This is a genomic window from Sphaerisporangium sp. NPDC049457 (genome assembly GCF_055586705.1).
On sequence record NZ_JBVJHR010000002.1, the window covers coordinates 537,713 to 595,159 of the forward strand.

Consider the following 57,447-nt stretch of genomic DNA (forward strand, 5'->3'; position numbering starts at 1 on the left):
ACCGGCCTTGATCTGCTCGGGGGTGGCCTTGGGGTTGAACATGTAGCCGTCGCCGCCGCTGAGGGAGGTGGTGGCCTCGGGCATCCCCGCCACGCCGTAGTCGTCGAACTTGCCCTTGAAGGTGTTGTTGACCTCCTTGACCACGTCGGGAGCGCCGATCATCATGCCGAGCTTGCCGCTGCCCATCATGCGCATGAGGTCCTCCCAGCGGAGCAGCTGCTTGGTGCCCATGCTGTCGTCGGTCCAGCGCATCTGCTTGAGGTTCTCCAGCACGGCCTTGCCCTGCGGGCTGTTGAAGGCGGCCTTCTTGCCGTCGGGGGTGACGACGTCGCCGCCGCGTCCGTAGATGGAGGAGGTGAAGTGCCAGCCGCCGGTGTTGCCGGCGCTGTACTCGCCGTACCCGACGTAGCCGGGGCCGAGCGCCGCGATCTTCTTGGCCGCGGCCTGCATCTCGGCCCAGGTCTTGGGCGGCTGGTCGGGGTCGAGGCCGGCCTGGGTGAACAGCTTGCGGTTGTACACCAGGCCCGTCGAGTAGTTGACCCTCGGAAGGCCGTAGACCTTGTCTCCGCTCTTGAAGACGCTGATGACGTCAGGGCGGATGTTCTTCAGCGCGGGGACGCTGTCGAGGTACGGCGTGATGTCCGCCGCCTGGCCGGCCGCGATGATCTTCTGGACGTCGGTGTAGTAGACGTAGAAGACGTCCTCCATCTCCCCGCCGGCCAGCTTGGCCTGGAACGTCTCAGGGACGATGCAGGGGAAGGCGTCCTTGCCCTCGACCGTGATGTTCGGGTGCAGCTGCTGGAACGCCGTGACGTCCGCGTCCCACTGGGCCGCTTCCTTGGGGTTGTTCTTGGGCGGCTTGCAGCCGACCGCGATGGTCACCGGTGCCTCCGCGCCGGGGGCCGCCGAGCCCTGCGACGACCGCGCGTCAGGGGTGTCGCCGGCGCCGCCGCCGCATCCGGCGGCGGCGAGCACGATCCCTGCGCTCAGCAGGATCGCGAGGTTGCGGGGTTTCATGGATGTTTCCCTCCTGGACTGCCCCCGACTACGAGGCCCAAGTTCTGGTACAGCTTCGTGAACCGGTTGGGAGCAACATATAGAGACAGACATAACCCAGCAAGACTCTGATGTTGCTGATGCAAAAAAGTGACAGTGTCACTTCCGGTAACAGACTTGTCATCTCGACGTCACCCGAACCCGACGCCCACCCTCGGCCAAGAAGACCCCCGGCAACCCGACCGGCACCCTGCTCCCGGCGACCCCATCCCCTCCTGCGCTCGGCCGGCGAGCTTCACCCGATGCGACCCGGTTTCACCTAGTACGGCCGGTCTTCGCCCGGTGGGGCGGGGGGCTTCGCCCGGTGCGGCCAGGGCTTCGCCCGGCGCGGGGAGGCTTCATCCGGTACGGCCGGTCTTCATCCGGTGGGGCCGGGGCTTCGCCCGGTGGGGCCGGGGCTTCGCCCGGTGGGGCCGGGGCTTCGCCCGGTGGGGAGGCTTCGTCCGGTGTCCGGTGGGCGTTGTCGGCGCCGGGTCGGCGGGGTGTGGTGCGGTGGTGTCGGCGCCGTCGTACGGTGCTCAACCGGGCAGGCTTTCGTGACAGGCGTTAGTCGCGTGTCCTGGCGGGGCCGGTGGAGCCGCGCACGACCAGCTCGGGCTCGAACAGCAGCTCCTCGGCGGTGACCGAGCCGCCGTCGATCTGGTTGACCAGCAGGGTGACCGCCGTGCGCCCGATGGCCTCGATGGGCTGGCGTACGGTCGTCAGCGGCGGGTTGGTGCAGTTCATGAACGCCGAGTCGTCGAAGCCGACCACCGAGACGTCTTCGGGCACCGACCTGCCGAGCCGGCGCACCGCGCGCAGCACGCCGAGCGCGAGCACGTCGCTGGCGCAGATGATGCCGGTGATGCCGTTCTTGACCAGCCGGGTCGCGACGGCCTGGCCGCCTTCCAGGGAGAACAGGCTGTGCTCCACGGTGTCGGGGCCCGACTCCAGCCCGGCGCGACGGGCCTCGGCCTGGAAGGCGGCGAGCTTCCTGCGCGAGGGGACGTGGTCGCGCGGCCCGAGGACCACGCCGATGCGCGTGTGGCCGAGCGAGGTCAGGTGGCCGAACGCCTGCTCCACGGCCACGACGTCGTCGGTGGCCAGGCAGGGGAAGCTCAGCTCGGCGATCGCCGCGTTGACCAGTACGGCCGGCAGACGCCGGTCGAGCAGGCGCAGGTAGTGCTCGTGCGGCGCGTCGGCCTCCATGTAGTGCCCGCCGGCGAAGACCATGCCGGAGACCTGCTGTTCGAGCAGCATCTCGACGTAGTCGGCCTCGGACAGGCCGCCCGCGGTGCGGGTGCACAGCACCGGGGTGAAACCGCGCTGGGCGAGCGCGCCGCCGACGACCTCGGCCAGGGCGGGAAAGATCGGGTTGCCCAGCTCGGGGAGCACCAGGCCGACCAGACGGGCCCGCTCGCCGCGCAGTTGCGTGGGTCGTTCGTAGCCGAGCACGTCCAGCGCGGTCAGCACCGCGGCCCGGGTGGTGTCGGAGACCCCGGGCTTGCCGTTGAGCACGCGGCTCACGGTGGCCTCGCTGACGCCGACCTTGCGGGCGACCTCGGCGAGCCGGCGCGTGGTCGCGCGCACGGCCGCGCCGTCGCCCTGCCGCGGGCCGGCGCCGACCGAGGCGCTGGCGGAGGCGCTGGCGGAGGCGCTGGCGGAGGCGCGGCCGGCCGAGCCGCCGTTGGGACCGGGTTCCGCGCTGTCGCTTGTCACGGTCGCAAATATACGGCAGTCGCCTGCAAACCGTTTGCATCGGGTGCTGGAAGGTGTCCCGACGCCGACCGGTGTAGTCATCGATGCCGACTCCGGTGGTGGTGTCCGCCTGGCTTCCGCCGGCGGCGGTCGGCGCGGCGAGGGGCTTCGGGCGCGACCGCCGCCGAGGCGGCGTCATCGGGAATCGGTGGCCATCACCGCCGGATGAACCGCTGGTGTCCTCGTTCGGCCAGTTCCTCCGGGCCGACCACGGTCAGAACCGGGGTGCCCGGCAGCGCGAACATGGTCACCACCAACTGCGACTGCCCGTCCGGGAGGTTGTTGGCGCCCTGGAGGTGGATCACGTCGCCGCCGGGCTCGAACAGGGCGTCACCGGCCCTGAGCACCCGAGGCGGCCGCCCCTCCAGCTCGAACAGGATCTCGCCCTGGGTCACGTAGCCGAAGAGCGGCCCTGGGTGCCGGTGGGGCGGCGCGCCGGGGTCGCCGGGCGGCAGGGTGACCCGGATGGTCCTGGCCTCGGCGCCGGCCGGCATCCCGGCCGTCGCCTCCGGCAGTGTGGCGATCACCTCAACGCCCGGGGGCAGGTGCGCGTGCTCAGCGGTCATATGGTCCTCCATCCGAACAGGACTGTTCAGAAGGAAGACAGGACGGCCGCCGCGTTTGTGACAGCCCGGCGCGGGCGAGTGGCGAACCCGGTGCGGGGGGCGCCCCCGAGCGACGCCCCCCGCACCGGGATCGAAACGGGGGCCTCGGCGGCAGGGGGATACACCTGCCACCGAGGCCCCTGACATCCGGCGACGGCTCCCGATGATCAGCCGGATGTGCTCCTTGGCCGCCCGGCCTGCGAGCGGGCACCGGGCGACGCGCCCCTTCCGCACTCGCTGGGGGACGCCCGTCAAGATTCCTCCGCTTCGCCCGGACGGGAACGCGAGTCCCGCTCGAAAGTTACGAAGCACATCCGAAAACGACAAGGGTGCCGACGGTGGAGCGGTGCGCAGAGGGTGGAGCGTTCGAAGGCGCCCCGGGTGAACATACAGCTCACAACGGTGGACCGGCCGTCGGAGCCGCGCAGGCCGACGACCGGATCGTTGAAAGTTTCGAGAGAAAGATCAGGCGGACTGATCCTCGACGTGGAAGGAGATGCCTCCCTGGTCGTCGATGTCGGCGTCCAAAGCCTTGTCGTCGAGCACGGTCGCGGCCACCGGGTCCAGGTAGACCTTGGCTCCTTCGCTCTCGACTACCTTGTCGGTGCTCTCGGGGCCGTCGGCCACCGACAGCATCAGCGAGCCGGCGTCCTCGCCCTGCGAGGAGATGCGGATGCCCTTGTCGGTCGTCGACTCGCCCGACTGGGTGTTGAGGTCACGGATCACCTTGGCGGCGGTCTCTGTCAGCGTGAGCATTGAGCCTCCTCCTCGAGAGGGTCGAGTTCTCGGGTTAACCGCCCCATGCCCGATTTGGGATGCATGAACCGTATTGCCAGATTCGTTCGGTCGAATCTCCCTCATAGCCGTTGACGCGACGTTGGCGTCGGCCCGTCCGCCGCGTCGACGGCCGTCGCAGGTCGCGGACGGCCCCCGCCTGCGGACGGCCCCCGCCTGCGGACGGCCCCCGCCTGCGGACGGACCGCGACGAGAACGCCGCGTTGTCGGCGGATCGCGTGGCCGACGGGTGCGCGAGCGGTCATAGTGGAGCCGCGGGCGGCGGCCTCGCCGGTTCCCGCGTCCATCAGGGGGAGGGGTCCTGTTCCCGGCCGCGTCACGGGGGTGAGCGCGCCGCGGGAACGTTCCCGTCCGCGTTCACTACGGGAGCGGTCATGGTCGTCGTCGGCACGTGGAACCTGGAAAATCTCTATAGGCCCGGCGGGGAGTTCGGCCCCCGCGACGAGGCGGCGTACAAGGCGAAGCTCGCGGCGCTGGCCGCCACGCTCGCCGGCATCGCCCCCGACGTGCTGGGCGTCCAGGAGGTCGGAGACCCCGGCGCGCTCGCCGACCTGGTGGAGGCGCTCGGCGGCGAGTGGCACACGGCGCTGTCCCGGCATCCGGACGCACGGGGCATCCGGGTCGGGGTGCTCAGCCGTCTCCCGGTCACCGTCGTGCAGGACGTCACCGCCTTCACCTCCCCGCTGGCGGCCGTGCAGAGCACCGACACCGGGCCGGGAATCGCCCAGACCAGCCGCGGCATGCTCGCCGTACGGGTCGAGCCGGGCCCGGGCATCACGCTCGACGTGGCGGTGTGCCACCTGAAGTCAAAGCTGCTGAGCTTCCCCGGCGGCCGGTTCGCGGCCCGCGACGAGGGCGAGCGGGCCAGGTACGGCGCCTACGCCCTGTACCGGCGGGCCGCCGAGGCCACCACGCTGCGCGGTCTCGCCGACCGGCTCGTCGGCGGCCACGGGCAGGAGCGGCCCGTGGTCGTGCTCGGCGACTTCAACGACGAGCCGCAGGCGGCCACCACGCAGATCGTCCTCGGCCCGCCCGGCTCCGAACTCGGCACCGCCGGCGCGCTGCGCCCCGACCGGGGCGACGCCTGGCGGCTGTGGAACCTCGCCACGCTGATCCCCGAGGCGGAGCGCTTCTCCCGCGTCCACAACGGCCGGGGCGAGCTCATCGACCACATCCTGGCCAGCCGCGCCCTCATCGAACGCGTCGCGGAGATCCGTTCGATCGTCGGCCACGGCCTCGCCTCGGTCACCGAGGACCCCGTCGCCCGCCGCGACGCCGCCGACTCCGACCACGCCCCCATCGTCGCCCACTTCGACCTCTGACAGTGATGATGTAGGTGAGCGCCTCCCGGCGAGGTCTGACCCAACCTCTGACTGACTTCGGGTCCTCAAGCGGATCTGTCCGCGCCATCACCGCGACCCTTGCCGGCGCCCGCCGTCGTGATCATGCTCTGGTACGACGCCACCATCCAACCTGCCTGGTGCGATGACCTCGATGACGGCGGCGGTAGCATCGGTGCCCATGTCCGAGGTGCCAAGTGTGCTGGTCGTGCAGCACGGTGAGAACGGCGGCCCCGGCCGCTTCGGCGAGTGGCTGGGCGAGGCGGGCGTCTCGGTGGAGGTCGTCACCGCGTTCGATGGCTCCGCCGTCCCCGCGCGGCTCGCCCACGACGGCCTGCTCGTGCTCGGTGGCGGCTACATGCCCGACGACGATGACAACGCGCCCTGGCTGCCCGCCACCCGCTCCCTGGTCGAGCAGGCCCTGCGCGGGTCGGTGCCGATGTTCGGCGTCTGCCTCGGCGGCCAGATGCTCGCCGCGGTGGCCGGAGGGAAGGTCCAGGCCGACGCGGGGGCGCCTGAGCACGGCAGTACGGCGGTCGCCATCAGGCCCGAGGCGTCGGACGACCCGCTCTTCCACGGTCTGCCCGATGTCGTCCCCGCCATCGAGCACCACGTCGACGCGATCACCGCCCTGCCGCCGGACGCGGTCTGGCTGGCCGAGACCGGCAGATGCCCCTACCAGGCCTTCCGCGTGGGTGCGAGCGCCTGGGGCGTGCAGTTCCATCCCGAGGTCACCCCTCAGCGCATCCGCCAGTGGAACGGCGACGAGCTGCGAGCGCAGGGATTCGACCGGGACGAGCTGTACGCGGCGGCCCTCGCCGACGATCCGGCCTCCGCCGCGGCCTGGCACGAGGTGGCGCGGCGCTTCGCCTCGATCGTCCGCGAACGGGCGACGCGGAGCTCCCAGCGGCCGGCTTCCGAGGTTCCATAGCGGGACGAAGATCACTGGTAAATGCTTTGCGGTGGGCGGGCCGGGCTGTATACGTTCTGCGGGATCGTGCCCGGACCCCGGCCGACGCGCGCCGACAGCCGGCCGACAGTGCCGGCCGACAGAGCCGGTGGCCGGCCTCGCCGGCGCGCGCGTTCGATGTAGGCCCCTGGCACGCGTCGTCTCGCATGCCTTCTTACGACGGAGCGTTCGTGTGTCGATTCGCATCACCCCGCTGACCGACCCCGAGCGTGGCGCCTCCGGCCGCCGTCTGGCCTGGCTCGCCGCCGATGACGCCCAGAATCCGGTGGGTTCGGCCTTCCTGTACCTGTTCGCCCGGCCGGGGGTCCGGCACCTGGCCGAGCTGGAGATCAACGTCCATCCCGCCGAGCGGCGCGCCGGCGTCGGGCGCCTGCTGCTGGACGCGGCCGTCGGCGCCGCCCGCGAGAGCCTGCGCCGCCGGATCAGCGCCGACGCCCCCGAGGGGTCGCCCGGCGCGAGCTTCCTGGCCGCGCGCGGCTTCCGTCCCGTCCTGACTCTCACGTTCGCGCGGCTGCCGCTGGCGCGGGTCGACGCTGCGGCCCTGGCCGCGGCGGTCGACAAGCCGCACCCCGGGTACCGCCTGGTGTCCTGGGGCGGTGTCGTCCCCGGTGACCTGCTGGACACCTTCACCGCCTCCCGCCGGGCGATGGCCGACATGCCGATGGGCGAGGCCGACTTCGGGGTGGACGTCTGGGACGCCGACCGGGTGCTGGCCGCGGCGCGTGCCATCGAGCAGCGCGGCGAGTTGCTGCACACCGTCGCCGCCGTGGACGAGTCCGACGGCTCGGTCGTCGGCTTCACCGAGCTGGTCGTCCCCGGCGACGGCAAGGGGGACGCCCAGCACTACGGGACCGGAGTGCTCCCCGAGCACCGGGGGCGCGGGCTGGCCCGCTGGATGAAGGCCGAGGCGATCCGCGGCGCCCGCGAGCGCCATCCCGGTCTCGCCGGCCTGCTCACCGACACCGCCGACGGCAACGCCCCCATGAGGGCCGTCAACGACGCTCTCGGGTACGCCCCCACCCACCGCACCGTCAAATATCGGCTCGACCTCTGACCGAGCCGGCGGTGTCTCCGAGGTCCGGGTTCGTCAAATGCCGGCTCGGCCTCCGGCCGGGCCGGTGGTATCCCCGAGGCCGGTGTGCAGGATGTCCAGCGCTCGGCCGACCGTGTCGGTCAGGGTGGACACGATCTGCTCGGGTGAGCGGCCGGCGTCGCGCAGTCGCGTCGCCTCGGCGACCATGGCGGTGACGGTGGTCAGGACGAAGGCGGCGATGGCCCGCGCCGCGACGGGCCCCAGATGCGCGGGCACCCGGTCGGACAGGATCGCCGCCAGGTCGTCCTGGTAACGGGAGCCGCGAAGCCGCAGTGCGTCCTGGAGTGCGGGACTGTTCTGGACGATGGCGAAGACGCCGGCGAGCCGGCCGTCGGCCACGGCCCGCGGATCTTCGCCGTCCGGCGCCTCCGGCAGCTCGGGCAGCTGGGCGAACAGGCGCGGCAGCTCGTCCTTGAGGAACTCCGGCAGTGAGGCGCCCAGAGGAAGCTGGTCGATCATCTCGATCACATCGGCCTCGACCGGGCGGTGCCAGGCGAGAAGAAGGTCCTCCTTCAAGGGGAAGTGGTTGACGACGGTCTGTTTCGCGACGTCTGCGGCTTCGGCGATCTCGGCGATGGTCACCGCGTCGTACCCCCGCTCGCCGAACAGGGTCAGCGCGGTCTGGGCGATGCGGTCTCTGGTCTGGCGTCGCCGCCGTTCGTGCCTGGATCGCACGGGTTCTTCCTGAGGCTCCGGTCGGTCGATGCCGCCTGTGTCGATGTCCATAGAAGTACCGTACCAGAATTAGGCTCATACTAATATTGTTATGAGACAAGTATTTCGCGATGTCGGCGGCTCCGATGATCTCGCGCTCGCCGGGCGTCCGCCGCGGACGATCCGGTGTCATGCCTCAACACCCCTCCATGTCGTTCGCGCGGCTCGGGGAGAGGAGGAAGCACCGATCGCGCCCGGGTGCGGGGCGGTCGGTACGCTGCGGAGATGACCCTGATCGGACGCCGCAGGGAGCTGGCCGCGGTCGAGCGGTTGCTCGACCAGGCCACGGCCGGCGTCGGGGGGCACCTCATCGTCACCGGGCCGGCCGGAGCAGGGAAGACGGTGCTGACCGCCGCCGCCGCGGAACTGGCCCGCGCCCGCGGCATCCCGGTGATCCGCGCCCCCGGAACGGGACTCGACACCGAGCCGCTCTGGGAGCGACTGCTGCGCGATACAGCAGCGGACGCGCCGCCACCCCGGGAACCGCTGACGGCCGATCTCGGGAATGCGGATCGACCTGCTGCCCCCGGGCGCCCGCGAACTGGTCCGGGCGGCCACGACGCCCCGCCAGGATCTCCTCCTCGGATACTGGGACGAGATCCTCGTCACGCCCGCGGACGACCTCGGCGAGCGCCGCACGCGGGACATGGACGCCATCCGCGCGCACGGCATCCCTTACCACCACGTCAGCGGGGCGGACGTGGAGCCGGCGTACCGGCGCTGGCTGGAGTCGGCGCTGCCCGGCGTCACCATCACCGTCCTGCCGGGCGGCGGCCACTTCCCGCACCTGGCCCGGCCGTCCGAGTTCGCCGAGTTGATCGCCGAGCCGGCCAGGTCCGCGGAGCCCCTGACCGGCTGACCTCGCGACGACGTGCTAGGCCGGGTGCCGGCTTCTCCGGTGAAGGACGAGCAGCGTCAGCAGGGCCGCGAGGATCAGGACTCCGAGGATCGCCAGGACGACGGCCCATGTGGGGATGGTGTCGATCGGGAGGACCGTGAACGCGCCCTCGCCGGTGTGGATGGTCTTCTCCCGCTTCTGGGGCGGCAGTTCGACCTCGCCGGACCAGCCGGCTGACCGTCCCCGGGCATCGCGCAGCCGGACGGCGCACGTCAGCGACCCGGCGCTGAGGCCGGGGGCGTTGACCGGGAGCACCGCACCGGTGTTGGGCAGGACCGTCTCCATGACGATGTCGTAGGAGCGCGGCTTCCGGGGGCCTTCACAGGTGACGGTGCCCCTCGCCCTGGCGAACGTCTGGCCGGAGTTGTACACCGGGACGAACAGCCGCGGCGTGGGCCCCACCCACCCCGCCGAGACCTTCTGGACGGCCACGTTCGATCGCATCCGGGCGAGCACGCCGGTGGTGATCGCGACACCGACGGTGACCTGCCGGACGATGACCGCCTTGGCCGATGCCCGCCCGTTCGAGCCGACCGTGACCGCCCCGGGCCGGGCGAGGCGCTCGGCGGTAATGCCGGTGAGGTACTGCGCCGGCGCCGCACCGGCCGGGACCCTGACCCGGAAGCGCAGAGTCCTGCGCTCGCCGGAGGCCAGGGTCACCGCGGCGGGAAGCCCGGTCACCCAGCAGCTCGCCCCGCTGCAGTCGCCCGGAGGGGTCCTGTAGGCGGTGCCGGAGTTCGCCGCGGTGAGGCCGGTCGTGACGTTGATCTTCAGTCGCGCGGTGGTGGGTCCGGTGTTGGCGACGGTGACGGCGTCGCGTGCCGTTCCGCCTGGTGGCACGGTCAGGTCGAAGTACGAGCGCGGCGACCCGGCCGCGGTGGGCGACGGCCGCAGCGCGAACGCGCCACCGGTCGCGTCGTCCCCGGTGCGCGCCGGTGCGGGCGTACCCGCCTCGGCGTCGACCGCGCCCGCCCCAGTGACGACCGCGAGGACGGCGAGCGCCACGAGGCACGCGGCCTGTGGCGCGCGCCGGCCACGGTCTTTGGACGATGTCAAACAAGCACCTCCGACGGCTCCGCCACTCCTCGATCGCGGGTGGCGGTTCAGGGCCCGGCGACGATCGCCAGCGTGACCGTGGAGGTGTAGGTGCCCGGCACCGCGGTACCCGGCACGCTCACCCACCAGCCCAGCGGGTTGGCGTTCGCGCTGCCGCCGATCAGGACGGAACCGACGCCGGTCGCGGCGGCGGCTCTGTAGATGGTGACCGCGGTGGGGGTGGTGGCCGCCGTGGTGATGGCGACGGGATAGGTGATGTTGTTGGTCGGAAGGGTGCAGGTCGTGACACAGGTGGCGCTGGGCGCATTGGTGGAGGTGATCGAGGTGATGCTGCCGTTGGTGGAGAAGGTCCCACTGTCGGCGAGCGTATCGGTGCCGCTGGTGAAGGTCGTGGCCGACGCCGTGACGTGCCAGCCGGCCGCGTTGCCGGTGGCGTCGTCGACCGTGTACTCCTGGTGCGCGGCCGTCGCGTCGGCCAGGTTCTGCGTATTACCGTTCAAGGTCGCGCTCCAGGTCAGCGCCGCCGGCGCGGCCAACGTGAGCGTGCCCCCGGACAAGGTGGTCGTGCCGGTCAGCGTGCAGTCCGTGGTGGTCGGCGCCGCAGGGCCACATGGGGCCGCGCTGGCACTGCCGGACAGCAGAACGGTAGAACTCGCGATAAGTAGGACGCCAACGCCCAATATGCGAGCAAGTCGTCTCATCTGTATTTCCATCCCACGGGGTGACGTACCATCGGAACGCCACTGATCGGCTACTCTGCGTGATAATAGCAGCGCGCAAAGTGAACACCGTGCGTAGTAGGACGTGTCAGAAAGCACGCCCGCCACAGCGGATACCTCTGTCGTTCGGGTACGTCCCCGGCGGCGAACGTGCGCGCGGCCGAGGATTGAAGCGATCACGCGATCAAGACACGGCTGGAGCATCCCGTGATGGCACCAGGACGGGGGCGTCGAGCCCACCGGAGCCGAATCGAAGGAGTGTCCCGGTGCGCCCGAGGGGCTTATCGCAGGGTGGAGGAGACGACCTGTGGGCGTCCCGCGCCGAGGAAGAAGATGCCGGGGAAACCCTTGGTCTCGAAGCCGGCGCTGCGGTTGCGGCGGAACGCCGACCGCTCGATGGACAGCGTCCCGGTCCGGTCGTTGCTGACGAAGAAGACGGCTCCGCCGCCCTCCCTCGCGGTGTTGTCGGCGACGACGGACCCCGCGACGCGCACGGTGAAACGGTTGCCGTCGGTGTAGACGGCCCCGCCGCTGCCGCCGCCCGGTGTGCCGCCCCGTGCCGGGTTGGCTCCCCGCCCGACCGCCTTGTTGTGCGTGAACACGCTGTTCAGGATCACCCAGGACACGCCGATGCTGCTCAGTGCCCCGCCGTTGGAGCACACCCCGCCCTGGCCTGCGGCGCCGCCGAACGTGCTCTTCACGATGTACACCGGCAGGTCACGCCACTGGTCCAGCACCCGGATCGCGGCCCCGCCGACGTCCGGCCCCGTCGGGGCGCAGCGGTTGCGCACGAAGGTGGAGCCGACCGCCTTGAACCGGCCGCCCCGCACGAACACGGCGCCGCCGCCGCCTCCGTCGGCCCGCTCCCCGGTGGCGTTCCCGTCCGCGAACCGGATGTTCTGCACGGTGAGCTGCGGCCACTGCTGGTCGTCGCAGTGCGACGTGGTCCACACCTGCGCCTTGTCGCAGGTGTTCATGTACAGGATCCGCCGTTTGCCCGCGCCGCTCAGCGTCACCTTCCCCCCGCCGTCCAGCACCACGCGTTTGCTGGTGTTGCGCACCTTCGCCGTGGCCGTCATCACGATCGTGACGGCCTTGGGCCCGCAGGCGAACCGGATCAGCCCTCCCTTGGCCACCGCCGCCACCACCGCCGCCGACGTGCAGCTCGCGGGCGTCCCGTTCCCCACCACCCGGTCGGGGCGCGAGGTGTCGATCGCCCTGCCGTCCACGGGCACCGCCGCCCGGCCTGCGGGGTTGCCCGGTCCGGCGGCCGCTTGAGCGTTCGCCGGGACGGCGAGAGCCGCTCCGGCCATGACGACGACGACAGCAACATGGCTCATTCGCACGCCGCGATGCTACTGCGACACTTCGCCACATCACCCCCATACGCAGATTTCTTCCCCAGCTGCTCGCCGGTCGGCCGAGCCGGTCCGGGGAGGACTTCAGGACCGGACGAAGACCGCGACCGTGCGGGACGGGACGGTCAGCGTGCCGGTCGAGGGGTCGAAGGCCGACCGCCTGACGACGGGGTCGTCCGAGGCGGCCTGGACCGGGTGCAGGGCGACCTGCGCCCCCTTCAGCGCGGCGACGGTCTGCGCCTGGGGGTCCGGCGTCGCGTTGAACACGACGGTGATCGACTTCCAGCGCGCGTCGACGCCGGAGGAGTCCACGTGCATGGTCACCACGCCCGGGATCTCGCCGTCGCCGCTCACCGGGAAGGACAGCCGCTTCTGCACCTCGGCGAGCGAGCCGAGCGAGAACGCGGGGGAGGAGGAGCGGATTCTCAGCAGCTCGCCGAACCGCGCCCGCGCCGCGCCGATCGCCGCGCAGTCCGGCCTGAGCGCCGGGTCGGCCAGCAGCGGCCTGGCGTAGGGCCACCTGGCCTCGTTGCCGGCCTTGGGCGGCAGGCCCGCGCCGAAGCCGTTGCCCGCCGAGCAGTCCCACAGCAGCCGGTTGAACCAGTCGCCGGAGTCGTAGGAGTTGCGGTCGAACGACTTGGAGCGCAGCCGTTCGCTGCCCGCGTGCACGAAGGCCGTGCCCTGCGACAGGACCGCCGCGGCCAGCGAGAGCGCCTGCATGCGCACCCGGTCGTCCATCGGCGCCGACTGCGGCAGCTTGTAGGCCAGCGCGTCGAACAGCGTCTCGTTGTCGTGGGCGTCGACGTAGGAGACCGCCTCGCCGGGCGCGGCCGTGTAACCGGCGGGCGAGCCGTTGTAGTCGACCTGGGCGCCGGTGACCTCCTCGCCGCCGGACGCGGTGAACCGGTAGTCGCGCAGGTTGCCCGACAGCCCGACCTTGATCAGGTCCTGGTAGTGCAGCAGCCGGGCCTTGCGCTGCCCGGCGTCGCCGTTGGCCGGCGACCCGTTCGGCGCGCCGGCCAGCCCTGAGCCGAAGCCCTGGACGCGCGGGTCGGCGTCGAACGGCCCGCCGCCGCGCACCGCGTCGCGCAGCCGGTCGTTGAACGTGCCGACGCCGGTGCCCGCCATGTTCGCCTGGGTCGCCTGGACGAACCGGGCGTCGCAGGCGACCTCCCCGAAGTTCCATCCCTCGCCGTACAGGATGATCGTCCTGCCGTCCACGCCGTCGCGGGCGAGCGTCAGCTTGTCCAGGGCGGCGCGCACGGCGAGGATGTTCGCCTTCGGATGGTGGCCCATCAGGTCGAACCGGAAGCCGTCGATCTTGTACTGCTCGGCCCAGGTGACGACGGAGTCGACGACGAGCCTGCCCATCATGGCGTGCTCGGGGGCGGTGTTGGCGCAGCAGGTCGAGCTCGCCACCGTGCCGTCCTCCAGCAGCCGGTGGTAGTACCCGGGCACGACGCGGTCCAGCACCGACCTCGGGTCCTGCCCCGAGGCGAAGGTGTGGTTGTAGACGACGTCCATGACGACCCGCAGCCCGGCCCCGTTCAGCCCGGCGACCATCGAGCGGAACTCTAGGACGCGGCGCGGACCGTCCGGGTCGGTGGAGTAGGACCCCTCGGGCACCGTGTAGTGCATCGGGTCGTACCCCCAGTTGAAGGAGTCGGTGGCGGCGGTCGCGGCCACGCACTCCTGCTGCAGCTCGGAGTCGGCGGGCATCGCGGCCAGGTCGCACCGCGGTTCCGTCCGGTCGGCCTCGCGCTCGGGGACGCTGCCGAAGTCGAACGCGGGCAGCAGATGCACGTGCGTGAGCCCGTCGGCGGCGAGCGCCCGAAGCTCCCGCATGCCGGCCGAGTCGCCGGTGAACGCCGCGAACGTCCCGCGCGCGCCCGCCGGGACGGTGGCGTCGGAGGCGGAGAAGTCGCGTACGTGCAGCTCGTAGATCGACGCCTTCTCCTGGGGGACGGCGTCCGGCTTGCGCAGCGTGGCCCAGCCGCCGGGCCGCAGCGAACGGTCGGACAGGTCGACGAGCCGGCTGCGCGCCGAGTCGGCGGCCAGCGACACGCTATAGGGGTCGGTCACCTCGTTGGTGACGACCCCGCCGGCCGCCGGGGCGTACACGGTCACCAGGAAGGTGTAGTAGCGCCCCTTCCAGGTGGGCAGACCGCGCACCGACCACACGCCGGTGGCGTCGTCGCGCCGCATCGGGTGGACGTCGCGCTCGCCGCCGGAGGCGTCCCGGTAGAGGGCCAGCTCCACCGTGCGCGCCGTGGGCGCCCACACCGACAGCGTCGGCGACGCGGAACCCGCCGACAACTGCGAGGCGGACCCCGCCGACGGCCGGGAGGCGGACCCCGCCGACGACCGCGAGGCGGACGCCGCCGCCCACAGCCGCGAGGCGGACGCCGTCGAGGACGGCCACGTCGGCCCCAGCCCGGCGGTCGCCGCGCCGGCGTACACGTCGTCCAGCACGCCCGGGATCTGCACGCCGGTCGCGGCGCGCAGCACGCCGGCCGCGTCGCGTTCGACCGCGACGACCTGGCCGCGCAACGCCTCCTTGACGACGTCGGCGTCGCGCGGGTCGACCTTCAGCGCGGCGTAGGAGGCCAGGTGCGGCCACCTGGCCTTCTGCGCGCCGGTGAGCCCGCCGCCGTCCGTCAGGCGGATCAGCCGGATGCCGCCGGTCAGGTCCCCCTCGTCGTAGGCGATGTCGCCCTTGGCGGAGAACGCCAGCGCGTACCCCAGGGAGGCGGACGGCGTGCGGTTCCAGGCGACGCTGTCGCGGTCGATCCAGTGGGCCGCCGCCTTGGACAGGTCGGCGTCGGCGCCCGGTGCCTGAGGCCGCGGCGGCGGGTCGCCCTCGGTGGCCGCCGGCCGCCGGGCCTCGTGGCCGGTGACGCCCGGGTCCGGCGACCGGCCGGACGGCAGGTCCTGGTCGTCGCCCTGGTGCATGATGTGGCTCAGGCTCGTCGCCCCCTCGGCCGGCGGCACCCGGTAGTACACCCCGAAGCCGTCGGTGCCGGCCGGCTGGAGGGGCGCGGCCCGCTCGGTGGGACGGGCGGTCCCGTTCCACGCGTGCGGTCCCCAGCCGTCGTCGTTCCCGTCCGGGCGGCGGTAATGCAGGATCGCCGCGTTCTCCGCGTTCTCCACTGCGGCGCGCGGCTCGCCCAACGGTGGGCGGGCCGGGGGTCAGGTCGGGATGCGTACGCGGATCTCGCCGCCCAGGCGGGCGTCCGAGGTGAGCTCCAGGTCGTCGCCGCTCCAGAAGCGTCCCGGGTCGTACCAGTTGAGGTGGCGGCCGGCGGGAAGCAGCCCCATGTCCTGGTACGTCGCGGCCACCACCTCGGCGCAGTACGCGGTCTCAAGGGCGGTCTCCGTGACCCGCCTTCGGATGGCGGGCACCCGTCCGCGCAGCCAGCGGCCCGCCAGCCGCGCCGTGGACGGGAACGGCGTGCCGTCCAGGCGAGCGATGGTGCGCAGAAGCGCGTCCTCCATCTCCCGCGTCACCGGACGGTCCAGCTGGCGCAGCCACGCCCGCTGCCCGTACCTGGTCGCCCAGACCATGACGGCGTCGCGCAGGTCGTGAAGCTGGACGCCGCGCTGGTGGGTGCCCGACCACATGTCGGGCAGGGAACGCCCGAGCTCGGCGTGCCACATCAGCGGCGGCAGGTCCTCGATGACCACGGACATGCCGACATGGTTCACCGGGCTGTTGGTCGTCACCTGGATGGCCCGGTCGGGCGCCGACCGCCCGCGGAACAGCCAGACGTCGCCCGTGCGGGTCAGATCAAGCGCCTCGTCGAGGCCGATGCTCACGCCGGACATCCCACTCCTCTTCCCAGTAGCCTGAGGACATGCGTTGGTGGAAGATACTGGGCCTGGCGGCCTTCGCGGGCGTCGCCGCCTCAGGAGCGGTCATCGTCCGGGCGGAACGCCGCCGCCGCGCCTACACCCCCGAGGAGATCCGCACCCGCCTCCGCACCCGCCTCGCCGAGGCCGCCCCGGAGGCCGTTTCCCCGGGGTCCGCCTCCGCCCTGCCGTCTTCGGCCTCTTCGCCCCCGACCCTACGGGCAGACGGCCACTAGCCCGGGGTCAAGTGGTCGCCCTATCGCCGGGACGCCGCTCTTACGAGCGGGTTGTCCGAGGTCAAGACGCGGGTTACGGTGCTTGAGGTCCGGAATCCGAATCCCGCTCAGGAGGAGACCGGTGAGTGCCGGCGAGGAGCGACGCGACAACTCCGCGGATTCTCCGCCCTCTTCCCCCGGCAACGCTCTCGCCGGCAACGAGGTGAGCGGCACCGTCACGGGGCCAGTAGTGCAGGCGGGCGCCATCCACGGCGACGTGCGCATCACCATGGAGCCGGCGGGCCGCCTTCCCCCGCCCGCGCAGCTCGCCCCGCCGCCGGCCGTGTTCGTCGGCAGGCACGCGGAGCTGGCCGAGCTCGATCGGCTGCTCGCGGACCGGCCCGCAGAGGAGCGCTCCGCGGAGGAGCCTTCTGCCCCGGGCCCGTCGGGTTCCCCGCTGCTGGTGGTCATCAGCGGGTGCGGAGGCGTCGGCAAGAGCGCGCTTGCGCTGGCATGGCTGCACCGGCTGCGGACACGCTTCGGGGACGGACACCTGTACGCCGACCTGCGCGGCGCCGTGCCGGGCTCGGCCGCGCCTCCCGGCGAGATCCTCGAACGCTTCCTCCGCGCGCTCGGCGTCGCGCCGGACCACGTGCCGCCCGCCCTGGACGAGCGTGCCGCTTTGTTCAGGTCGGTCACCGCGGGACGGCGCCTGATCCTGCTGCTGGACGACGCGTTGTCGGCCGCCCAGGTGCGGGCGGTCCTTCCCGCGTCGGGGAACGGTCTCGTCGTGGTGACCACCCGCCGCAGGCTCTCCGGTCTCGTCGTCGAGGGCGCGCGCTTCGTCGAGCTGCGCGCGCTGACCGAGGCCGACGCCGTCGGCCTGCTGGCCCGGGTGCTCGGCGCGGCGCGCACGCGCGTGGAGCCGGTGGCGGTCCTGGACCTCGTCACGCTGTGCGGGCGGCTGCCGATCGCGCTGTGCGCGTCCGCCGCGCGGCTGGCCGTGCGCCCGCGCTGGACCATCGACCGCGCCGTCCGCGAACTGGCCGACGCCCGGCACCGGCTCTCGGTGCTCAGCACGGAGGAGGACATCTCGCCCCGGGCCGCGTTCGAGGTCTCCTACCAGGCGTTGGAGCCTGGCCAGGCACGGCTCTACCGCATGCTCGGCCTGCACCCCGGCGCCGCCTTCGGGACGGGCGCCGCCGCCGCGGCCGGCGACATCGACGAGGACGAAGCGTTCCGCATCCTGGACGAGCTGGCCGGAGCGAGCCTGGTCGAACCACAGGAGGAGGACCGCTTCCGCTTCCACGACCTCGTGCACCTGCACGCCCGCGCCAAAGCGCTGGACCACGATCCGGCGCAGGAACGCCGGGCGGCGTTCACCCGCGTGGCCACCTGGTATCTGCGGTCGGCCGTCGAGGCAGATCTGGTCGTCGTGCCCGGACGCTGGCATCTCGGACCGTCGTACGAGGCGGCGAGCGCCGCCGCCCCGCCCTTCGACGGCCCGGCGCGCGCGCTCGACTGGCTGGAGACGGAGCTGCCGAACCTGCGCGCCGTGCTCGCGCGGGCGCATGACGAGGGCATGTACGACTTCGTCTGGCAGTTGTGCGAGGCCACCTGGGGACTCTTCCTGAACAGGAAGCATTACGAGGCGTGGGTGGACACCCATCAGCTGGGCTTGTCCGCCGCCCGCGCCGCCGCCGATCCGCTGGCCGAGTCTCGCATGCTCGTGGCGCTCGCCACGGCCCACCTCAATCTCCAGGACTTCACGCGGGCGGCCGAGTACTGCCTGCGTGCCGCCGAGCTGGAACGCTCCGCAGGGCACGCGATCGGCGAGGCGGCGGCGCTCAGCAGCCTCGGCGTGGCCTACCTCGGAATGGGCCTGCCGGAGCGGGCGATCGAGCGGTTCCGGCGGGCGAGATCGATCCACGAGGGCCTCGGCCGGGCGCGCGGCGTGGCGCTGATGACCCGCAGGATCGGTGAGGCTCACCGCGACCTGGGCCGGTACGACGAGGCGGTGGCGCACCTTGCGGCGGCGGAGGAGTCGTTCGGCCGGCTCGCCGACGCCTACAACAGGGCCCGGACGCTGACCGGGCTCGGCCAGGTGCATCTGCTGGCAGGACGGCCCCGTGACGCGGTGCCCCCGCTGGCTCGGGCGCTCTCCATCGCGGACGAGATCGGCGCCCGGTACGAGCAGGCGAACATCCGTCTGCCGCTGGCGGAGGCACTGGCGGGCATGGGCGACCACCACGGTGCGCGCGGCCATCTCGTCCGCGCCTCGGAGATCTTCACCGAACTCGGCGCACCTCAAGCAGACCAGGCCCGCCGGAGCCTGGACGCGCTGCCGTCAGGCGTCCCGCCGCCGCGACGGTGATCGTGGCGGCGGCCATGTCGCCGAGGCGCCCGCCGAGCACGGTCCAGGCGTGGGCCGCCGAGGCGACGGCCCACGGTGCGGGGTGCGAGAACGCCGCGACCGTGCCACCCCGCGTCGCCACCAGGCAACTTCCGTCCGCGCGGCAGCGCGCCGCCACCAGGCATCCGGGATGGCGGGCCAGTGTCTCCTGGAGCGCCGGGCCCGCTTCGCCGGGACCGTCGGATGGCTGCACGATCACGTCGGCGAGGTCCAACCCCCGGGGTTCGTCCGACGTCGCGAGGAAGTGCTCGTCCAGCCGGACCACGAGGCGGCGGCCCGGCCCGTCGCACTCGATGAGGCGCACGCGGACGAGGTTCACCGGGCCAGCGGCCTGAGCGGACGGGGCAGGGTCAGCGGCCGGGCGACGGGAGCCGGGCCCGGAGGTTCCGCCAGGCGCATCAGCCGGTACATCGTCCGGCGCAGGACGGCGGCGGCGCCTCCGGGTACGGAGGTCAGGGCCGACATGAGCTCCGCCGTGCGCTCGCGCGGCCACCCGGCGCGGGCGGCGTCCACCTGGTGGGCGAGCGGCTCGTCCAGGCGCAGCCGGGGCGCGACTTCGGCCAGGCGCGCGAACTGAGAGCCCGGGAGCACGTCGCCGGCGTCGTACGGCGCGAGGAGGACGGGTACGCCGAGCGCTGCCCCGTAACAGGCCAGGGAGCCGCGGTCGGCGATCATCGCATCCGCCGCCACCAGGGCGGCGCGCCAGCCCTCCTCGGGTGGGAGAAGCCGGACCCCTGCCCGCACGCAGCCGTCGAACCACGCTCTGACCTGGTTGTTTCCGTGAGAGACCCACACATTGGGGTGAAGGGCGAGGACGACGCGGTAGTCATGCACGGGCAGGAGGCTCGCCAGGCGCGACGGCAGGTCGGGATGCCGTGCGAGCAGTGACCCCGACCCGTAGTGGGAGGACACCACGATGAGCGGCCGCCGACCGGCCGTCCCCAGCACGGCACGGTACGCCGGCCGGAGAGGCAGGCTCGCGAGCATCCGGTCGAAACAGGGGTCCCCGGCCACGACCGCAGCCGGCAGCGCGTCCGGGCACTCGGCCGCGAGCAACCGGCGCTGCTCCTCGTGGCCCAAAATGATCGCGGAAGGGACGACGCGCCCATGCATGGTCAGGGCCTGGAAACCCAGGCCGGTGACCGCGCGGGACGCCGGAAGCCCGTCCCCCGCGCGGCGGCCGACGTAGGAGTTCGGCCCGGCGCCGTGGAACAGGGACATGACCGGTGCGTGCAGGCGTTCGAGCATGCCTTGCCCGGCCGCCACGGCCAGGTCGAACCGGGTCTCCATGGCCTGCGACCAGGGCATCTGCAGTGCCTGCGTCTCCATGAGGAAGTCGTGCGCGCCGCCGGCGAACCGGGAGGACGGCGGGACCGTCCAGACGACCTGGACCCGCCGGTCCTCCTCGACCAGGCGCGCCACATCACTCAGGCGCGTGGCCGCGGCGAGGTGGTGGACGACCAGCGCCACCGTCCGCTCGACACCGTGTACGTCCGCTTTCGTGGCGCTCAGGGAGAAGGGGCCGCCGAGCCGCCGGGTTCCGCATGTCATGGTCGCCTCCCACATGTATCCGCCCAGCTCCGGGCGAACCGGGCATGGCGAGCATGCGTCCACGGCCTAGACGGCGACCTTGCGCCGAACCGGATGATTTCCTTGCGAAGGACGGGGTCGCAGCCGCAAGACGCGGGTGCGACCCCTGTGATGCGCGGGTGGTGACGTCCGGCGGCACCTTGGCGGGGTGCCGCCGGACGTTGATCCGCCGAGGAGTTCGGGGTTAGATCATGAATATGCCGTCTCCGCCGAGGTATCTCGCGGCCGTCACGACAGGTGCCGCTCCTTCGTCCGAAACGCGGACCACGGCGAGGCCGCCCAGTGAGACGGTGACGACCGACACGGCGATGATGACCGCCGACAGCGCTTTGCGCATCGTGCGTATTTCTCCTTTACGGCCACATGTCAATCTGGATCCATGCATGTTGTCATGCAATGATCACAACAGGCAAGCCGCAGCATAGCGGTCTCAACTGGGGTCAGCTCTGAGGAATCGGGTCACGACCTTATCTCGGAATATCTTGGACATAAAGTAATACTGACTGCAAGGTTCATCTTCCGCACGTATGGCTACTAAGTGATAGAAGTCAGCCGTGGGAACGTGCCAAAAAATGTGAGATCCTTTCGCTATTGCGAGTCGGATATATAGGGGGGTTTACCGACAAAGGGGGAGGATTGGAGATCAGGATGCTCGGGCCGGGGGTGGGGATCGCGCTTCGTGCACGGGGGAGGGAGCGTTCGCTCGGCCCGCCCAAGGAGCAACTCGTGCTGGCGAGCCTGCTGCTCGTCCCGCGGTTGCCCCTGGCCGTGGAGATCATCGTCGACCGTCTCTGGGGGGAGCGGCCGCCGGCCAGGGCGCGGGACAACCTGGCCAGCTACGTATCGCGCACCCGCCGTCGCCTGCGGGAGGCGGTGGGCGACCGGGCCCGGATAGAAGCACGCGGCTCCACCTACACGCTCGACATCGACCCGGAGACCATCGACCTGTACCGCTTTCGCGCCCTCTGCCGCCAGGCCGCCGCGGTCGCTGGCAGCGGCGACGCCGCGCACGCCGTCCGGTTGTACGAGCAGGCCGAGGAGCTGTGGCAGGGCGAGGCCCTCCTCGGGCTGCCCGGCGCGTGGGCCAGGAACATGAGCGACGTCCTGGCCAGAGAGCGGGCCTCGGCCCGCCGGGAGCGTCTCGACCTGGAGTTGCGCCTGGGCCGCCATGGCGAGGTGGTGGACGAACTGCGCGGGCTGCTCGCCGCCCATCCCGCGGACGAGATCGTCGCCGCTCAGTTCATGACCGCCCTCTACCGCGGCGACCGGCGCGCCGAGGCGCTTGAGGTCTACCGGCGCGTACACCGCCATCTCGCAGACAGCCTTGGTGCCGAGCCCGGCCCGCGGTTGCGCGAACTCCACCAGGGCATCCTGCGCGGAGACCCTGGCCTCGCCGTCACCCCCATATACCGTCGCGACGCGGCGACGCCGCAGCCTGACACTCTGCCGTGCGACATCCCCCACTTCACCGGGCGTGAACGCGAGATCGAGGCCGTGGCGGCGCCGCCGGCGGGGCCGGGCGGCATGGTGGTCGCCATCGAGGGAATGCCGGGCGCCGGCAAGACCGCGCTGGCGGTGCACCTCGCGCACAAGCTCGGCACGCGCTATCCCGACGCCCGCATCAAGCTCGACCTCCGCGGCCACGACCCGGTCCGTCCTCCGCTGGACACGGCCACGGCTCTGTCGGCGCTGCTGCGCATGCTCGGCGTGCCCGCCGCCCGCGTCCCCCGGTCGCCGGCGGAGCGCTCAGCCATGTGGCAGGCCGAGCTGGCGTACCGGCGGGCGGTCGTGATCCTCGACGACGCGTCCGGCCCGGACCAGGTGCGACCCCTGCTCGGCGGCGTGTCGCCATCTCTGGTGCTCATCACCAGCCGCGCCGGTTTCGACGAGGAGGACGGGGTGGTCCGCGTCCCCCTCGGCGTGCTGCCACCGGCGGAGGCCTCGCTGCTGGCGACGCGTCTCTGCGACGGCAGGGCCGACCCGACGGCGATCGGCGAGGTGGCACGGTTGTCGGGCGGGCTGCCGCTGGCGATCACCCTGGCCTCCGGTCACCTGAAGGCCGGTGTCACGGCCGCGGATCTCCCGGTGGGTCACGCGGGCGCGCGGAGCGAGCTCAGCCTGGCCTTCGACCTGTCCTACCGGCACCTGGACGAGGAGCAGCAGCTGGCCTTCCGTCGTCTCGGCATCTCTCCGTGCCCCGATATCACCGCCGAGGTCACCGCCGCGCTGTGCGGCACCACGCCGGCCGCCGCCCGGACGCTGGTCGGGGCCCTCGCCCGTCACCACCTGCTCCAGCCCGCCGCGCCGGGTCGTCACCGGCTCCACGACCTGGTCCGGGCGTACGCCCATGACCTGGCGCGGCGCGAGGACGCCGAGAGCGATCGCCGGCGGGCGATCTCGCGCCTGCTCGGCCACTACCGGGAGACGGCGGAAAGAGCGGTCCGGATGCTCGGACTGTCCTGCGGTGGAGCGGGCGGCGAGGTGCGAGAGCGGGCGGCGGCGCGGCCGGAGGCCGGGGCGGCGACGCACGTCCCGGCCGGGACGTGCGCGACCGCCATGACGGACACGGGGGCCGTGACGGACATGGCGGCGGCTCGGCGGTGGCTGGCCGACGAGTGGAGCACGGTACTCCAGCTCGCGCAGTACGCCGCCGAGCACGAGTGGAAGACGGACTCCGCCCGGCTCATGCGCGTCATGGCGGACTACCTCGACACCGAGACGCACTGGGAGGAGGCGACGGCGGGGCACGCCACGGCGCTGCACGCGTGCCGCGAACTGGGCGATCTCCGCGGTATCGCCCAGGCGTCGCTCGACCTGGGATTCGTCCACTTCCGGACGGGACGGCACGAGGACGCGCTCGCGCGCACTCGGGAGGCGCTCGGCCTGTACCGGACCATGGGCGACAGGGCGGCCGAGGCGAGGTGCCTGGACCAGATCGGCGTCGTCCACTGGGCATCGGCGAACTACCGCGAGGCGCTGGCCCACTGCGAAGAGGCGCGGGCCATCTACCAGTCGGTCCGCGACTTGAAGGGAGAGGCCGACGCCCTCGGGCACAGCGGCATCGTCTACTGGCACCTGGGCCGTTACCGGGACTCGCTCGACCTGCTCGCCCGGGCTCTGACCGCCTATCGGCGCATCGGGGATCCGCGCGGTGAGGCCAAGACCCTCAACAACATGGGGGACGTCCACAAGCATCGCGGCTACCACAGGGACGCGGTCCGCCTGTACGAGGAGTCGTCCGGCATCTTCGAAAGGATCGCCGGGCGGCAGAACCACGCCATATTGCACAGCAACCGGGGGGATGTGCACCAGTACAAAGGCCGATATATGCCTGCACTCGAATGCTACCGAACGGCGATGGCCACGTTTCAGCAGACCGGCGACCGGAGGAACCAGGCGGACATTCTCAACAGCATCGGTGCCACCTACCTGCTCATGGGCTGCCGAGACGAGTCCCTGGTGCACTTCGAGAAGGCGAAGACCCTCGCGGTGGAGATCGCCGACTCCTATCAGGCCGTGCGCGCGCTCACGGGCATCGGGGACGTCCACGGCTCCGCTCGCCGCCATGTGTCGGCCCTGGACACCTACCGTCAGGCTCTCGCGACCGCTCGGACGATAGGTGACCTGTACCAGGAGGCGCAGGTCCACAAGCGCATGGCCGACACCTTCTGCTATCTCGACGGTCCGGATGCCGCGCGGATCAACTGGCGCCAGGCGTACGCCCTGCTGAAGGAACTCGGGCTGCCCGAGGCCGAGGACGTCGGCATTCGGCTTCAGGTGCTGGGGGGCGTGGCTCTGTGAGCCGGGGGCTCTCGGCGGGGGGCGGGCTCGGGGTCGTGCGGGCTGGTGGGCGTTGACGGGGGAGTGCCGAGGGTGACGGGTCCGGTGAACGCGCCGCCCTGGACGACCGGGCCGTGCACCGTGCCGCTGATGGTGTTGCGCACGTGGCCCTCTTCGGGGTCCGCCGCCTTGGCGGGCTTGGGTGCCTCCCGGGGCGCCCGCCGCGCGAGGGCGACCCCGTAGGCGGAAAGGGCGAGGCCGGCGACTCCGACGAACGCGCCGAGCACGCTGGCGAACTTGTCGGCGTCGTCCAGGCCGGCCAAGGGGAAGAACACCCCGAGCGCCAGCAGGACGACTCCGGTCGCGAGGACCGTCAGCCAGGTGAACATTCGTTCTCGCGAACGCCTCATCCGGTGATTGTGACGCCGTCGTGCTCCTTCCGTACAGAGCCCGGGGCCGCCGTTCGGCCGGCGAGTGCGCGGGTGGGTGTCTCGCCGATGGGTGGCGGGCGAGAGTCGATCTTTTGCGGATGGGTTGTGCTGTTTTACGATTGCCTGGCATCTGGAGCCGAGGCGACGTGGGGCTGGCCATGGATGTGCCTGCCGAGGCATGTACGAGCGGCGTGCCGGCCGAGACGACCGGTTTCGTGGGGCGGCACCGGGAGGTGGCCGACGTCGCGCGGATGCTGGAGGAGTCGCGCCTGGTCACGATCACGGGGGTGGGCGGGGTCGGCAAGACGCGCCTGGCGTCGCGCGTCGCCCGTGACCTGCGTCCCCGCTTCCCCGGCGGCGTGTGGGTGGTCGAGCTGTCGTCGCTGCGGCGGCCCGAGCTGCTCGGCGAGACGCTCCGCTCGGCGCTGGGCGTCCCCGCCCAGGCCGGCCGCCCGGCGGCGGGCGTCCTTGGGGAGTTCCTGGCGGAACGGCGCGCGCTCATCGTACTGGACACCTGTGAGCACCTGGTGGAGGCCTGCGCCGCGGCGGTGAGCTCGCTGCTGCGGGCCGCGCCCGGGCTCCGTGTCCTGGCGACCAGCCGTCGCGCGCTCGGCGTCGACGGTGAGTCGCGGCTCCACGTCGAGCCGCTGCCCGTGGAGGGCGACCGGGGTCCCGTCGGTGACCCGGCGGCCGGTGACCTGGCGGCGGCCGGCGCCGTCCCGGACGGCGCGGTGGCGCTGTTCACCGACCGCGCCGCCTCGCTGGTGCCGGGGTTCGCCGCCACGCCCGACGTGGCGCGGCTCTGCCGGCGGCTCGACGGCATTCCCCTGGCGATCGAGCTGGCCGCCGTACGCCTGCGCTCGCTGTCCTTCGAGCGTCTGGTCGAGCGTGCCGACGACCGGTTCGGCCTGCTCGCCGACGCGCACCGCCCGGGGGTGGCGCGGCACCGGACGCTGCGCACGGCGATCGGCTGGAGCCACGAGCTGTGCGAGCCGCTCGAACGCCTGCTGTGGGCACGGTTGTCGGTGTTCGCCGCGGACTTCGACTTCGAGGCGGCACGGGCGGTGTGCGCCGACGCGGACGCCGAGGTCGGCGGCGGCCTGCGCGGCGAGGACGTCGAAGACCTCCTGCTCGCCCTGGTGGACGGCTCGATCGTGTCACGCGTCGACGCCGGCGCGGCCATCCGCTTCCGCATGCTCGACACCGTTCGCGAGTACGGCGCCGCATGGCTGCGCGAACTCGGGCAGACGGAGCCGGTCCGGCGCCGCCACCGCGACCACTATCTGGGCCTGGCCCGGCGGTTCGACGCCGAGTGGTTCGGCCCGGAGCAGCCCTCCTGGCAGGCCCGGGTACGCCGCGAGCTGCCGAACCTGCGCTCGGCGCTGGAGTTCTGCCTGGCCGAGCCCGCCGAGCGCGCCGCCGGCCTCGACCTGGCGGGACGGCTCGCCTACCTGTGGATGGCCTGCGGCCTGGTCGACGAGGGCCGCGGCCACCTGCGCCGCGCGCTGGCGCTCGCCCGGCCGGCCGTGGCGGCGGGGGCGGCCGGGGCGGTCCTGCCGCGCGCGCTGTGGGCGTGCGGGTGGCTCACCGGCCTGCAGGGAGATCTCGACGAGGCCAACGACCTCGCCACCGAATGCCTGGCACAGGCGTTCTCTCGGGAGGACCTGGCGGCGGTGGGCTGGGGCACCGTCTGCTGTGCCACCATCGGGCTGCGCTCCGGGTACGTCGCCGAGGCCCTGTCCCTGTACGAGACGGCGCGGGAGACGCACGAGCTGGGCGGCGACCGCGGCGCGGGCCTGGCGATGGCGCTCACCGGGCAGGCGTACGCGCTCTGGCGGCTCGGCAGGGTGGAGGAGGCCCTCGCCTGCCTGCGCTGGCAGCGTTCGCTGTGCGACGCGTGGGGGGACATCTGGGTGCGTTCCTCGGGCGAGTGGGTGCGCAGCCTGATCGAGGCCGGCCGCGGCGACTACGCCTCGGCCGACAGGTACGCGCGCGCGGCCCTGCGCCACAAGGCCGTCCTCCACGACAGCCACGGCATGGCGATGGTGCTGGTGAGCCTGGCGCGCACGGCGGCCGGTCTCGGCGACATGGACCGCGCGGCCCGGCTGCTCGGCAGCGGCGAGCTGGTCGAGAGCAGCTTCGGGCTGCGGCCCTGCCCGCCCGGCTCGGACGGCCCGCGAGAGCAGGCCGAGTCGCGGGCCAGGGCGGCGCTCGGCGACCGCCGGTTCGACCGGGCGTTCGCCCGAGGCCGTGAGCTGGACATCGACAGCGCGCTCGAGTACGCCCTCGCGGACGCCGCGACCGGCACCCGCTCCTGACGGCGCGCGGCTCGCGCGTGTGCTTCGGCGGGTGCTGGACAACCTTCCCCACGGGCGGGAAAATCCGGTCAAGTACCACCCTCTACATGTGTTGACATTAATGCCACAAATGACATTATTCAGCCATGCGTGAGGAAGCCGAGCGGCTACTGCTGATTCAGGATGACTTCGAACGCTTCCGCGCCGCCACGCGGATGCTGGTGGATCTGGACGATCTGATCCTGGAGATCTCGCGCATCCGCAACGAGAGCGCCTCCCGGATGCAGATCATCTCGGTGACCCCGCCCGCCCGCTCCGACGACGCCCTGCCGGACGACGCGCGGGCCGTGCTGGAATGCATCCGCAGGACCGGGGCCCAGCGATTTCGCCGGCGCGACATCTTCCGCCGCCTCGCCCGCCGCTTCAAGCGGGTCGCAGCCATGGTGCCCGCGCTGGACCTGCTGGAGGCCGCGGGCTACATCCGCAAGATCGAGCCCACCGTCGCCGCCGGTCAGCCTGGACGGCGTCGCTCGCCGGAGTACGAGGTCCGCCTCTAGCGGTTCCGTCCTCGACGCCTCGACGCCTCGAGGTCTCGGCGTCCGGCGCGGCTTCTGACGATCAGGCCTGCGGAGCGGGCGCGGGAGTGGCCGGGTCGGGCGGCGGGGTGTCCTCCCCCCGGCGCGCCTCCGCGACGGCCGTGGGCTCCGCAGGGTCGGCAGGGTCGGCCGTCTGCAGGGCCTCCGCCACGATCATGGAGTCCGTCGTGTTCACGGCGTCCGCCGGGTTCCCCGCCGCGGGCGGGACGTGGAGCATGGCCTCGCCGGCGGTGTCGTAGGTGTCGAACGCGTTGCGCAGCCCTGTGATGGTCAGCACCCGCAACAGCGTTCCCTGCACGCCGCTGAGCATGAGGGCGCGCCCGGCCTCCTCGCTGCGGCGCAGGGCGGCGATGAGCTCGCTCAGCCCCACAGAGTCGCAGAACGTCACGGCGGCGAGGTCGATGATGACGGCGGAAACCCCTGGCGCGTCCCAGAGGCGGCCGAGCTCCTCTCGCAGGAGGATCGCCGACCGGTAGTCGAGTTCGCCCGTGGCTTCGACGACGATGGCGTTGTGCCGTATCGCCGAGGAAACGACCAATCCCGCTTGCGGATCGGCGCCATACTGCATGATCAGCTCCTTTGGCCTGCGGGTTTCAGGGCAGGCGTGGATACCTTCCTACCAGGTTCGGCCGACCATCACCGCCACACGCCCCTAAGCGTGCGGAGGCCCAGGGGTGTGCGCGGCGAGGCACGCGAAGGCTCACCGCGAGGTGGAGCAGGGGCTGTGCGGCCGATCACGCGCCTGGTGTGGACGGAATCTCGAACGCGGGAAAATCCACCTTGGTGCTTGGCGGTCCGGGCGGCGGCGCTCACAATCGGCGTATGTCCGATGGCAATCCGTACGTCGGTTCCCGCGTCCCCCGGCGAGAGGACGCCCGGCTGCTGAGAGGCGGCGGGCGGTTCGTCGGCAATGTGACCCTGCCCGGCATGGCGCACGCGGTGGTGGTCCGCAGTCCCATCGCGCACGGGCGGCTGGCGGGATGCGACGCCAAGGCCGTCCGGGCGGCCCCCGGGGTGCTGGACGTGATCACCCCCGCCGACGCGGGCGGGGTCCGCCTGCCGTGCGTGACGCTGGCGCCGGCCCAGCGACAGCTCTCCTACCCCGCGCTGGAGGAGGCGATCAGGTACGCGGGGCAGCCGCTCGCCGTCGTGGTCGCGCACTCGCTCGCCGCCGCGCAGGACGCCGCGGCCCTGCTGGAGCTGGACTTCGACGAGCTGCCCGCCGTCGTCGGCGTCGAAGGGGCCCTCGCCCCCGGGGCGCCGCTGCTCCACCCCGAGTGGGGGACGAACCTGCTCGCCGACTTCACGGTCGGCGACGACTGCGAGACGGCGATCGCGGGCGCCGACCACGTCGTCGAGATGGACTTCCGGCTCGGACGGGCCGCCCCGTACCCGATGGAGCCGCGCGGCGTGGTCGCCTCCTTCGCCGACGGGACGCTCACCCTGTGGACCTCCACCCAGGCGCCGCACCACGTGCGCGACCACGCCGCCGAGGCCCTCGGCCTGACCTTCGACCGGGTGCGGGCGATCGGCTGCGACGTGGGCGGGGGCTTCGGCGGCAAGGAGCACCTCTATCCCGACGAGGCGCTGATCTGCCTGGCGGCCTCCCGGCTCGGCCTGCCCGTCCGCTGGATCGAGCCCCGCGCCGACCACCTCGCCGCCACGCTGCCCGCGCGCGACGCCGTGCACCGCGCGCGGCTGGCGCTCGACGCGGACGGCCGGTTCATCGCGGTGCACTGCGACATCCTCGGCGATATCGGGGCACATCCCTCGAACGTCGGCATCTCGCCGATCGCGGTGGCGGCCGTCACGATCCCCGGGCCGTACCGCTTCGACAAGGCCGGCGTGCGGGTGCGCGCCGCCGTCACGACGACCACGCCCACCGGCTCCTACCGGGGGTTCGGGGAGCCCGAGGCCACCTGGACGCGCGAGCGGCTGGTCGACGAGGCGGCTCGGCGGCTCGGCGCCGACCCGGTCGAGCTGCGGCTGCGCAACCTGATCGGCCCGGGGGAGATGCCGTACACGACCCGTACGGGGCAGACCTACGACTCCGGCGACTACCCGCGCGCCCTTGAGGCGCTCCGCGAGCTGGTGCGCACCTCGCCGCCCTTACCGCCCTCCCCGCCTTCCCCGTCCTCCAGGTCCGGCGGCCACCGGGCCGAGGGCGGGGACGCCGACGGCGCAACGACCGCCGTGGACGGGCGCAGGCGCGGGGTCGGCTACTCCTTCCACGTGGAGACCAGCGGTCTCGGCCCGTCGATGGAGATGAAGGCCATGGGCGTCCAGGCGGGCGGGTACGAGACCTCGATCGTGCGCATGGAGCCCGACGCCTCGATCGTCGTGTGGTCGGGGGTGGCCGCGATCGGCCAGGGCATCGAGACCGCGCTCGCCCAGGTGGCCGCCGACCGGGTCGGGGTGTCCCTCGAACGCGTGCGGGTCGTGCTCGGCGACACCGCCACGGCGCCCTACTCGCCGATCGGGTCCATCGCGAGCCGGTCGCTGACGGTCGGCGGCGCGGCCCTCCGCGAGGCGTCCACCCGCCTGCACGACAAGATCGTCGCCATCGCCGCGCACCAGCTCGAAGTGTCGGCCGAGGACGTCGAGATCGCCGGCGACGCCGTCCGCGTGAAGGGCGATCCGTCGGAGGCCAGGACTCTCACCGAGATCGCCACCTCGGCCTGGCGGGGCTGGGACCTGCCCGAGGGGGTGACCTCGGGCCTTGAGGAGCGGGCGACCTACGACCCCGCCTCCTTCACCTTCGCGTACGGGGCGCACGCGGCCGCCGTCGCCGTGGACGTCGAGACCGGAGCCGTCGAGGTCGAGGGCTACTGGGTGGTCAACGACTCCGGCGTCGTGGTCAACCCGGCGATCGTGGAAGGTCAGATCTGCGGCGGCGTCGCCCAGGGCATCGGGATGGCGCTGACCGAGGAGGTCGCCTACGGGCCCGCCGGTCAGCCGTACGCCGACTACTTCCCGCCGACGGCCCGGGAGGTGCCCGACATCCGGACGCGGATGCTGGAGACACCGTCCCCGCACACCCCGGGCGGCATGAAGGGCGCCGGCGAGGCCGGGACGATCAGCCCGCCCGCCGCCATCGGCAACGCCGTCGCCGCCGCCGTCCCCGAGGCCGCCGCCCGTCTCACCGCGACTCCTCTCACCCCCATGGCCGTCTGGGAGGCTCTGCGGCTCCGCTGACGGCCGTCCGCGCGGGTCAGCGAGTGGGAACGATCATCGTCACGCCCGGCGCGCCCGCGGTGGCCATGGTGGCGAGGGCTTCAGGGACCTCGTCCAGGCCGATGGTGCGGGTGACGAGCGAGCCGGGGTCCAGCGCGCCGCCGGCGATCATCGCCAGCATCGCCGGGTACGCGTGCGCGGCCATGCCGTGACTGCCGAGGATCTCCAGCTCCAGCCCGATCACCCGGTCCATCGGGACGGCCGGGTGCCCCGCGGCCCGGGGGAGCAGGCCGACCTGGACATGCCGCCCCCGCCGCCGCAGGCTCTCGACGGCCGCGCCCAGGGTCGCCGCGCTGCCCAGGGCGTCGACCGTCAGATGGGCGCCGCCACCGGTGATTTCCAGGACCTGCCCGGAACCGTCCCCGCCGCCGCCCGTGTCGCCGCGGTCCGGCGAGGACACCTCGAGGGACGTCTTTGAGGATGCCTCCGGAGTCGGCGATCCGGTGTCCGGCAGGAGGACCGTCCGCGCGGCGCCGAGGCGGGTGGCCAGCTCAAGGGCGGCGGGGGAGATGTCGACGGCGACCACCCGGGCCCCGGACGCGGCGGCGATCATCACGGCCGACAGCCCGACGCCGCCGCACCCGTACACCGCCACCCACTCGCCGGCCGCGACCCGTCCCTGGGAGACGACCGCGCGGAAGGCGGTGGCGAAGCGGCAGCCGAGGCTCGCGGCGGTGGGGTAGGACATGTCGTCGGGCAGCCCGACGAGGTTGACGTCCGCGTCGCCGATGGCGACGTGCCCGGCGAACGACCCCCAGTGGGTGAAACCGGGCTGCGTCTGGTTCTCGCACACCTGCTGGTCGCCCGCCGCGCAGGCGGGGCAGCGTCCGCACGCGCACACGAACGGCGTGGTCACCCGGTCGCCGGGACGCCACCTGCGCACGTCGTCGCCGACCGCCTCGACGACGCCCGCCAGCTCATGCCCCGGCACATGCGGAAAAGTCCGGATATCGGGGTCGTGGCCCATCCAGCCGTGCCAGTCGCTCCGGCACAGCCCGGTCGCCTCCACCCGGATCACCGCGCCGCCGCGCCCCGGCGCCGGATCGGCGACCTCGCGCACCTGCGGCCGTTCGCCGAACCCGTCATACTGCACAGCGCGCACCGGCCGGCCCCCATCTCGCTCCCCGTTCAGCGGACCCCGGCCGGGACGTCCCCCGCCGCCGGCATCCCGGACACGACCGATTGTGCCGCCCGCCCGAGGCCGCTGGACCGGCTGGGCCGAGGGTGACGGGCGAACCGGGAAATCCCATCAAAACCCGTTAAAGCCCACGATAGTGTCGGCCCGGCCGCCGTGCGCGCCGCCACGGGCCGGCGACGAGGGACCTTGCGGAGGCCGTCTGTGGATCTGGGGATCGTGATCGTCATCGCCGTCGCCGTGCTGGTGATGATCACCGGTTTCGCCGTGGCGGCGCGGCGCCTGCTCGACCTGCGGTTCGGGGTGCTCCGCGCCTTCCTGGCCGGTGGGCTGGCCTTCCTGCTGGCCGGTCCGATAGCACGGGCGCTGGCGGCGTCGGTCTCACCGCAGGACTCCAGTCTCGCCCCGCTGTGGTTCCTGATCCTCGCCGGGGGCTGCGCGTTGCTCGCGGCGATGGTGTTCCTCGCGGTGGCGGAGGCCCTCGTGCCCACGGGGTCGCTGCCCGGCCCGGTCGAGCTGGCGCGTTCGCTGCGCGGCAGGGCCGTCAGGTCCCGCCGGTACTTCGCCATCGTCCGCGTCCTCGCCCGCCACGGCCTCGGCCCGTACCTGCGCGGGCGCCGCCCGGACGCCGGCGGCGCCGGAGGGCGGGCGCGGCTCGCCCGGTCGCTGCGCCGGGCCCTGGACGAGGCGGGCGTCACCTTCGTCAAGCTCGGCCAGATCCTGTCCACCCGTCCCGACCTCCTGCCCGCCGAGTTCATCGACGAGCTGGCGCTGCTGCGCGATCGGGCGGCGCCCGCGCCGTGGGAGGACGTCGAGAAGGTGCTGGCCGACGAACTGCCCGGGCCGGTGGGGGAGGTGTTCGCCGAGTTCGACCGCCGGCCGCTCGCCTCGGCGTCGATCGCGCAGGTGTACGCGGCGCGGCTGCGCTCGGGGGACAGGGTGGTGGTGAAGGTCCAGCGCCCCGGCGTCGCCGACGTGGTCGAGCGCGACCTGGACATCGTGGCGCGGCTGGCCCGCTCGCTGGAGACGCGGACGCGGTGGGGGCGCGCCATCGGCGTCCGCGACCTCGCCCGCGGGTTCGCCGAGGCCCTGCGCGAGGAGCTGGACTTCCGCGTCGAGGCCGCCAACATGGCCGCCGTCGCCGCGGCCTCCCGTGGTCAGGCGGTGCACATCCCGGGCCCGCACCTGCCGCTGTCCGGCCGGCGGGTCCTGGTGATGGAACGCCTGGACGGCGTGCCGCTGGACGGCGTGCCGGCGGACGGCGGGTCGCTCGGTGGCGCGCCTTCAGCGGACGCGTCGCCGGACGCGTCGCCGGGCGCGCCCGCTCCGGCGCGGGCGCCGGACCCGGCCGTGCTGGCCCGCACGCTGTTCGGCACGCTCCTGCGGCAGATCATGGTCGACGGCGTCTTCCACGCCGACCCGCACCCCGGCAACATCATGCTGCTCGGCGACGGCCGCCTCGGACTGCTGGACTTCGGCTCCGTCGGACGACTGGACGGCTCGCTGCGCGCCTCGCTCCAGCGGCTGCTGCTGGCGATGGACCGCGGCGACCCGCTCGGCGTGGCGGACGCGCTGCTGGAGGTCGTCCCACGGCCCGACGAGATCGACGAGCAGGGGCTGGAGCGCGAGCTGGGCCGGTTCATGGCCCGGCACATGAGCGGCACGGGTCCGGCGGCCGGCACGCGGATGTTCACCGACCTGTTCGGCATCGTCTCCGGGCACGGCCTGTCCGTCCCGCCGGAGGTGGCGGCGGTGTTCCGCACGCTCGCGACCGTCGAGGGGACGCTCACCTCGCTCGCGCCCGGCTTCGACCTGGTGGCGGAGGCGCGCGCGTTCGCCACCCGCCACTTCGCCGAGCGGCGCGACCCCGAGGCGATCCGCCGCGCCGTCACCGACGAGGCCACCGCCCTGCTGCCGATGCTGCGCCGCCTGCCGCGCCGGCTGGAGCGCATCGCCGGCGCCGCCGAGCACGGGCGCCTCAACGTGAACGTGCGGCTGTTCGCGGACGAACGCGACCGCAGGCACGTCACCGGCATGTTGCACCAGGTGCTGCTGACGGTGCTGGCCGCCACCACAGGAATCATGGCCGTGCTCCTGCTCGGCGTCGAGACCGGGCCGAAGGTCACCGACCAGGTGACGCTCTATCAGCTGTTCGCCTACAACCTGCTGGTGGTGGCCGCCATCCTGGCGCTGCGCGTCCTGGTGGTCATCTTCCGCCGGGACTCCTGACCGGCGCCGGGCCCCGCTCGGCGACACGTGATCGATCGCGGCTTACCCCGGCCGCCGTGGGGCAGGGAGCCAGTGATCAGGCCGGCGTGCCGTTCCTGCTGGAACCGACCGCGAGCTCGCCCTCGTCCTCATCGGGCAGCGGGTCTGGGAGGCGCCACCCTGCGATCAGGTGCGGCAGGATCAAATGGGTGGTGAACAGCCCGAAGAAGTAGAGATAGAGCGCCGTGGAGGGCAGCCGCATGAAGAGGTCGTCGTCCGGCAGGTTGAGAAGCAGGGCGAGGCTCAGCCCGAGCATCCACGCCGTGGCGCGATGGGCGAGCGCCCGCACCCGCCGGCGCTCCGCGAGCTGGCGTTCGTCCAGCTTGTCCTCGGCCAGGCCCACCGCGCCGCCGGAGGCGACCAGCAGCACCGCGAAAGCCCACGCGTAGATCATCAGGCCGAGGGCCGAGAGGGCGAACGTCGTCCACATCGCGGTGGCGCTCGGGGCGGTGAACCAGCAGACCACCGCGCTGACGTACAGCGTCCCGACCGCCACGGCGCCCAGGACGACGGCGGTCCGGCGCCCTCTGCGGGTGCCGTACCAGAAGACGGGGATGCCGCGCCGGGCCTCTCTGATGTGCGACTCGTCCAGCCTGCTCATCACTTCACCACCTCACTGCCCAGCCGGGGGAACGGCTTGAGCGAGAAAACGATCTCCATCGGTACGTCGAAGTACTCGGCGATGCGCAGCGCCAGGTGCAGGCTCGGGCTGTACTCGCCGCGCTCCAGGTAGCCGACGGTCTGGTAGTGGACGCCGAGGGCGGCGGCCAGGTCTTTGCGCGAGACCCCGCGCTCGGCCCGCAACATCGAGATGCGGTTGTAGACCTCTTCACCGGACATCGCGGTGATCTTCCCGCCGTGCGGCCCCGCCGCGCGGCGACCGGTGTTCGGGAGGCCGGCTCGTTCCGCGCGAGTCCATGCCCATGACTGGAGTACTCATGGCATGGAATGTAGTACAACTACTACATCATGTCTAGAAGGTGTGTACATTCGTCACTGTTCTTCGTCGTCGCATGAGGAGCGTCTTGCTTGTGACCGGCCGCCGTCCCTGGGCATGCAGGTAAGCATGGGTACCACCGCGCTGCTTGTGATCGACATGCTCAGTCCGTACGCGCACCAGGACGTCGACCTGCTGGAGGTCGCCGCCGAGCAGGTCGTGCCGCCGCTGGCCGCGCTGGTCCGGCGGGCGCACGCGAACCGGGACGTCGAGCTGATCTACGTGAACGACAACCACGGCGACTTCACCGCCTCCAGGGGGGAGATCGAGGACCGCGCCCGCAAGGGAAGGCGGCCCGACCTGGTGGAGCCGCTGCTGCCGCCGCCCGACTGCGCCTTCCTCCCCAAGGTGCGGCACAGCGCGTTCTTCGGGACCTCGCTGGAGTACCTGCTCCAGCAGCAGGAGGTCGAGACGGTGGTCCTGACCGGGCAGGTCACCGAGCAGTGCATCCTCTACACGGCGCTGGACGCCTACGTGCGGCACTACTCGATCAAGATCCCGCGCGACTGCGTGGCGCACATCCACGCCGACCTCGCCGACGCGGCCATCCGGATGATGGAGCGCAACATGCGCGCGGAGATCACCACCGCGGACGCCTGCCTGGACGGGTGAGCACGCCGCGAGCGGCGTCCCTTCCACCGCGGACATTTGACCAGAGAAGGAGCTTTACTTTGGCCGGAACCGGATATGGAGGGACGACCGACCGCCACAGGAGGGAGCCGTCGTCATGACGGACGTGTCGAGCAAGGGTCCCCAGCCGGGCGACGAGCGCCCGGTGCTGACCAACCGGCAAGGCCACCCTGTCCATGACAACCAGAACCAGCGGACGGTCGGCGCGCGGGGCCCGGCCACGCTGGAGAACTACCAGTTCCTCGAGAAGATCAGCCACTTCGACCGCGAACGCATCCCGGAACGCGTCGTGCACGCGCGCGGCGTCACCGCGTACGGCTACTTCGAGGCGACCGGCTACCTCGGGGACGAGCCGATCAGCCGGTACACCCGCGCCGTCCCGTTCAGCGAGCCGGGCAAGCGGACCGACCTCGCCGTGCGGTTCTCCACCGTCATCGGCGGACGCGACTCCTCCGAAGCGGCCCGCGACCCGCGCGGCTTCGCGGTGAAGTTCTACACCGAGCACGGCAACTGGGACCTGGTGGGCAACAACCTGGCGGTGTTCTTCATCAGGGACGCCATCAAGTTCCCCGACGTGATCCACGCGCTCAAGCCGGACCCCGTGACGTTCCGGCAGGAGCCCAGGCGCATCTTCGACTTCATGTCGCAGACGCCCGAGTGCATGCACATGCTCGTCAACCTGTTCAGCCCGCGCGGCATCCCGTCCGACTACCGTCACATGCAGGGATTCGGCGTCAACACCTACAAGTGGGTGAACCAGCGCGGCGAGACCCACCTGGTGAAGTACCACTGGATGCCCAAGCAGGGCGTCAGGAGCATGACGGCGGCGGACGCGGCGGTCATGCAGGGACGCGATCCGGGGCACGCCACCAAGGACCTGCAGGACGCCATCGACCGCGGCGAGTACCCCGAGTGGGAGCTGCTGGTGCAGATCATGAGCGATGACGAGCACCCGGAGCTGGAGTTCGACCCGCTCGACGACACCAAGGTGTGGCCGGAGGAGCGGTTCCCCGCCATGCCGGTCGGGCGGATGGTGCTCGACGCCAACGTCGCCAACTTCTTCGCCGAGAACGAGCAGATCTCGTTCGGCACGGGCGTGCTGATCGACGGGCTCGACTTCTCCGACGACAAGATGCTCGTCGGCCGCACGTTCTCCTACAGCGACACGCAGCGCTACCGGGTGGGGCCGAACTACCTGCAGCTGCCGGTGAACCAGGCGAAGAACGCCCAGGTGCGCACCAATCAGCGCGACGGCTTGATGACCTACCACGTCGACGGCCAGGGCGAGAACCCGCACGTGAACTACGAGCCCTCGATCACCGGCGGGCTCCGCGAGGCGGAGTATCCGACGCACGACGAGCAGGGGCCGGTCATCAGCGGGCGGCTCACGCGCAAGCGCATCCCGCGGACGAACGACTACGAGCAGGCGGGGCAGCGCTACCTGCTCATGGAGCAGTGGGAGCGCGACGACCTGGTGCTGAACTTCACCACCCTGCTGGCGCAGTGCGACCGGCCGGTCCAGGAGCGGATGGTCTGGCACCTGCTCCTGGTGGAGGACGATCTCGGGCTGCGCGTGGGCGCAGGTCTCGGCATCGGTCCTGAGGACGTCGCGCATCTGGAGCCGCTGGCGAGCCAGGACCTGACCGACGAGGACCGCGATCGCCTGTCCAAGCTGGGCAAGAACGGCCCGCGGGACGTGACGGGCCGGAAGATGACCCACTGCGTGCCCAACGAGCGGTTCGTCCCTTAGCGGGTCGTCCGCCGCGGACGGCCGCCCCGGCGAGGGAGGCCCGCGGCGGCCGGTCTGTCGCGACCGGCCGCCGGGGCCGGCCGGGGGTCACCGGACGGGCAGGTGGCGGGCCAGGAAGCCGGAGGCCAGCCGCCAGGCCGTCTCGGCGGCCTCCGCGTTGTGGAACAGGCCCGCGGGATTGTGGAACGCGTGGCCGGCCGCCTCCTGCACGTGCACCTCCATCAGCGGCCGCCCGGCGGCGGCCCGCTCCACGTCGGCCACCTTGTCGCGCGGGATGTAGGGGTCCTGGCCGCCGAAGTGGAACTGGACGGGCGCCTCGATGCGGTCGATCAGCTCCAGGGTGTCGGGCACCGTGGAACCGTAGAACGAGACGACCGCGGTCGGCCGGGTGCGCGCGGCGAGGGCGTACACCATGGAGCCACCGAAGCAGAACCCGATGAGCCCGAGGTCGCCGTCGACCTCCGGCAGCCCCGACAGCGTCCCGAGGGCCGCCTCGGCGTCGGCCAGCCCGGTCTCGAAGTCGAACCGGCCGGCCATCTCGATCGACGCGGCCAGGCCCTCCTCGTCGTGCTCGGGCGCCCAGTTGCGCTGGAGCCGCCAGAACAGGTCGGGCGCGCCGACCACGTACCCCAGCCCGGCCAGGTCCTCGGCCACCTGGCGGATGTAGGACCCGACGCCGAAGATCTCCTGGATCAGCAGCAGGCCGGGACCGCCGCCCGCCTCCGGGACCCACACGTCCATGTCGAACCCGCCGCCGGCGACGGTGACGGTCTCCCGGCGCTGCTGCATGCTTCCTCCAACGGTCGCGGGCCGGTCACCGACGGGGGACCGGCGTGGGTCGAAGATTCAGGAGACGACCCTAGTGCGCGTCCACCGGCCCTCGCCGGGGTCCGTCGCCGGAGAGTTCCCGTGGTGCGAAGCGCGGCCGGCGGGCGGGGTTTGCCGCGCCGGGCGCCGGGCAGCCGCGACCGCAGAGGGAAGGGCGGGGCGGCCGCGGAAGGCCCCGATGCGGAACCCGATGCGGGAATGGTGCGCGAGATGACTGATCAGTACGCCGGACGCCGGGACGTCCACCGGTCCGCCGGGCGCGGGGGTGAGGGCGGGGACGCGCCGGCCGGCCCGCTGGACCTGTCCGGCCGGTCGTGGTGGGCGGTGCTCAAGCGCACCGTCCAAGAGTTCCAGCAGGACAAGGTCACCGACTGGGCCGCCGCCCTCACCTACTACGCCGTCCTGTCGATGTTCCCCGCGCTGCTGGCCGCCGTCTCGCTGCTCGGCCTGTTCGGCCGCAAGGCCGTCCAGCCGCTCATCGACAACCTCGGCGCCATCGCCCCCGGCCCCGCCCGCGAGATTTTCCGCAGCGTGCTGAACGCCCTGCAGGGCAGCCCCCGGGCGGCCGGGATCACCACCGCGATCGGCATCGGCGTCGCGCTCTGGTCGGCCTCCGGGTACGTCGCGGCCTTCATGCGGGCGGCGAACGTCATGTACGAGATGCCGGAGGGCCGGCCCATCTGGAAGACGTTGCCGCTGCGGCTCGGCATCACCGCCGTCCTGGTCGTCCTCATGGCGGCCGGCGCCGTGGCCGTCGTGTTCACCGGCGGCCTCGCCGACCAGGCGGGGAAGGTGCTCGGCGTCGGCGACACCGCGCTGACCGTCTGGAGCGTCGCCAAGTGGCCGGTGCTGGTGATCGCGGTCACCGCCGTCCTGGCCCTGCTCTACTGGGCGGCGCCCAACGTCGAGCAGCCCGGCTTCCGCTGGGTGACCCCCGGCAGCCTGCTGGCGGTCTTCCTGTGGATCGTCTCCTCCCTCGCCTTCGGGTTCTACGTGGCCAACTTCTCCTCCTACAGCAAGACCTACGCGGCGCTGGCCGGGGTCATCGTCTTCCTCGTCTGGCTGTGGATCACCAACATCGCCGTGCTGCTGGGAGTGGAGTTCGACGCCGAGTTGGCCAGGGGCCGCGCCATCGCCGCCGGCCACCCCGCCGACCTGGAGCCCTACATGGAACCCCGTGACACGAGGAAGATGGACGACGAGGTGGAGATCGGCTCGGAACGGGAGGGCGGCGGGCCCTCCGGCGGCGGGCGGTAGCGTTCGGGTATGACCGCTTCACCCCGGCAGTGGCGGGTCCGGCGCGAGTTCACGCTCCTCAAGGGAGCCGCCGCGGCCGCCTTCGCCGTCACCGCGTTCGCCGTGTCGGGTGACACGCGCGGCATGCTGCTGTGCGCGGCGGCCGCCGTGATGCTGGCCGGGTTCGCCCTGCGCGACGTCCTGGCCCCGGTGCGGCTGGCCGCCGACGAGGGCGGCCTCACGATGGTGTCCGGGCTCGCCCGGCGCGAGCGGGTGCCCTGGCCGCTCGTCGCGCACATCCGGGTCGCCGCCAACGCCCGGTACGGGCTGCGCTGGGACATGCTGGAGATCGAGACCGCCGACAGCCTGCACCTGTTCTCCTCGCACGAACTCGGCACCTCCTGCGTGGAGGCCGCCGAGGAGCTGTTCCGGCTCAGGCGGGGCTGAGCGGCCGCGAACCGCCGAGAAAGCGCTCTCTCAGCGGTCGCCCCGCCCGTGGCGGCGCCCCTCCGGAGCAGGGCCGGAACCCTCTTGATCATGCCCGCTGGCCGAGGCGATGACGTCCCATCACAGGCGTGGCGGCATGCCACACGGTCCTCAGAGAGCGCTCTATCACACCCTTGACTCGGCGCTCTCACATGGTCAGTATCCGAGAGTGCGGCTGCGGGCGGAGCCGTGCACGCCCGCGCAGTGCGACGAGAACGGACCTCCCATGACCAGACCCCCTGTCAGATCAAGGGCCCGCCACGGCGCCACGGCGCTGCTGGCGGGCCTCGCGCTCCTCGCCGGCGGCGTCGCCGGGACGCCGTCCGCCGGCGCGGACAGCGCCGACGGCGCCAGAGGCGCCAGGCAGCCGGTGATCGGCAAGCCCGCGATGGAGCACGGCTGCGCCCGCATCGAGAAGACCCTGCCGACGCTCGCCGACTGGCCCAAGGTCACCAGCCCGATCAAGAAGAACCCGGCCGACGAGCGGCGCATCGCGAAGATCGTCTCGGGCATGACGCTCGCCGAGAAGGTCGGGCAGATCACCCAGCCCGAGATCTCCGCGATCACCCCGGCCGAGGTCGGCCAGTACTTCATCGGCTCGGTGCTCAACGGCGGCGGCTCCTGGCCCGGCCACGACAAGTACGCTCCGCGCACGTCGTGGCTCGACCTCGCCGACGCGTACTGGCAGGCGTCGGTCTCCACCAGGACCAAGATCCCCGTCATCTGGGGCATCGACGCCGTCCACGGCAACAACAACGTGTACGGCGCCACGCTCTTCCCGCACAACATCGGCCTCGGCGCCGCGCACGACCCCTGCCTGATCCGCGACATCGGCGCGGCCACGGCGCAGCAGATCCGCGCCACCGGGCAGGACTGGGCGTTCGCCCCCACTGTCGCCGTCGTTCGCGACGACCGGTGGGGCCGCACCTACGAGGGCTACTCCGAGGACCCGCGCATCACCCGCGCCTACGGCTACGAGGCCGTCCGCGGCCTGCAGGGCGACCACCCCCGCGGCGTCGGCGACAAGGGCGTCATCGCCACCGCAAAGCACTTCATCGGCGACGGCGGCACCATCAAGGGCACCGACCAGGGCGTCAACCCGTCCTCCGAGGCCGAGATGATCAACATGCACGCCCAGGGCTACTACGGCGCGCTCGCCGCGGGGGCGCAGACCGTGATGGCCTCGTTCAACAGCTGGACGAACGCCGACCTCGGCATCAACGAGGGGAAGGTGACCGGCAGCAAGCTCGCCCTCACCGACATCCTCAAGCGGAAGATGGGCTTCGACGGCGTCGTCGTCTCCGACTGGAACGCCCACGGCCAGGTCGCCGGCTGCACCAACGCGAGCTGCGCCCGCGCCATCAACGCCGGCATCGACGTCGTGATGGTGACCAACGACTGGAAGGCGTTCATCGCCAACACCATCGCCCAGGTCCAGAGCGGCGAGATCCCGATGGCGCGCATCGACGACGCGGTGACCCGCATCCTGCGCGTCAAGCTGCGCGCCGGGGTGTTCAGCGCGCCCAAGCCCTCGGCGCGCGTCTTCGCCCGTTCGGACGGCGCGCTCCAGGCCAGGGCGCTCGCCCGCAAGGCCGTCCGCGAGTCGCAGGTGCTGCTCAAGAACAACGGCAAGGTGCTGCCGCTCGCGCCCAGGTCCAAGGTGCTGGTCGTCGGCAAGAGCGCCGACAGCCTGCCGAACCAGTCCGGCGGCTGGAGCGTGACCTGGCAGGGCACCGGCAACACCAACGCCGACTTCCCGAACGGCACCACCATCCTCGGCGGCCTGCGCGAGGTGCTGGGCGCGGCCAACGTCACCTTCAGCGAGACCGCCGACGGCGTCGACCCCTCGGCGTACGACGCGGTCATCGCCGTCATCGGCGAGACGCCGTACGCCGAAGGCGTCGGCGACCTCGGCCGCCGCACGCTGGAGGCGGCCCGGCTCTACCCCGGCGACCTCGCCGTCCTGGACAAGGTGCACGGCAAGGGCGCCCCGGTCGTCACCGTGTACGTCACCGGCCGCCCGCTGTACGTCAACAAGGAGCTCAACCGCTCCGAGGCGTTCGTCGTGGCCTGGCTGCCCGGCACCGAGGGCGGAGGCGTCGCCGACCAGCTCGTGCGCACCTCGCACGGGAGCAAGGGGTACACCGGCAGGCTGTCCTACTCGTGGCCGAAGGAGCCCTGCCAGACCCCGCTCAACGTGGGCGACGAGGGCTACGATCCGCTCTTTCCGCCCGGCTACGGCCTGCGCCATGGGCAGACCGGCTCGGTCGGGACTCTCGACGAGCCCACGCACGACGCCGCGTGCGGCTCGACCAGCGGCGGCGGTGGGACCGCCACCGAGGACCTGCTGGTGTTCGACAGGACGGACATCGCCCCGTACAAGAGCCTGATCGGCTCGGCGGAGAACTGGGGCGGCACCCAGATCGGCCCCGACGGCGAGGCCGCCCACACCGAGATCAACGTGGTGCCCACCGACGTCAACGTGCAGCAGGACGGCCTCAAGGCCACCTGGACCGGCGCCGGTCCCGCGCAGCTCTACATGCAGGACCCGGCGGGCGTCGCCGACCTGCGCGGCTACCTCAACGCGGACGCCGCCCTCGAGTTCGACACCATCGTCCACCAGCCGCCGGTCAACCGCACCGTGGTGAGCGTCCACTGCGTGTATCCCTGCATCTCCGAGGTGGTGGCGACCTCGCTGTTCCAGAACCTCCCGGTCGGAAGCAAGGCCACCGTCAAGATCCCGGTGTCCTGCTTCGCGCCGGCCCTGGACTTCGAGAACGTCAACACCCCGTTCCTCGTCTACACCGACGCGGCCTTCTCGGCGTCGTTCGCCAACGTCCGCTGGGTCCCCGGCGGCGCGAAGGATCCCGACGCCCGCAAATGCGGCGACCTGACATAGCGGAGCCGCTCACGACCGCCATGGACCGACGGGTACAGGCGGTCCGGCGCGCAGGCCGCGGGAAGGCGCCCCCTTCCCGCGGCCTCGTCGTGTCCCCGGCCCGGACCCGTGGAAGGCGCGGGCCGGACTCGCCGTCCGCGGACGGCAGTGCCCGACGGCCGACGGTGGTCCCGGTGTACCGATGGCCCGGCGGTGGTGCGCGGCGCGCCGGCGGCCGATGATGGTCCCGGCGCGCCGGCGGCGCGATGGTGGTCCCGGTGTGCCGGCGGTCCGACGGTGGTGCCCGGTGCGCCGACGGTCGAGTCGACAGGCTGTAAGCAACAGGGTTCGACATGTCCCTTCCGGCGGGCGACATCTCGGCGTAACACTGAAGGCGTGTCCCTCGCGTCGTCACTCCCCGCGCGGGCGGTCGTCCTGCGCGGCAGAGCCGGCGAACAGGACGCCGTACGGCGACTGCTCGACGCGGCCCGCGACGGCTCGGGCGGCGCCCTGCTGCTGGCCGGCGGGCCCGGCATGGGCAAGACCGCGCTGCTCGACTTCGCCGCCGGGCAGGCGCGCGACTTCCTGGTGCTGCGCACCTGCGGCGCCGAGGCCGAGCGCCGCCTGCCGTACTCGGCCCTGCACCGCCTGCTCCGCCCCGTCAGGGACGCCCGATCCCAGCTCCCGCCGCCCCAGTCCGCCCTGCTCCACGCGACCCTCCACCTCGGCCCGCCGGATGCCGGCCGCGGCCCCGGTCCGGGGCTGGACGTCGCCGCGGCGGCTCTCGACCTGCTGGCGGCGCTGGCCGTCCGCCGCCCCGTCCTGGTGTGCGTCGACGACCTGCACCACCTCGACCCGGCGAGCCGCGATCTGCTCCTGTTCGCCGCGCGCCGCCTGTCCGGCGACCCGATCGTCATGCTGTTCGCCTCCCAGCGACCGCCCGCGCCGCCTCCCGCGGCGCGCGACCACGAACTCTCCGCCGGCGACCACGGTTTCGCCGCCCCCGATCACGGGCTCTCGGCCCTCGATCACGGGGTCTCCGCCCTCGACCACGGGGTCTCCGCCCTCGACCATGATCACGGCTGGACGACCGGAGACGTTCCCGTGCGCGTCCTCGGCCCGCTCGACGCGGCCGCCGCCGGGCAGATGCTCGACGATCTCGCCCCGGCCGGGCTCGGCGAGGAACCGCGGGCGTCCATCGAACGGGTAGCGCACGGCGTCCCCCTCGCCCTGGCCGAGCTGACGGACTCGCTCACCCCCGGGCAGCTCGCCGGCACACACGCGCCTCCCGCCTCCGTCCCGCCGGGCGGTCGGCTCTGGACCGCCTACACCCGTGCGCTCGGACGACTGCCCGCCGCGACGCGCACCCTGCTCCTGCTCATCGCCGCCGACCCCGACCTCGACATCCCCACCCTGATCCGCGCCGCCGAGCGGTGGCGCGACGACCGGACGGCGCTCCCCGCCGCGCCGGGACACGCGCTCGACCTGCTCGAACCCGCCGAGGACGCCGGCATCGCCGTGGCGTTCGACGGCCGGTACGCCTTCGCGGAGCCGGCGATGGGCCCGGTCCTCTACGCCGGGGCGTCCCTGGCGCGCCGGCGGGCGGCGCACCGCCTGCTGGCCCGCGTCCTCGACCAGGACCACCAGCGCCTGCGGCGGGCCTGGCACCGGGCCGCCGCCCTCGACGGCTCGCTCGGCGAACTGGCCGCCGAACTCGCCGAGGCGGCCGAGGCGGCGGGCCGGTACGACGGGCACCCCGAGCCGTTCGTCGCCCTGGAACGCGCCGCCGAGCTCACCGAACAGGGCGAGGTCAAGGCCGCGCGGCTCGCGTCGGCCGCCCACCACGCGTCCGTCTCCGGCCACCCGCAACGCGCCAGGGCGCTGCTCGCCCGGCTGTCGCCGCTCGAAGTGCCCGAGGAGATGCGGGGCCAGGCCGAACTGCTGCGCGGCAACCTCGAACTGCTCGGCGGCGAGACCGGCAACGCCCACGACAGGTTCCTGGCCGCCGCCGGATGGCTGCTCGACCGCGACCGCGCCCTGGGCGTGCGGGCCCTGGTCCGCGCCGCCGAGGCCGGTTACCTGGCCGGCGACCATCAGCGCTTCCTGTCCATCGCCCGCCGCGCCGCCGTGCTGCGCCGTCCCGACGACCGCCCGGCCATCCAGCTGATGTTCGAGTACCTGGAAGGGACGGCCGCCACCCTGCGGGGACGGCACGCCGAGGCCGCCGCGCCGCTGCGCCGCGTCCTGCACCTGGCGCCCCGGGCGGACGGCCCGGCCATGCTGGTCTGGGCCGGGGCCGCGAGCCTGCTGCTCGGCGAGGACGCGAACGCGCTCGGCCTCGCCACCAGGGCGGTCGAGTGCGCGCGGGGCCGAGGAGGCGCCTCGGCGCTGCCGCAGATGCTCTCGACCGTCATCACCGCCGAGATGTGGATGGGCAGGTACGGCTCGGTCACCCGTCACGCCGTCGAAGGGCTCAAGCTCGCGCAGGAGACCGGCCAGCACAGCACGGCGGGCCACCATCTGGCGTGGCTCGCGCTGGCCGCGGCCGTCCAGGGCGACAAGGAGACATGCCGTTCGCGGGCCATGGCCGCCCTCGAAGTCGCGGACGCCCATGGGCTCGGGGTCGCGGCCACCCTCGGCAACTGGGCGCTGGCCCATCTCGACCTGGCCTGCGGGCGCGTCGCCGACGCCGCCAACCGGCTGCGCGGCGAGCTGAGGCACGGCCACGTCGTGATACGCGTCATGGCGACCCCCACCTTCATCGAGGCCGCGGCGCGCACGGGGGAGAGGCAGGACGCCGTCGCGGCGCTGGAGGTGCTCGACCGCTGGGCCGGCAGCACCCACAGCGCCGACCGGCTCGCGCTGGCGGCGCGGTGCCACGCGCTGCTCGCCGGCCCGGGAGCGTCGGAAGAGCTGTTCCGGCACGCACTGGACCTGCACCACCGCGGGTCGTGCGAGTTCGAGACGGCCCGCACGCAGTTGCTGTTCGGCGGCGCGCTGCGCCGCGAGCGGCGTCCGGGCGCGGCAAGGGAACACCTGCACAGCGCGCTGGACGTCTTCGAACGGCTCGGCGCACGGCTGTGGGCGAGCCAGGCGCGCGCCGAACTGCGTGCCGCCGGGCAGAGCGTCCCGTCCGCCTCCGGGCCGGCCGAGGCGCCGGCGTCCCACCGGCTCGCGGCCGGGCGCGCCGCCGCCCGGCAGGCGCAGATCGCGCGGCTCACGGCGCAGCAGGCGCAGATCGCGCGGATGGTCGCGGAGGGCGCCACCAACCGCGAGGTGGCCGCACAACTTTTCATCAGCCCGCGCACCGTGGACCACCACCTGAGGAACATCTTCGCCCAACTCGGCATCCGCTCCCGCGTCGAGCTGGCCCGCCTCCTCTCCTGACCCGTGGGACGGTCACCGCCTTCCGCCGCGTCCCCGCCACCGCCGACGACCATCTCCGACGCGCGCCCGAGCGGCGCGGGTCGAGGAGGGGCAGGGCCGGGGGTGCGCCGGATGCCGGCGGAAGGCTGGTGATTTCGCCGATGCGCGGGTGACTCCGCGATTCCACAATTGCGGCAGTCAGTAGTCAGCAGAGCGGTCCGGCCCCCATTGACCTGCGGCGTTCCCCACGCGGGTCTCAGGCGCCCGGCCCTGTTCCGGCATCCGGGCGCCCGGCGCCCGGGCGGCCCGGGCCGGGGCCGGCCGCTCCGCTGGTCCCCCCACCGACAGGGAGCACACGAACGTGCAGCCACGCGAGATCCTCTCCCTCACCCGCCGCCCCGCCGTCACCTGTCCCCCCGCCATCACCCGCGGTTCCGGCGAGGCCACCCTCACCCGGCCGGACTCTCCCCCCAGGCCCGCCGCCGCCCGCCGGGCACCCAGGCGGCCCTTCCGAGCGCGACTGATCGTCAAGGTCTGCCTGGCGCTGGCCCTCACCGCCGGCGGCGGCGTCGCTTACGCCCCCGGCGCGCAGGCGGCCAGTCCCTACGAGCGGGGCCCCAATCCGACCGAGGCGAGCATCGAGGCGGCCCGCGGCCCGTTCGCGACGGCGCAGACCTCCGTGTCATCGCTGAGCGTCAGCGGGTTCGGCGGAGGCACCATCTACTACCCGACCGACACAAGCCAGGGAACGTTCGGCGCCATCGCCATCTCACCCGGGTACACCGCCACCTGGGCGAGCCTCAGCTGGCTCGGTCCCCGGCTGGCCTCCCAGGGGTTCGTCGTGTTCGGCATCGAGACCAACACGCTGTACGACCAGCCGGACAGCCGGGGCCGGCAGTTGCTCGCCGCGCTCGACTATCTGGTCAGGAGCAGCAGCAGCACGGTGAGGTCGCGCATCGACTCCTCGCGCCTGGCCGTCGCGGGTCACTCCATGGGCGGCGGCGGCTCGCTGGAGGCGGCGAACGCGCGGCCGTCGCTGCAGGCGGCCATCCCCATCGCACCGTGGAACCTGAACAAGGTCTGGTCGGGGGTGCGCGTACCCACCATGATCATCGGTGGCCAGGCGGACCTCATCGCCCCGGTGGCCACGCACTCGCAGCTGTTCTACTCGAGCATCCCGTCGTCGAGCGAGAAGGCGTACATGGAGCTCACGGCCGCCTCGCACTTCTTCCCGCAGACGTCCAACACCACGATGGCCAAGTACATGATCTCGTGGATGAAGCGCTTCATCGACGACGACACCCGCTATGACCAGTTCATCTGCCCGGCGCCGCGCAGTCTCGCGATCTCGGAGTACCGCGACACCTGCCCGCACAGCTGACCGGCGGCGCCACGACCGTCCTGCCATGACGGCGTGCACCCCCTCCCGACGGCGACCGCCAACGCGGCCGCCGTCGGCGTGTGCTCGCCGTCCACCGGTCCCTCGCCCCCGTCCTCTGCCGACCGGTGGACCAGTGCGCGGCGACCAAGGTCGACCGGGTGGTGTCCGCGGCGCGCCCGGCCGTGCGGGCGCCGTCGGGCCGGTGGGGTCAGGCGAGGGCGGAGATGCCGGTGAGCTGGGCGCGCAGGATCTCCCAGCCCTTGTCGTCGTCGAGGGTGCCTCGGTGTGGCCGCCGGAAGCGGGTGGTCTCCAGCGCGATGTCGGTGAGGTCCCAGCGGACGCGGTAAAGACGCAGCATCGCAGGCAGCGGCGCGACGCCCGTCGCGGCGGCGTAGCCGGCGAGGACGGAGCCGTCCCCCGGGTCGAGGTTCCACAGGTCGCGTTCGGGCGGCGCGATGAGCGCGGTCTCCCAGTCGATGAGCATCCAGTCGCCGGAGGCGGCCAGCATGGTGTTGCCGGGATGCGTCTCGCCGTGGGTGAGCACCATGCGCGACGGGTCGGCCCGGGCGGCGGCCACCAGGTCGTCGTACAGTCCGAGCAGCCGCCGCAACGGCGCCGCGTGCTCGGCGATCAGCGCCGCGGCCGGGCGCGCGTACGGGCCTGGCTCGTCGCCGCGGACCGTCTCAGGGGCGGGGGCGCCGCGCAGTGCCGCTTCCAGAACGTCGCGGTGGGCGATGGCGAAGTCGTCGGCCATGGCGTGGCGGCGGGCCGTGTGCGGCGCCGTGTGGACGGCGATGACCATGTCGAGGATGGCGCGCCGGTGGTCGTCGGAGGACTCGCCCCAGGCGAAGCTCCGCCCGTCGACGAACGGATAGAGCGCGACGCAGAATCGGTCGCCCGACCGTGCCGCGGGCTCGCCGCCGCGCGTGAGGACGGGTGCCACGGCGAACCCGTGCCCGTGGTCGCGCAGGGCGCGAGCGGTGGCGAGCGCGGACCGCAGCCTGCCGTACGCCGCGTCCAGCGGTTCGTCGCCGGACAGGGCCATGCCGTCGAGTTCGTCGATGGTGACGAACCACCGCACGCCCCCGGCGTCGCGGGCCTCCCAGTGGTGGCTGCCGAAGCCGACGGGCCGGTAGGTGAGCGAGACGACGTCCAGACCCCACCCACGGGCCAGCGCCGAGGCCAGAACGTCGTCCGTCAGGTCGCCGGGAGGGGTCAGCACGGTCACATGGTAGATCCGCCCTCCGGGCCGCCGGCCACCCGTTTTCCACCCCGGCCGCCCCTGCCCGCTTTTGTCGACGGCGGCGGAGGGGACGCGTCCGGTCAGGTCGCCTCGGGGTCGAGGCCGAGAGCCGCGCGGCCGCCGTCGACGGGGAGGACCGCGCCGTTGACGAAGCTCGCGTCGTCCGACAGCAGGTAGGCGACGGTCGCGGCGACCTCCTCGGGTCGTCCCACCCGGCCGAGCGGGTGGAGGCGGCGCATCTGGTCCTCGACGCGCCCGGCGGCCCGCGGATCCTGGCCGCGCAGGTACTCCTCGTACCGCGCGGTGGCGATCGAGCCGAGGGCGACCGCGTTGACGCGCACTCCCGAGGGGCCGTAGTCGACGGCCAGCGCGCGGGTGAGCCCTTCGACGGCGGCCTTGGCGGTGGCGTACGGCAGGGCGCCGCGGACGGCCCGCTGCGCCTGGTGCGAGGACACGTTGACGATCGCGCCGCCGCGTCCGGCCGCGAGGAAGCGGCGGACCGCCGTGGCGCAGCCCGCGACGGCGGGGCCGAGGTTCAGGTCGATGAGGCCGACGATCTCGCGCGCCGGGACCTCGTGCAGGGAGGCGTCGCGGAACACCGCGGCGTTGTTCACCCAGCCGGCCAGCGGACCGGCGGCCTGCGCCAGGTCGGCGGCACGCTCGGTGACCGACTCCTCGGAGGCGTCGCCGGTCACGGCGGCCACCCGCGGCCCTGCCGGATGCCCGCGCGTCCACGCCACCGCCGCGCGGTCGCGCTCGATGACGATGACCCGGCCGTCCCGCTGGAGGAGCCGCTCGGCGATCGCCCGGCCGATGCCCTGACCACCGCCGGTCACCACGTACGAAAGCCCCATGGTCACCCCCTCGATTGATCACAAACTACCCCGAAGCGCCGGTACATGTGCGGCCCGCCGGGCGCGGAGGAATCGACCGGAACGAGCGCCCCGCCGACGCCGGGGTCCGGTTTGCGCCCGGCGCTCGGTACCGTGGGCCTGGCAGCCGCCGCCCTCCGGCGCGCGCCCGTCCCGTCCCGCGACCCGGCGAGGAGACCGATGACGACCGACCAGGCCACGTTCCCCGTCCGTGCCGTGCCCTATGACGACCCGGACGCCGAGGCGCTGCGCCAGGCGATGGTGACCGAGATGCGGCTGCGGTACGCCGACCGGCTCGCCGACCCCGGCCACCTGCCCACGGGCATGGAAGTGCGGGCCGAGACGGTCCTGTACACCGGCGTCGCCTTCGACGCCGGACTGCCGGTGGGCCACCTCGTCCTGCGCCGCCTGGGCGAGGAGGTGGAGCTCAAGCGCATGTACGTGGCGCCCTCCCATCGCGGCACCGGAGTGGCGCGCGCCCTGCTGTCGGCGGCGGAGGAGGCCGCCCGCGCGGCCGGCGCGCGGCGGATCATCCTGCAGACCGGCGACCGGCAGCCCGACGCGGTACGGCTGTACGAGCGCGAGGGCTACACCCGCATCCCGATCTTCCCGCCCTACGAGTCGCTGGACTACTCCGCCTGCTTCGAGAAGCCGCTCGCCGGGTGATCCATCCCCACGGCCAGGGCGAGGCCCGTCGCGGGGCGGCGCAATCTCCCCGTTGTCCCCATTTCCCTACCGGATTGCGCGGCGAGCCGTTCACTTCTCGCATGGTCCGGCTTTCGCGACGTGCGCGAGGGAGCTCGCCGGACGTCGGGTGACACGGTCACGCCGGAGGTGGTGCGCCTTCCGATCGGAGCCACGACGCGGAGGACGCGTGCGACGCGGAGGACGCGTGCGACGCGGAGGACGCGTGCGACGCGGAGGAGGCGCCGTACTCGATCACCGGGGCGAAGCGTATGGCGAGCACCCCTGCGGTCAGGCCGACGGCCAGGAGGTCACCGGTCCAGGCGAGCGTGGCGGCCGGGTGGTGGACGGGGATCACCAGCGACCGGTGCCCCGAGGTGTCCCAGACGCGTACCGTGCGGTCATAACTGCAGCTCACGAGCAGGGGATGCTCCCCGTTCCGGTCAAGGGGGCACATCGCCGTGATCGTGCTGGTGTGCCCGTGCATGACCGTGCGACAGGACCCGGTGCGGGGGTCCCAGACGCGGACGGTACGGTCGTCGCTCCCCGTGGCCAGCAGCGCCGGCGCCTGGGGTCGGGGGAGGACGCACATGGCCGAGACCGAGTCGGTGTGCCCGGCGAGGACCGTCAGGGTGGTCCGGGTGGACGGGTCGCGGACGACCACCGTCCCGTCCACATGGCCGGTGACCAGATACGTCACGCCGCCCAGGCCGGGGAGGCCGCACATGGCGGAGACGCCGAGGGACGCCGGCTCCTCGTCCCGCAGATCCCAGAGGTACTCCTCCCTCCGCCGGGTGAGGTCCCACAGGTCGATGATGGACTCCCCGGCGCTGGCGGCCAGCAGTACCGTCCCGTCGGGCAGAGGCAGCGCCGACATGACGTTGATCTCGCCCACCCCGTGCAACTGGGCCGGCAGGACCTCCCGGGCGACCGGGTCGTACACGTCGATGAGCGCGACGCCGCTCCGGGTCACCGTCCCGACCGCGAGGACGGCGGAGCCGTCGTTCCGCGGCACGGCGTGCAGCGCGGTGACCTCACGCCCGCTGTCGAGGATCCTGTCGACCACCTCGCCGGTGGTCACGGCGCGCAACTGCACGGGCTCCCGGTGGCCGCTGGTGGCCAGCACCGTGTGGTCGCCCATCGGGAGCGCGCACATGGCCGCGACCGCCGTGTCGTACCAGTCGCCGTCCTTGTCCGGGCCGGCCGCCGTGCCGACGTCCCAGATGCGCACCGTGCCGTCGTCGCCGCCGCTGGCCAGCAGCGGGCTGCCGTCCGGCTGCGGCACGGCGCACACTGCGGTGACCATGGTGGTGTGGCCTTCCAGGACGAGGTGGTCGTCGCCCGTCTCGCTGTCCTGGACGCGCAAGGTGCCGTCGTAGGAGCCGACGGCCAGCAGTGGCGCGCCGTCCCGCAGGGCCAGTACGCACATCGCGGTGACGTCCTCGCCGCCCCGCAGCACGCGGTCCGTCAGATCAAGGCCCGCGACCTGGATCGGGCCCGACTCGCCCGCGGCGACCAGGACGCCGCCGCCGGGCCGCGGCAGCACCGCCATGGCGGTGACCCCGCCGGGGCGGTGCATCAGCGTGTCGATGTGGCGTCCGGTGTCCGGTTCCCACAGGTGTACGGCGCCGTCGTTCCCGCCGGTCGCCAAGAGCGCGGCGCCGCCCGGCCCGGGAAGCGTGCACAGGGTGGTGACGCCGCCGTAGTGCTGTGCCGCCCGGCCACGGCGGCGGCCCGCCACCGGGTCCCAGAGATCCACCCCGCCGTCGTCGCCGCCCGCGACCAGCAGCCTGCCCTCCGGCGTGTCGAGTACGCACAACGCCGCCACGGCGCAGCGGAAGCCGTCGAGCCGCGCCCGTTCGGCGCCGTGGGCGATGTCCCACAACCGGATGCCGCCGTCCTGGTGACCGGTGGCCAGCATGGTCGTTCCGTCGGGATGGCCGAAGGCGCACATCGTCGTGACGGCCGCGGAGAGGTCCTCCACCGTGACCAGGCAGCGGCCGATGGCGGCGTCCCAAAGGCGCAGTGTCCCTTCTTCGCCGCCGGTGGCCAGCAGTGCGCTCCCGTCGCGGGCGAACAGCACGCACATCGCGGTGATGGGCTGCGTGTGCCCTTCGAGGACGCAGATCTCCATCCGCGGTGCGGTCGAGGCCCAGGCCGCCTGGTACGGCGGGGACCGGAACGCCAGATCCGGTGCGAACGGCAGGCCCTCCAGTTTCGCGGTGACGCTGAGATGCCCCGCCCGCGCGTCGGGCGATCCCGACAGTGCCTGTGGCGTGAGCCGCAGCAGGCGGACGCGGTCGCGTGCCTCCTTGCCCGCCGCCCGCCACCCCAGCGGCATCAGCCGCAGCAGGTCCACGTACAACAAGTACGTGTCGTCGGTGAACAGTTCGTCCAGCATGCCGGCCTGCTCGGCATGGTCGGGCAGCGCGGTGACGAGATAATCGGCGGCCTTCGCCCACGATGTGGCCCGTCCATGGGCGAGGAGCGTCCGGGTGATGGCGCGTTCGTCCTGCCCGGCGGGGAGCAGGGACGCCCGCGCGGACAGCAGCGCGTCGTTCAGCGCCTGGTGGAAGAGGCGGAAGACCTTGGCGGCCCCGGTGCCGCTGGACTCGACCAGGAAGTTGGCCGCCGACGATCGCGCGAAGGTCAGCAACTGGTGGGTGGAGGGCGCCGGTTCACCGAGCGCTTCGATGAGCAGACGCCACAGCTCGGCCGGCGCCCCCGGGGCTCTGGCGAAGGCGAGCGCCGTCAGCGCGGTCCGCGGTGACACGCCGGCGACGGACTGGAGGCGGTCGAGATAGACGTCGAGCGTGTTGTTCACCGTTGGGATGAAGGAGATCTCGGCGGGGTCGACCGGGACCCGGTCGTACTGGCCGTGCGCCCGGGCGACGAGGCCGGCGATGAGGAAGTTCCGGTCGGAGGCGGCGGCGATCTGCGCGGCGACGGGCCAGGCCACGGTGTCGTCGGCGTACGGACTGTCCGGGCGCTCGTCCCCCAGGAGCTGAAGGGTGGCCATGGCGTAGTCGGCGAGGTCGCCCTCGGCGAAGTACCGCGGATCGTCGAGGTCGACGATCTCGACGGTGCGGTCGAAGACGTCGAGCAGGTCGCCTCCGTCGTCCCGCCGCCGCGTGCCGACGACCACCTGAGCGCCCAGGTCGGCGCAGGTCGAGGCGACCGGGAGGAGGATCGCCCGGATGATCTCGCGGGCCTGTGCGGGGTTGACGGCCTCGTCGAGCGCGTCCAGCACGATGTTGAACCGGGACGCGCCGCGCTCGGTGAGCGCGTCGCGCAACGCCGGAGCGAGATCGTCGACGCGCTCGGGGATCGCGGCCGAGGCCGCGCGGGCGATCTCCTTGGCGACGTCGAGCGCGGTCTTGCCCTTGGCATGGACGGCGCAGGCGACCGAGCCCGGCGACGCCAGGACGCTTCGGTCGTCTTCGGGCAGTTCGGCGCGCAGCGAGGCGTCCGACGTGGTGACCACCCTCCCCAGCACGGCCGACTTGCCCACCCCGGGCGAACCGGTCAGGACGAGGATGCGGCGGTCCGGGACGTCGCGGTCCAGCCGGCGGACGATCATCGTGAGGGCGGCCTCACGCCCGCGGAAACGGTAGCCCCGCTCGCTGTCGATGGCCACGCCTCGGGCACGCGGCCGCCAGTGCCTGCCCGCCTCCGGGTCGTCGACCAGGCTCCACCCCCAGGAAGCGAGGGCTAGGTCGCCGGCCTCCTTGGCGGTCCACTCCGCCAGCACGCGGAGCTTGGCGTCCGGCAGGCACAGGTCGGCCTGGTGCAGTGTGATCGCCTGCCCGTCGCCCCTGTCGTTCGCCTGGCCGACGATCCCCACCACGGCCGAGTATTCGGGGGACCACAGCCCGCCGCCGCTGAAGCCGGGCTCCAGCAGGTAGCGTGACCCGGTGTCCAGACGGACCCAGCCGTAGGCGAGGTCCTCGCCGACCAATCCGTGCGCCGAGCTGCCGCGTGGATCGTTGCGGGGGAAGCCGAAGGCCCACCACGGCTGTGCCACCAGGTCCTTCGGCCGGGGGCATCGCAGCGGGGCGGGCGTCACACCGGAGGGGACGTCCTCGTCCAACTCCAGCACCGCCAGATCGGTGATCAATGACGTGTCGGCCTTGACGTCCACCACGCGGCGCTGTCGCCCGGGCGCGCCGTCCGACTTGGGGAAGGCGGCCCAGAGCTGCTCGCGGACGCCCGCCGGCCCGGTGATGACGTGAGCCGCGGTCAGGATCCGGCGGCCGTCCAGGACCACGCCCGCCCCGATGGGGCGGTGATCGGTCCGCGATCCGTGGAGCGCGACGATCCAAGAGTCGGAAGCGGGGCCGGTGGTCATCGGGGGGCGGGACGTCCCTCCGGCTTCCAGGTGAGGGTGATCTCGAAATTGCCCTCGGTAGCCGCCTTGGCCACCAGCCAGTTCGCGGTGCCGGTCACCTTGACCCCGAACTTCACCTGGACCTCCTCCGGCGCCAGCTCGCGGACCTGGTCCAGGACGACCTGCGCGGCCCGCACCGCCGGCGCGACGGACTCCTTCACCCGGGCCACCACCTCCCCCGCGCCGGCCGGATGGAAGCCCGGCGGTGGCTCGATCTCGAAATCGACCGTGACCCCGCCGTCGACGCTGTAGCTGACCACTTGTGCCACCCGCGACTCCGTTCCACTCCTGGCTCGAATGCCATTTCAGCGCAGAACGGGCCGTCGCGTCGATGGGTTCCCGCTCTCCTCGCCACGCGAAGCTCCCAGGCGGTCCGGAGGCGGCGGTCCGATCAGGGATGTCGGGGTTGTCAGCGGCTGGGCGATGCCGGCGTCGCGGGCAGGTGGACGCCGGCTGTGCTGGAAGTGGCTTGCATCCGCAATGCAGGTTGTATGGACTTGACGATTACTGGACGGAAAGTGAACTCCGTAACGTCCAGAAGCTTCTCCGACGGCTTTCGGCGCCGAATTCGCCATTAAGGACATCGCACTCGGCGAGCGCGGCGAGCGGGTCGAGTGAGTCGTTCGTTGACGACGAGTGGACGCTCACTGGATTTCTCGCAGATTCGACATGTGAGGCCGGTCGGCCCCCAGGTCGGCGGCGCTTTCGCGGTCGTGGAGCGGTGATCGACGTTTCCTGTGTCATTGATCACAGGCCATTCTTGCATTTGCCCTTGGAGCGACCACTATCGTGGAATTCACCGTTGCGGCGGAAGAATGCCGCGAGGGACCGTTGAGAAAGAAGAAGGGCACGATGAAGAAGTCGACGCAGGTGGCAAAGGGCCGGATGTCGTGGCGGCGTGGGTTGGGGAGCGCGGCGGCGGGGGCGGTCGCGGTCGTGGCCGCCGGCACGATGATCGCCACCCCCGCGGCCGCCGCATCCCGGCCCGCCACGGTGACCGCGGCCTCCGCCGCGCACGGTCACACGCACGGTCACGCGCACACGACCGGCACGGCCAGGAGCTACTACTTCGCCGCTGGGCTGCTCGGTGAGAACGAGGTGCGCGAACCGGGCAAGAAGGTCGACGACCCGAACGGCCTGGCCATCGCCAAGTTCCGCATCAAGGGCAACCGTTTCTACTTCCTCGTCCAGTGGAAGAAGACCGGCAGGCCCACCGCCTTCCACATTCACCGGGGCAAGGCCGGTGTGAACGGCCCCGTCGTCATCGACCTGCTGTCCAAGGGCAGCATTCGCGGAAACACCGCCTTCGGCTCCGTTCTCGTCCGGAGCAGCCTGCTCAGGGACATCAAGAGGCACCCGAAGAACTGGTACGCCAACATGCACACCGCCGAGTTCCCCGACGGCGCGGTCCGCGGCCAGCTCCGTAATGGCCACCACTGGTGAACCGCTCCGCGGCGGGGCACTTCACCGAAGGGTGAAGTGCCCGCCCGGCGCGGCCCGTTCTCGTCCTCCTGCGCCCCGCCCGCGCGTCAGCCCGTTGATACGCTGGCCGGACCGGCCCTCGTCATGTCAGGACACCATTCGCGGGCGCAGGGGGGCTCATCATGGCGACCTCGGAGCTTGAGCACCGCGTGAGCGCGGCCGACCTGGTCTCGGCGCTCGCCGCGCGCGCGTCCGAGGCCGGGGGCAACGACGGCGGCTGGCCCGGCCTGACCCTCTACCGCTTCGACGAACCGACGGCGCCCGCCTGGGAGGAGATCCGCACACTGTCCCTCGGCATCGTCGCGCAGGGCAGCAAGGCGGTGATCGTGGACGGCAGGCGCTACGTCTACGACCCGTTCCACTACCTCGTGCTCGGCGGCAACCTGTACTTCCAGGCCGAGGTCCTGCAGGCCAGCCCGAGCGAGCCGTTCCTGTCCTTCGCGCTGGAGATCGACCCGGCGCTGGTGCGGAAGATCTCCACCGGCATGCTCGGCCCGCGGCCGGGCGCCTCCGACCCGGTCGCGGAGCAGGACGAGGCCGAGCGCTGCGTCGTCTCCCCGCTCGATCCTGAGCTCATGGCGGCGGTCCTGCGGTTCCTGCGGGCGCTCGACAGCGGAGCCGATCGGCGGGTACTGGCGCCGATGTGCGTCGAGGAGATGGTCTACCGCGTGCTGCGCCGGGAGCAGTTCTCCCGGATGCTGCACATCGCGGCCAGGCAGACCTCGCACAACCCGATCTCCGCCGCGCTCACGTTCGCACGGGCGCACTACGCGGAGCCGCTGACCGTCAATGACCTGGCCAAGCAGGTGGCCCTGAGCCCATCGGCGTTCTCGGCCCTGTTCCGCGAGGTCACCGGCCGTTCGCCGTACCAGTTCCTGAAGGAGTACAGGCTCGAGCGGGCGCGCGAGCTGCTCGTCGACCGCGACAGGAGCGTCGCCGAGGTGTCCCGTCACGTCGGCTACGCGAGCGTCTCGCACTTCATCAAGGAGTTCCGCAACCGCTTCGGCCGCACGCCGGGAGCGTACGCCGACGCATGCGACGTGGCAGCCGGGCTGCGCGGGATGCGCTCGGACGCCGA

General features: G+C 72.6%; 44 protein-coding genes and 1 pseudogene (2 of these 45 only partly in view). 22 read left to right on the forward strand and 23 right to left on the reverse strand.

What is annotated here, in order from left to right; all coding sequences use genetic code 11:
* From ACZ6QO_RS05650 to ACZ6QO_RS05665, 4 genes are all read right to left on the reverse strand, one after another.
* Positions 1 to 1,017, reverse strand: partial view of an extracellular solute-binding protein gene (locus ACZ6QO_RS05650; protein WP_465847969.1) — the 5' portion only. It extends 363 nt beyond the left edge of the window; 1,017 of the gene's 1,380 nt are visible here — the first part of the coding sequence; the start codon lies at positions 1,015 to 1,017; its stop codon lies off the left edge, out of view.
* A 585-nt stretch (positions 1,018 to 1,602) separates the two neighbouring features.
* Positions 1,603 to 2,754, reverse strand: a complete 1,152-nt coding sequence (locus ACZ6QO_RS05655) for a LacI family DNA-binding transcriptional regulator (protein WP_465847971.1) — start codon at positions 2,752 to 2,754, stop codon at positions 1,603 to 1,605.
* A 194-nt stretch (positions 2,755 to 2,948) separates the two neighbouring features.
* Entirely contained in the window at positions 2,949 to 3,359 is a 411-nt protein-coding gene (locus tag ACZ6QO_RS05660) for a cupin domain-containing protein (RefSeq protein WP_465847973.1), read from the reverse strand.
* 504 nt (positions 3,360 to 3,863) lie between these two features.
* Positions 3,864 to 4,154 carry a Fe-S cluster assembly protein HesB gene (locus ACZ6QO_RS05665; protein ID WP_465847974.1) on the reverse strand — a complete coding sequence of 97 codons (291 nt, stop codon included), beginning with the start codon at positions 4,152 to 4,154 and terminating at the stop codon, positions 3,864 to 3,866.
* Between the two features lie 413 nt (positions 4,155 to 4,567).
* On the opposite strand from ACZ6QO_RS05665, the gene ACZ6QO_RS05670 reads away from it, so the two are divergent.
* From ACZ6QO_RS05670 to ACZ6QO_RS05680, 3 genes are all read left to right on the forward strand, one after another.
* The gene (locus ACZ6QO_RS05670) at positions 4,568 to 5,515 is read left to right on the forward strand and encodes an endonuclease/exonuclease/phosphatase family protein (protein ID WP_465847976.1); all 948 of its coding nucleotides are present in this window, start codon (positions 4,568 to 4,570) and stop codon (positions 5,513 to 5,515) included.
* Positions 5,516 to 5,714: 199 nt separating this feature from the next.
* Positions 5,715 to 6,464 (forward strand): type 1 glutamine amidotransferase, encoded by a 750-nt coding sequence (locus tag ACZ6QO_RS05675; RefSeq protein WP_465847977.1) that lies wholly within the window; start codon positions 5,715 to 5,717, stop codon positions 6,462 to 6,464.
* A gap of 211 nt (positions 6,465 to 6,675) precedes the next feature.
* A complete protein-coding gene (locus tag ACZ6QO_RS05680; RefSeq protein ID WP_465847979.1) occupies positions 6,676 to 7,557 on the forward strand; it encodes a GNAT family N-acetyltransferase in 882 nt (293 codons plus the stop codon).
* Positions 7,558 to 7,590: 33 nt separating this feature from the next.
* On the opposite strand, the gene ACZ6QO_RS05685 is transcribed toward ACZ6QO_RS05680, so the two are convergent.
* A complete protein-coding gene (locus tag ACZ6QO_RS05685; RefSeq protein ID WP_465847981.1) occupies positions 7,591 to 8,322 on the reverse strand; it encodes a TetR/AcrR family transcriptional regulator in 732 nt (243 codons plus the stop codon).
* Positions 8,323 to 8,535: 213 nt separating this feature from the next.
* Here ACZ6QO_RS05685 and ACZ6QO_RS05690 point away from each other — a divergent pair.
* Both ACZ6QO_RS05690 and ACZ6QO_RS05695 read left to right on the forward strand, forming a co-directional pair.
* Positions 8,536 to 8,802: pseudogene (locus tag ACZ6QO_RS05690) on the forward strand (ATP-binding protein); the annotation flags it as partial.
* Between the two features lie 13 nt (positions 8,803 to 8,815).
* Positions 8,816 to 9,169: an alpha/beta fold hydrolase gene (locus ACZ6QO_RS05695; protein ID WP_465847983.1), complete on the forward strand. Its 354-nt coding sequence runs from the start codon at positions 8,816 to 8,818 to the stop codon at positions 9,167 to 9,169.
* Positions 9,170 to 9,184: 15 nt separating this feature from the next.
* Here ACZ6QO_RS05695 and ACZ6QO_RS05700 read toward each other — a convergent pair whose 3' ends face one another.
* The 5 genes from ACZ6QO_RS05700 to ACZ6QO_RS05720 all read right to left on the reverse strand — a co-directional run bounded on the left by ACZ6QO_RS05700 (position 9,185) and on the right by ACZ6QO_RS05720 (position 16,166).
* Positions 9,185 to 10,264, reverse strand: a complete 1,080-nt coding sequence (locus ACZ6QO_RS05700; RefSeq protein WP_465847985.1) for a hypothetical protein — start codon at positions 10,262 to 10,264, stop codon at positions 9,185 to 9,187.
* Positions 10,265 to 10,311: 47 nt separating this feature from the next.
* Positions 10,312 to 10,764: a hypothetical protein gene (locus ACZ6QO_RS05705; RefSeq protein ID WP_465847987.1), complete on the reverse strand. Its 453-nt coding sequence runs from the start codon at positions 10,762 to 10,764 to the stop codon at positions 10,312 to 10,314.
* Between the two features lie 500 nt (positions 10,765 to 11,264).
* On the reverse strand, positions 11,265 to 12,323 hold the full coding sequence (locus ACZ6QO_RS05710; protein ID WP_465847989.1) for a hypothetical protein: 1,059 nt from the start codon (positions 12,321 to 12,323) through the stop codon (positions 11,265 to 11,267).
* 102 nt (positions 12,324 to 12,425) lie between these two features.
* The gene (gene pulA / locus ACZ6QO_RS05715) at positions 12,426 to 15,491 is read right to left on the reverse strand and encodes a pullulanase-type alpha-1,6-glucosidase (RefSeq protein WP_465847990.1); all 3,066 of its coding nucleotides are present in this window, start codon (positions 15,489 to 15,491) and stop codon (positions 12,426 to 12,428) included.
* A gap of 39 nt (positions 15,492 to 15,530) precedes the next feature.
* Complete coding sequence (locus tag ACZ6QO_RS05720; protein ID WP_465847991.1) at positions 15,531 to 16,166, reverse strand: hypothetical protein; 636 nt, start codon at positions 16,164 to 16,166, stop codon at positions 15,531 to 15,533.
* 29 nt (positions 16,167 to 16,195) lie between these two features.
* On the opposite strand from ACZ6QO_RS05720, the gene ACZ6QO_RS05725 reads away from it, so the two are divergent.
* Entirely contained in the window at positions 16,196 to 16,426 is a 231-nt protein-coding gene (locus tag ACZ6QO_RS05725) for a hypothetical protein (protein ID WP_465847993.1), read from the forward strand.
* A gap of 121 nt (positions 16,427 to 16,547) precedes the next feature.
* Complete coding sequence (locus ACZ6QO_RS05730) at positions 16,548 to 18,779, forward strand: ATP-binding protein (RefSeq protein WP_465847994.1); 2,232 nt, start codon at positions 16,548 to 16,550, stop codon at positions 18,777 to 18,779.
* Here ACZ6QO_RS05730 and ACZ6QO_RS05735 read toward each other — a convergent pair.
* The 3 genes from ACZ6QO_RS05735 to ACZ6QO_RS05745 all read right to left on the reverse strand — a co-directional run bounded on the left by ACZ6QO_RS05735 (position 18,694) and on the right by ACZ6QO_RS05745 (position 20,745).
* Positions 18,694 to 19,137, reverse strand: a complete 444-nt coding sequence (locus tag ACZ6QO_RS05735; RefSeq protein WP_465847995.1) for a hypothetical protein — start codon at positions 19,135 to 19,137, stop codon at positions 18,694 to 18,696. The two genes, ACZ6QO_RS05730 and ACZ6QO_RS05735, sit on opposite strands and share 86 nt — an antisense overlap.
* Complete coding sequence (locus tag ACZ6QO_RS05740) at positions 19,134 to 20,369, reverse strand: hypothetical protein (RefSeq protein ID WP_465847997.1); 1,236 nt, start codon at positions 20,367 to 20,369, stop codon at positions 19,134 to 19,136. Before ACZ6QO_RS05740 ends, ACZ6QO_RS05735 begins: the two co-directional genes overlap by 4 nt.
* Before the next feature lie 223 nt (positions 20,370 to 20,592).
* Positions 20,593 to 20,745, reverse strand: coding sequence for a hypothetical protein (locus tag ACZ6QO_RS05745; protein WP_465847998.1), 153 nt, complete (start codon positions 20,743 to 20,745; stop codon positions 20,593 to 20,595).
* A gap of 389 nt (positions 20,746 to 21,134) precedes the next feature.
* On the opposite strand from ACZ6QO_RS05745, the gene ACZ6QO_RS05750 reads away from it, so the two are divergent.
* Complete coding sequence (locus tag ACZ6QO_RS05750) at positions 21,135 to 24,209, forward strand: AfsR/SARP family transcriptional regulator (RefSeq protein WP_465847999.1); 3,075 nt, start codon at positions 21,135 to 21,137, stop codon at positions 24,207 to 24,209.
* Here ACZ6QO_RS05750 and ACZ6QO_RS05755 read toward each other — a convergent pair.
* Positions 24,182 to 24,598 (reverse strand): hypothetical protein, encoded by a 417-nt coding sequence (locus ACZ6QO_RS05755; RefSeq protein ID WP_465848001.1) that lies wholly within the window; start codon positions 24,596 to 24,598, stop codon positions 24,182 to 24,184. The two genes, ACZ6QO_RS05750 and ACZ6QO_RS05755, sit on opposite strands and share 28 nt — an antisense overlap.
* Before the next feature lie 179 nt (positions 24,599 to 24,777).
* On the opposite strand from ACZ6QO_RS05755, the gene ACZ6QO_RS05760 reads away from it, so the two are divergent.
* A complete protein-coding gene (locus ACZ6QO_RS05760) occupies positions 24,778 to 26,937 on the forward strand; it encodes an ATP-binding protein (RefSeq protein WP_465848002.1) in 2,160 nt (719 codons plus the stop codon).
* Between the two features lie 125 nt (positions 26,938 to 27,062).
* A complete protein-coding gene (locus tag ACZ6QO_RS05765; RefSeq protein WP_465848004.1) occupies positions 27,063 to 27,473 on the forward strand; it encodes a hypothetical protein in 411 nt (136 codons plus the stop codon).
* Positions 27,474 to 27,534: 61 nt separating this feature from the next.
* Here the strand turns inward: ACZ6QO_RS05765 and ACZ6QO_RS05770 are convergent, their stop codons facing one another.
* Positions 27,535 to 28,080 carry an STAS domain-containing protein gene (locus ACZ6QO_RS05770; protein ID WP_465848006.1) on the reverse strand — a complete coding sequence of 182 codons (546 nt, stop codon included), beginning with the start codon at positions 28,078 to 28,080 and terminating at the stop codon, positions 27,535 to 27,537.
* Between the two features lie 254 nt (positions 28,081 to 28,334).
* Between ACZ6QO_RS05770 and ACZ6QO_RS05775 the strand changes: the two genes are divergently transcribed.
* Positions 28,335 to 30,707: a xanthine dehydrogenase family protein molybdopterin-binding subunit gene (locus tag ACZ6QO_RS05775; RefSeq protein ID WP_465848008.1), complete on the forward strand. Its 2,373-nt coding sequence runs from the start codon at positions 28,335 to 28,337 to the stop codon at positions 30,705 to 30,707.
* 16 nt (positions 30,708 to 30,723) lie between these two features.
* Here ACZ6QO_RS05775 and ACZ6QO_RS05780 read toward each other — a convergent pair whose 3' ends face one another.
* Positions 30,724 to 31,848, reverse strand: coding sequence for a zinc-dependent alcohol dehydrogenase family protein (locus ACZ6QO_RS05780; protein ID WP_465848010.1), 1,125 nt, complete (start codon positions 31,846 to 31,848; stop codon positions 30,724 to 30,726).
* Between the two features lie 237 nt (positions 31,849 to 32,085).
* On the opposite strand from ACZ6QO_RS05780, the gene ACZ6QO_RS05785 reads away from it, so the two are divergent.
* Positions 32,086 to 34,110, forward strand: a complete 2,025-nt coding sequence (locus ACZ6QO_RS05785) for an ABC1 kinase family protein (protein ID WP_465848012.1) — start codon at positions 32,086 to 32,088, stop codon at positions 34,108 to 34,110.
* A 76-nt stretch (positions 34,111 to 34,186) separates the two neighbouring features.
* Here the strand turns inward: ACZ6QO_RS05785 and ACZ6QO_RS05790 are convergent, their stop codons facing one another.
* The gene (locus ACZ6QO_RS05790) at positions 34,187 to 34,750 is read right to left on the reverse strand and encodes a hypothetical protein (protein ID WP_465848013.1); all 564 of its coding nucleotides are present in this window, start codon (positions 34,748 to 34,750) and stop codon (positions 34,187 to 34,189) included.
* Positions 34,750 to 34,989: a helix-turn-helix transcriptional regulator gene (locus ACZ6QO_RS05795; protein ID WP_465848014.1), complete on the reverse strand. Its 240-nt coding sequence runs from the start codon at positions 34,987 to 34,989 to the stop codon at positions 34,750 to 34,752. Before ACZ6QO_RS05795 ends, ACZ6QO_RS05790 begins: the two co-directional genes overlap by 1 nt.
* 226 nt (positions 34,990 to 35,215) lie before the next feature.
* Between ACZ6QO_RS05795 and ACZ6QO_RS05800 the strand changes: the two genes are divergently transcribed.
* Together ACZ6QO_RS05800 and ACZ6QO_RS05805 are read left to right on the forward strand one after the other, a co-directional pair.
* The gene (locus tag ACZ6QO_RS05800; protein ID WP_465848016.1) at positions 35,216 to 35,758 is read left to right on the forward strand and encodes a cysteine hydrolase family protein; all 543 of its coding nucleotides are present in this window, start codon (positions 35,216 to 35,218) and stop codon (positions 35,756 to 35,758) included.
* Positions 35,759 to 35,873: 115 nt separating this feature from the next.
* Positions 35,874 to 37,526 (forward strand): catalase, encoded by a 1,653-nt coding sequence (locus tag ACZ6QO_RS05805; RefSeq protein ID WP_465848017.1) that lies wholly within the window; start codon positions 35,874 to 35,876, stop codon positions 37,524 to 37,526.
* 87 nt (positions 37,527 to 37,613) lie between these two features.
* Here ACZ6QO_RS05805 and ACZ6QO_RS05810 read toward each other — a convergent pair whose 3' ends face one another.
* Positions 37,614 to 38,315 (reverse strand): dienelactone hydrolase family protein, encoded by a 702-nt coding sequence (locus ACZ6QO_RS05810; RefSeq protein ID WP_465848018.1) that lies wholly within the window; start codon positions 38,313 to 38,315, stop codon positions 37,614 to 37,616.
* Positions 38,316 to 38,564: 249 nt separating this feature from the next.
* Between ACZ6QO_RS05810 and ACZ6QO_RS05815 the strand changes: the two genes are divergently transcribed.
* From ACZ6QO_RS05815 to ACZ6QO_RS05835, 5 genes are all read left to right on the forward strand, one after another.
* A complete protein-coding gene (locus ACZ6QO_RS05815; RefSeq protein ID WP_465848020.1) occupies positions 38,565 to 39,611 on the forward strand; it encodes a YihY/virulence factor BrkB family protein in 1,047 nt (348 codons plus the stop codon).
* A gap of 9 nt (positions 39,612 to 39,620) precedes the next feature.
* Positions 39,621 to 40,037 (forward strand): PH domain-containing protein, encoded by a 417-nt coding sequence (locus tag ACZ6QO_RS05820; protein WP_465848021.1) that lies wholly within the window; start codon positions 39,621 to 39,623, stop codon positions 40,035 to 40,037.
* 265 nt (positions 40,038 to 40,302) lie between these two features.
* On the forward strand, positions 40,303 to 42,975 hold the full coding sequence (locus ACZ6QO_RS05825) for a glycoside hydrolase family 3 N-terminal domain-containing protein (protein ID WP_465848022.1): 2,673 nt from the start codon (positions 40,303 to 40,305) through the stop codon (positions 42,973 to 42,975).
* A gap of 375 nt (positions 42,976 to 43,350) precedes the next feature.
* Positions 43,351 to 46,341, forward strand: a complete 2,991-nt coding sequence (locus ACZ6QO_RS05830) for an AAA family ATPase (RefSeq protein WP_465848023.1) — start codon at positions 43,351 to 43,353, stop codon at positions 46,339 to 46,341.
* A gap of 499 nt (positions 46,342 to 46,840) precedes the next feature.
* A complete protein-coding gene (locus ACZ6QO_RS05835) occupies positions 46,841 to 47,701 on the forward strand; it encodes an alpha/beta hydrolase family protein (protein WP_465848093.1) in 861 nt (286 codons plus the stop codon).
* 208 nt (positions 47,702 to 47,909) lie between these two features.
* Here the strand turns inward: ACZ6QO_RS05835 and ACZ6QO_RS05840 are convergent, their stop codons facing one another.
* Together ACZ6QO_RS05840 and ACZ6QO_RS05845 are read right to left on the reverse strand one after the other, a co-directional pair.
* Positions 47,910 to 48,923, reverse strand: a complete 1,014-nt coding sequence (locus tag ACZ6QO_RS05840; protein WP_465848025.1) for a phosphotransferase — start codon at positions 48,921 to 48,923, stop codon at positions 47,910 to 47,912.
* Positions 48,924 to 49,024: 101 nt separating this feature from the next.
* Positions 49,025 to 49,798 (reverse strand): SDR family NAD(P)-dependent oxidoreductase, encoded by a 774-nt coding sequence (locus ACZ6QO_RS05845; RefSeq protein WP_465848027.1) that lies wholly within the window; start codon positions 49,796 to 49,798, stop codon positions 49,025 to 49,027.
* Positions 49,799 to 49,996: 198 nt separating this feature from the next.
* Between ACZ6QO_RS05845 and ACZ6QO_RS05850 the strand changes: the two genes are divergently transcribed.
* Positions 49,997 to 50,482: a GNAT family N-acetyltransferase gene (locus ACZ6QO_RS05850; protein ID WP_465848029.1), complete on the forward strand. Its 486-nt coding sequence runs from the start codon at positions 49,997 to 49,999 to the stop codon at positions 50,480 to 50,482.
* A 157-nt stretch (positions 50,483 to 50,639) separates the two neighbouring features.
* Here the strand turns inward: ACZ6QO_RS05850 and ACZ6QO_RS05855 are convergent, their stop codons facing one another.
* Together ACZ6QO_RS05855 and ACZ6QO_RS05860 are read right to left on the reverse strand one after the other, a co-directional pair.
* Positions 50,640 to 54,848, reverse strand: a complete 4,209-nt coding sequence (locus ACZ6QO_RS05855) for a trypsin-like peptidase domain-containing protein (protein ID WP_465848031.1) — start codon at positions 54,846 to 54,848, stop codon at positions 50,640 to 50,642.
* The gene (locus ACZ6QO_RS05860) at positions 54,845 to 55,156 is read right to left on the reverse strand and encodes a CU044_2847 family protein (protein ID WP_465848033.1); all 312 of its coding nucleotides are present in this window, start codon (positions 55,154 to 55,156) and stop codon (positions 54,845 to 54,847) included. Before ACZ6QO_RS05860 ends, ACZ6QO_RS05855 begins: the two co-directional genes overlap by 4 nt.
* 583 nt (positions 55,157 to 55,739) lie before the next feature.
* Here ACZ6QO_RS05860 and ACZ6QO_RS05865 point away from each other — a divergent pair.
* Both ACZ6QO_RS05865 and ACZ6QO_RS05870 read left to right on the forward strand, forming a co-directional pair.
* A complete protein-coding gene (locus ACZ6QO_RS05865; protein ID WP_465848034.1) occupies positions 55,740 to 56,330 on the forward strand; it encodes a CHRD domain-containing protein in 591 nt (196 codons plus the stop codon).
* Positions 56,331 to 56,491: 161 nt separating this feature from the next.
* Positions 56,492 to 57,447, forward strand: the 5' portion of a protein-coding gene (locus tag ACZ6QO_RS05870) for an AraC family transcriptional regulator (RefSeq protein WP_465848036.1). Its footprint extends 4 nt past the window's final position; the window shows 956 of its 960 coding nt (coding positions 1-956); it begins with the start codon at positions 56,492 to 56,494; the stop codon falls past the right edge of the window.

Excerpts from the sequence above, each read along its gene's own strand:
- ACZ6QO_RS05775 (WP_465848008.1), top strand. The coding sequence starts at position 28,335 with ATGTCCGATGGCAATCCGTACGTCGGTTCCCGCGTCCCCCGGCGAGAG.
- ACZ6QO_RS05665 (WP_465847974.1), bottom strand. The coding sequence starts at position 4,154 with ATGCTCACGCTGACAGAGACCGCCGCCAAGGTGATCCGTGACCTCAAC.
- ACZ6QO_RS05820 (WP_465848021.1), top strand. The coding sequence starts at position 39,621 with ATGACCGCTTCACCCCGGCAGTGGCGGGTCCGGCGCGAGTTCACGCTC.
- ACZ6QO_RS05805 (WP_465848017.1), top strand. The coding sequence starts at position 35,874 with ATGACGGACGTGTCGAGCAAGGGTCCCCAGCCGGGCGACGAGCGCCCG.
- ACZ6QO_RS05770 (WP_465848006.1), bottom strand. The coding sequence starts at position 28,080 with ATGCAGTATGGCGCCGATCCGCAAGCGGGATTGGTCGTTTCCTCGGCG.
- ACZ6QO_RS05800 (WP_465848016.1), top strand. The coding sequence starts at position 35,216 with ATGGGTACCACCGCGCTGCTTGTGATCGACATGCTCAGTCCGTACGCG.
- ACZ6QO_RS05855 (WP_465848031.1), bottom strand. The coding sequence starts at position 54,848 with ATGACCACCGGCCCCGCTTCCGACTCTTGGATCGTCGCGCTCCACGGA.
- ACZ6QO_RS05695 (WP_465847983.1), top strand. The coding sequence starts at position 8,816 with ATGCGGATCGACCTGCTGCCCCCGGGCGCCCGCGAACTGGTCCGGGCG.
- ACZ6QO_RS05740 (WP_465847997.1), bottom strand. The coding sequence starts at position 20,369 with ATGACATGCGGAACCCGGCGGCTCGGCGGCCCCTTCTCCCTGAGCGCC.
- ACZ6QO_RS05710 (WP_465847989.1), bottom strand. The coding sequence starts at position 12,323 with ATGAGCCATGTTGCTGTCGTCGTCGTCATGGCCGGAGCGGCTCTCGCC.
- ACZ6QO_RS05685 (WP_465847981.1), bottom strand. The coding sequence starts at position 8,322 with ATGGACATCGACACAGGCGGCATCGACCGACCGGAGCCTCAGGAAGAA.
- ACZ6QO_RS05865 (WP_465848034.1), top strand. The coding sequence starts at position 55,740 with ATGAAGAAGTCGACGCAGGTGGCAAAGGGCCGGATGTCGTGGCGGCGT.
- ACZ6QO_RS05850 (WP_465848029.1), top strand. The coding sequence starts at position 49,997 with ATGACGACCGACCAGGCCACGTTCCCCGTCCGTGCCGTGCCCTATGAC.
- ACZ6QO_RS05745 (WP_465847998.1), bottom strand. The coding sequence starts at position 20,745 with ATGCGCAAAGCGCTGTCGGCGGTCATCATCGCCGTGTCGGTCGTCACC.
- ACZ6QO_RS05795 (WP_465848014.1), bottom strand. The coding sequence starts at position 34,989 with ATGTCCGGTGAAGAGGTCTACAACCGCATCTCGATGTTGCGGGCCGAG.
- ACZ6QO_RS05660 (WP_465847973.1), bottom strand. The coding sequence starts at position 3,359 with ATGACCGCTGAGCACGCGCACCTGCCCCCGGGCGTTGAGGTGATCGCC.
- ACZ6QO_RS05810 (WP_465848018.1), bottom strand. The coding sequence starts at position 38,315 with ATGCAGCAGCGCCGGGAGACCGTCACCGTCGCCGGCGGCGGGTTCGAC.
- ACZ6QO_RS05825 (WP_465848022.1), top strand. The coding sequence starts at position 40,303 with ATGACCAGACCCCCTGTCAGATCAAGGGCCCGCCACGGCGCCACGGCG.
- ACZ6QO_RS05790 (WP_465848013.1), bottom strand. The coding sequence starts at position 34,750 with ATGAGCAGGCTGGACGAGTCGCACATCAGAGAGGCCCGGCGCGGCATC.
- ACZ6QO_RS05725 (WP_465847993.1), top strand. The coding sequence starts at position 16,196 with ATGCGTTGGTGGAAGATACTGGGCCTGGCGGCCTTCGCGGGCGTCGCC.
- ACZ6QO_RS05755 (WP_465848001.1), bottom strand. The coding sequence starts at position 24,598 with ATGAGGCGTTCGCGAGAACGAATGTTCACCTGGCTGACGGTCCTCGCG.
- ACZ6QO_RS05815 (WP_465848020.1), top strand. The coding sequence starts at position 38,565 with ATGACTGATCAGTACGCCGGACGCCGGGACGTCCACCGGTCCGCCGGG.
- ACZ6QO_RS05760 (WP_465848002.1), top strand. The coding sequence starts at position 24,778 with ATGGATGTGCCTGCCGAGGCATGTACGAGCGGCGTGCCGGCCGAGACG.
- ACZ6QO_RS05675 (WP_465847977.1), top strand. The coding sequence starts at position 5,715 with ATGTCCGAGGTGCCAAGTGTGCTGGTCGTGCAGCACGGTGAGAACGGC.
- ACZ6QO_RS05720 (WP_465847991.1), bottom strand. The coding sequence starts at position 16,166 with ATGTCCGGCGTGAGCATCGGCCTCGACGAGGCGCTTGATCTGACCCGC.
- ACZ6QO_RS05845 (WP_465848027.1), bottom strand. The coding sequence starts at position 49,798 with ATGGGGCTTTCGTACGTGGTGACCGGCGGTGGTCAGGGCATCGGCCGG.
- ACZ6QO_RS05765 (WP_465848004.1), top strand. The coding sequence starts at position 27,063 with ATGCGTGAGGAAGCCGAGCGGCTACTGCTGATTCAGGATGACTTCGAA.
- ACZ6QO_RS05670 (WP_465847976.1), top strand. The coding sequence starts at position 4,568 with ATGGTCGTCGTCGGCACGTGGAACCTGGAAAATCTCTATAGGCCCGGC.